The 53925-nt window shown below is 64.5% G+C and carries 58 protein-coding genes and 2 tRNA genes (1 of these 60 running past the window's edge); 39 read left to right on the top strand and 21 right to left on the bottom strand.

Annotation, left to right across the window (positions count from 1 at the left end):
- The first annotated feature begins 12 nt into the window (after positions 1–12).
- A complete protein-coding gene (locus ACVJ5M_RS00860; protein ID WP_063985889.1) occupies positions 13–888 on the top strand; it encodes an amidohydrolase family protein in 876 nt (291 codons plus the stop codon).
- A 218-nt stretch (positions 889–1106) separates the two neighbouring features.
- On the opposite strand, the gene ACVJ5M_RS00855 is transcribed toward ACVJ5M_RS00860, so the two are convergent.
- The 3 genes from ACVJ5M_RS00855 to ACVJ5M_RS00845 form a co-directional block, all read right to left on the bottom strand.
- A complete protein-coding gene (locus tag ACVJ5M_RS00855) occupies positions 1107–2114 on the bottom strand; it encodes an LLM class flavin-dependent oxidoreductase (RefSeq protein ID WP_231143680.1) in 1008 nt (335 codons plus the stop codon).
- Positions 2115–2423: 309 nt separating this feature from the next.
- A complete protein-coding gene (locus tag ACVJ5M_RS00850; RefSeq protein ID WP_028151408.1) occupies positions 2424–2642 on the bottom strand; it encodes a hypothetical protein in 219 nt (72 codons plus the stop codon).
- Positions 2643–2700: 58 nt separating this feature from the next.
- Positions 2701–2868, bottom strand: a complete 168-nt coding sequence (locus ACVJ5M_RS00845; protein WP_231143679.1) for a hypothetical protein — start codon at positions 2866–2868, stop codon at positions 2701–2703.
- Between the two features lie 170 nt (positions 2869–3038).
- On the opposite strand from ACVJ5M_RS00845, the gene ACVJ5M_RS00840 reads away from it, so the two are divergent.
- On the top strand, positions 3039–3278 hold the full coding sequence (locus ACVJ5M_RS00840) for a hypothetical protein (protein WP_063985887.1): 240 nt from the start codon (positions 3039–3041) through the stop codon (positions 3276–3278).
- Positions 3275–3724: a DUF3085 domain-containing protein gene (locus tag ACVJ5M_RS00835; RefSeq protein WP_063985886.1), complete on the top strand. Its 450-nt coding sequence runs from the start codon at positions 3275–3277 to the stop codon at positions 3722–3724. Before ACVJ5M_RS00840 ends, ACVJ5M_RS00835 begins: the two co-directional genes overlap by 4 nt.
- 13 nt (positions 3725–3737) lie before the next feature.
- Here the strand turns inward: ACVJ5M_RS00835 and ACVJ5M_RS00830 are convergent, their stop codons facing one another.
- Positions 3738–5501 (bottom strand): SulP family inorganic anion transporter, encoded by a 1764-nt coding sequence (locus ACVJ5M_RS00830; protein ID WP_231143678.1) that lies wholly within the window; start codon positions 5499–5501, stop codon positions 3738–3740.
- A 371-nt stretch (positions 5502–5872) separates the two neighbouring features.
- Between ACVJ5M_RS00830 and ACVJ5M_RS00825 the strand changes: the two genes are divergently transcribed.
- The 3 genes from ACVJ5M_RS00825 to ACVJ5M_RS00815 all read left to right on the top strand — a co-directional run bounded on the left by ACVJ5M_RS00825 (position 5873) and on the right by ACVJ5M_RS00815 (position 7696).
- Entirely contained in the window at positions 5873–6361 is a 489-nt protein-coding gene (locus ACVJ5M_RS00825) for a peptidase associated/transthyretin-like domain-containing protein (protein ID WP_063985884.1), read from the top strand.
- An 11-nt stretch (positions 6362–6372) separates the two neighbouring features.
- Positions 6373–7011: a ferric reductase-like transmembrane domain-containing protein gene (locus ACVJ5M_RS00820; protein ID WP_063985883.1), complete on the top strand. Its 639-nt coding sequence runs from the start codon at positions 6373–6375 to the stop codon at positions 7009–7011.
- A gap of 196 nt (positions 7012–7207) precedes the next feature.
- Positions 7208–7696, top strand: coding sequence for a cyclic nucleotide-binding domain-containing protein (locus ACVJ5M_RS00815; RefSeq protein WP_063985882.1), 489 nt, complete (start codon positions 7208–7210; stop codon positions 7694–7696).
- 96 nt (positions 7697–7792) lie between these two features.
- Here ACVJ5M_RS00815 and ACVJ5M_RS00810 read toward each other — a convergent pair whose 3' ends face one another.
- Positions 7793–8284 carry a septal ring lytic transglycosylase RlpA family protein gene (locus ACVJ5M_RS00810; protein ID WP_094184040.1) on the bottom strand — a complete coding sequence of 164 codons (492 nt, stop codon included), beginning with the start codon at positions 8282–8284 and terminating at the stop codon, positions 7793–7795.
- A 1102-nt stretch (positions 8285–9386) separates the two neighbouring features.
- Here ACVJ5M_RS00810 and ACVJ5M_RS00805 point away from each other — a divergent pair.
- Entirely contained in the window at positions 9387–10406 is a 1020-nt protein-coding gene (locus ACVJ5M_RS00805; protein ID WP_245328497.1) for an outer membrane protein, read from the top strand.
- A 100-nt stretch (positions 10407–10506) separates the two neighbouring features.
- Here the strand turns inward: ACVJ5M_RS00805 and ACVJ5M_RS00800 are convergent.
- A tRNA-Thr gene (locus ACVJ5M_RS00800) sits at positions 10507–10581 on the bottom strand.
- Positions 10582–10898: 317 nt separating this feature from the next.
- Between ACVJ5M_RS00800 and ACVJ5M_RS00795 the strand changes: the two genes are divergently transcribed.
- From ACVJ5M_RS00795 to ACVJ5M_RS00775, 5 genes are all read left to right on the top strand, one after another.
- Entirely contained in the window at positions 10899–11087 is a 189-nt protein-coding gene (locus ACVJ5M_RS00795) for a hypothetical protein (RefSeq protein WP_063985880.1), read from the top strand.
- A gap of 40 nt (positions 11088–11127) precedes the next feature.
- Positions 11128–12834 carry an FAD-dependent oxidoreductase gene (locus tag ACVJ5M_RS00790; protein ID WP_063985879.1) on the top strand — a complete coding sequence of 569 codons (1707 nt, stop codon included), beginning with the start codon at positions 11128–11130 and terminating at the stop codon, positions 12832–12834.
- 126 nt (positions 12835–12960) lie between these two features.
- On the top strand, positions 12961–13269 hold the full coding sequence (locus tag ACVJ5M_RS00785) for an EthD family reductase (RefSeq protein ID WP_063985878.1): 309 nt from the start codon (positions 12961–12963) through the stop codon (positions 13267–13269).
- A gap of 260 nt (positions 13270–13529) precedes the next feature.
- Positions 13530–14039, top strand: coding sequence for a hypothetical protein (locus ACVJ5M_RS00780; RefSeq protein ID WP_028151419.1), 510 nt, complete (start codon positions 13530–13532; stop codon positions 14037–14039).
- 114 nt (positions 14040–14153) lie between these two features.
- Complete coding sequence (locus tag ACVJ5M_RS00775) at positions 14154–14978, top strand: alpha/beta fold hydrolase (protein ID WP_028151420.1); 825 nt, start codon at positions 14154–14156, stop codon at positions 14976–14978.
- A gap of 200 nt (positions 14979–15178) precedes the next feature.
- On the opposite strand, the gene ACVJ5M_RS00770 is transcribed toward ACVJ5M_RS00775, so the two are convergent.
- Positions 15179–15832, bottom strand: a complete 654-nt coding sequence (locus ACVJ5M_RS00770; protein ID WP_063985877.1) for a TetR/AcrR family transcriptional regulator — start codon at positions 15830–15832, stop codon at positions 15179–15181.
- Positions 15833–15916: 84 nt separating this feature from the next.
- Between ACVJ5M_RS00770 and ACVJ5M_RS00765 the strand changes: the two genes are divergently transcribed.
- From ACVJ5M_RS00765 to ACVJ5M_RS00715, 11 genes are all read left to right on the top strand, one after another.
- Positions 15917–16855, top strand: coding sequence for an SDR family oxidoreductase (locus tag ACVJ5M_RS00765; protein ID WP_063985876.1), 939 nt, complete (start codon positions 15917–15919; stop codon positions 16853–16855).
- Between the two features lie 26 nt (positions 16856–16881).
- Positions 16882–17541: an NAD(P)H-binding protein gene (locus tag ACVJ5M_RS00760; protein WP_063986740.1), complete on the top strand. Its 660-nt coding sequence runs from the start codon at positions 16882–16884 to the stop codon at positions 17539–17541.
- Between the two features lie 81 nt (positions 17542–17622).
- Complete coding sequence (locus ACVJ5M_RS00755) at positions 17623–18072, top strand: DUF2948 family protein (RefSeq protein ID WP_063986739.1); 450 nt, start codon at positions 17623–17625, stop codon at positions 18070–18072.
- 145 nt (positions 18073–18217) lie between these two features.
- Positions 18218–19513: a histidinol dehydrogenase gene (hisD, locus tag ACVJ5M_RS00750; protein WP_063985875.1), complete on the top strand. Its 1296-nt coding sequence runs from the start codon at positions 18218–18220 to the stop codon at positions 19511–19513.
- Positions 19510–20007: a UPF0262 family protein gene (locus tag ACVJ5M_RS00745; RefSeq protein WP_063985874.1), complete on the top strand. Its 498-nt coding sequence runs from the start codon at positions 19510–19512 to the stop codon at positions 20005–20007. The genes hisD and ACVJ5M_RS00745 overlap by 4 nt, the downstream gene beginning before the upstream one ends.
- Before the next feature lie 132 nt (positions 20008–20139).
- Positions 20140–20607, top strand: a complete 468-nt coding sequence (locus ACVJ5M_RS00740) for an arsenate-mycothiol transferase ArsC (protein WP_063985873.1) — start codon at positions 20140–20142, stop codon at positions 20605–20607.
- Positions 20608–20752: 145 nt separating this feature from the next.
- Positions 20753–21382 (top strand): Maf-like protein, encoded by a 630-nt coding sequence (locus ACVJ5M_RS00735; RefSeq protein WP_028151428.1) that lies wholly within the window; start codon positions 20753–20755, stop codon positions 21380–21382.
- A gap of 145 nt (positions 21383–21527) precedes the next feature.
- Positions 21528–21710: a DNA gyrase inhibitor YacG gene (gene yacG, locus ACVJ5M_RS00730; RefSeq protein ID WP_028151429.1), complete on the top strand. Its 183-nt coding sequence runs from the start codon at positions 21528–21530 to the stop codon at positions 21708–21710.
- 184 nt (positions 21711–21894) lie between these two features.
- Positions 21895–21970 (top strand) — tRNA-Phe (locus tag ACVJ5M_RS00725).
- A 109-nt stretch (positions 21971–22079) separates the two neighbouring features.
- A complete protein-coding gene (locus ACVJ5M_RS00720; RefSeq protein WP_187387828.1) occupies positions 22080–22235 on the top strand; it encodes a hypothetical protein in 156 nt (51 codons plus the stop codon).
- 114 nt (positions 22236–22349) lie between these two features.
- A complete protein-coding gene (locus tag ACVJ5M_RS00715; protein ID WP_063986738.1) occupies positions 22350–22841 on the top strand; it encodes a hypothetical protein in 492 nt (163 codons plus the stop codon).
- Positions 22842–23515: 674 nt separating this feature from the next.
- On the opposite strand, the gene ACVJ5M_RS00710 is transcribed toward ACVJ5M_RS00715, so the two are convergent.
- The 3 genes from ACVJ5M_RS00710 to ACVJ5M_RS00700 all read right to left on the bottom strand — a co-directional run bounded on the left by ACVJ5M_RS00710 (position 23516) and on the right by ACVJ5M_RS00700 (position 27494).
- On the bottom strand, positions 23516–23899 hold the full coding sequence (locus ACVJ5M_RS00710; RefSeq protein WP_028147401.1) for a PLDc N-terminal domain-containing protein: 384 nt from the start codon (positions 23897–23899) through the stop codon (positions 23516–23518).
- 407 nt (positions 23900–24306) lie between these two features.
- Positions 24307–24534: a DUF3551 domain-containing protein gene (locus ACVJ5M_RS00705; RefSeq protein WP_084795314.1), complete on the bottom strand. Its 228-nt coding sequence runs from the start codon at positions 24532–24534 to the stop codon at positions 24307–24309.
- An 899-nt stretch (positions 24535–25433) separates the two neighbouring features.
- A complete protein-coding gene (locus ACVJ5M_RS00700) occupies positions 25434–27494 on the bottom strand; it encodes an ATP-binding protein (protein WP_283017757.1) in 2061 nt (686 codons plus the stop codon).
- Between the two features lie 204 nt (positions 27495–27698).
- Here ACVJ5M_RS00700 and ACVJ5M_RS00695 point away from each other — a divergent pair, with 204 nt between their 5' ends.
- From ACVJ5M_RS00695 to ACVJ5M_RS00685, 3 genes are read left to right on the top strand one after another with little or no spacing between them, the layout of a single operon-like run.
- Complete coding sequence (locus tag ACVJ5M_RS00695; protein ID WP_063985871.1) at positions 27699–28361, top strand: FABP family protein; 663 nt, start codon at positions 27699–27701, stop codon at positions 28359–28361.
- A gap of 19 nt (positions 28362–28380) precedes the next feature.
- Positions 28381–29091 (top strand): RibD family protein, encoded by a 711-nt coding sequence (locus ACVJ5M_RS00690; protein ID WP_063985870.1) that lies wholly within the window; start codon positions 28381–28383, stop codon positions 29089–29091.
- Between the two features lie 9 nt (positions 29092–29100).
- Complete coding sequence (locus tag ACVJ5M_RS00685; protein WP_063985869.1) at positions 29101–30369, top strand: flavin monoamine oxidase family protein; 1269 nt, start codon at positions 29101–29103, stop codon at positions 30367–30369.
- Positions 30370–30400: 31 nt separating this feature from the next.
- Here ACVJ5M_RS00685 and ACVJ5M_RS00680 read toward each other — a convergent pair whose 3' ends face one another.
- The 7 genes from ACVJ5M_RS00680 to ACVJ5M_RS00650 form a co-directional block, all read right to left on the bottom strand.
- On the bottom strand, positions 30401–30721 hold the full coding sequence (locus ACVJ5M_RS00680) for a hypothetical protein (protein ID WP_063985868.1): 321 nt from the start codon (positions 30719–30721) through the stop codon (positions 30401–30403).
- 121 nt (positions 30722–30842) lie between these two features.
- Complete coding sequence (locus ACVJ5M_RS00675) at positions 30843–31418, bottom strand: cysteine hydrolase family protein (protein ID WP_354099413.1); 576 nt, start codon at positions 31416–31418, stop codon at positions 30843–30845.
- Positions 31419–31551: 133 nt separating this feature from the next.
- Positions 31552–31899 carry a DUF3088 domain-containing protein gene (locus ACVJ5M_RS00670; protein WP_063985867.1) on the bottom strand — a complete coding sequence of 116 codons (348 nt, stop codon included), beginning with the start codon at positions 31897–31899 and terminating at the stop codon, positions 31552–31554.
- Positions 31900–31954: 55 nt separating this feature from the next.
- Positions 31955–32530 (bottom strand): hypothetical protein, encoded by a 576-nt coding sequence (locus ACVJ5M_RS00665; protein WP_028147393.1) that lies wholly within the window; start codon positions 32528–32530, stop codon positions 31955–31957.
- A gap of 202 nt (positions 32531–32732) precedes the next feature.
- Positions 32733–34049, bottom strand: coding sequence for a tetratricopeptide repeat protein (locus ACVJ5M_RS00660; protein WP_063985866.1), 1317 nt, complete (start codon positions 34047–34049; stop codon positions 32733–32735).
- A gap of 12 nt (positions 34050–34061) precedes the next feature.
- Positions 34062–35084 (bottom strand): aldo/keto reductase, encoded by a 1023-nt coding sequence (locus ACVJ5M_RS00655; RefSeq protein ID WP_063985865.1) that lies wholly within the window; start codon positions 35082–35084, stop codon positions 34062–34064.
- A 306-nt stretch (positions 35085–35390) separates the two neighbouring features.
- Entirely contained in the window at positions 35391–35816 is a 426-nt protein-coding gene (locus ACVJ5M_RS00650; RefSeq protein ID WP_063986737.1) for a PaaI family thioesterase, read from the bottom strand.
- A gap of 71 nt (positions 35817–35887) precedes the next feature.
- Between ACVJ5M_RS00650 and ACVJ5M_RS00645 the strand changes: the two genes are divergently transcribed.
- Both ACVJ5M_RS00645 and ACVJ5M_RS00640 read left to right on the top strand, forming a co-directional pair.
- On the top strand, positions 35888–36514 hold the full coding sequence (locus ACVJ5M_RS00645) for an NUDIX hydrolase (RefSeq protein ID WP_063985864.1): 627 nt from the start codon (positions 35888–35890) through the stop codon (positions 36512–36514).
- 56 nt (positions 36515–36570) lie between these two features.
- A complete protein-coding gene (locus ACVJ5M_RS00640; protein ID WP_063985863.1) occupies positions 36571–37785 on the top strand; it encodes a hypothetical protein in 1215 nt (404 codons plus the stop codon).
- A gap of 172 nt (positions 37786–37957) precedes the next feature.
- Here the strand turns inward: ACVJ5M_RS00640 and ACVJ5M_RS00635 are convergent, their stop codons facing one another.
- The gene (locus tag ACVJ5M_RS00635; RefSeq protein WP_063986736.1) at positions 37958–38266 is read right to left on the bottom strand and encodes a hypothetical protein; all 309 of its coding nucleotides are present in this window, start codon (positions 38264–38266) and stop codon (positions 37958–37960) included.
- Positions 38267–38463: 197 nt separating this feature from the next.
- Here ACVJ5M_RS00635 and ACVJ5M_RS00630 point away from each other — a divergent pair, with 197 nt between their 5' ends.
- The 5 genes from ACVJ5M_RS00630 to ACVJ5M_RS00610 all read left to right on the top strand — a co-directional run bounded on the left by ACVJ5M_RS00630 (position 38464) and on the right by ACVJ5M_RS00610 (position 43670).
- Positions 38464–38943, top strand: a complete 480-nt coding sequence (locus tag ACVJ5M_RS00630) for a hypothetical protein (protein ID WP_063985862.1) — start codon at positions 38464–38466, stop codon at positions 38941–38943.
- A 209-nt stretch (positions 38944–39152) separates the two neighbouring features.
- Positions 39153–40100, top strand: a complete 948-nt coding sequence (locus ACVJ5M_RS00625; protein ID WP_063985861.1) for a TAXI family TRAP transporter solute-binding subunit — start codon at positions 39153–39155, stop codon at positions 40098–40100.
- 190 nt (positions 40101–40290) lie between these two features.
- On the top strand, positions 40291–42399 hold the full coding sequence (locus ACVJ5M_RS00620; RefSeq protein WP_354099412.1) for a TRAP transporter permease: 2109 nt from the start codon (positions 40291–40293) through the stop codon (positions 42397–42399).
- On the top strand, positions 42360–42773 hold the full coding sequence (locus tag ACVJ5M_RS00615) for a DUF1850 domain-containing protein (RefSeq protein WP_063985859.1): 414 nt from the start codon (positions 42360–42362) through the stop codon (positions 42771–42773). The genes ACVJ5M_RS00620 and ACVJ5M_RS00615 overlap by 40 nt, the downstream gene beginning before the upstream one ends.
- 90 nt (positions 42774–42863) lie before the next feature.
- Entirely contained in the window at positions 42864–43670 is an 807-nt protein-coding gene (locus ACVJ5M_RS00610) for an SDR family NAD(P)-dependent oxidoreductase (RefSeq protein WP_063985858.1), read from the top strand.
- 166 nt (positions 43671–43836) lie between these two features.
- Here ACVJ5M_RS00610 and ACVJ5M_RS00605 read toward each other — a convergent pair whose 3' ends face one another.
- Positions 43837–44607, bottom strand: coding sequence for a hypothetical protein (locus ACVJ5M_RS00605; protein WP_456679231.1), 771 nt, complete (start codon positions 44605–44607; stop codon positions 43837–43839).
- Positions 44608–44693: 86 nt separating this feature from the next.
- Positions 44694–46271 carry a cation:proton antiporter gene (locus ACVJ5M_RS00600; RefSeq protein ID WP_084795312.1) on the bottom strand — a complete coding sequence of 526 codons (1578 nt, stop codon included), beginning with the start codon at positions 46269–46271 and terminating at the stop codon, positions 44694–44696.
- 117 nt (positions 46272–46388) lie between these two features.
- On the opposite strand from ACVJ5M_RS00600, the gene ACVJ5M_RS00595 reads away from it, so the two are divergent.
- From ACVJ5M_RS00595 to ACVJ5M_RS00575, 5 genes are all read left to right on the top strand, one after another.
- Positions 46389–47150, top strand: a complete 762-nt coding sequence (locus ACVJ5M_RS00595; RefSeq protein WP_063985856.1) for a tetratricopeptide repeat protein — start codon at positions 46389–46391, stop codon at positions 47148–47150.
- 134 nt (positions 47151–47284) lie between these two features.
- Positions 47285–48670, top strand: a complete 1386-nt coding sequence (locus ACVJ5M_RS00590; RefSeq protein WP_063985855.1) for a tetratricopeptide repeat protein — start codon at positions 47285–47287, stop codon at positions 48668–48670.
- Positions 48671–49002: 332 nt separating this feature from the next.
- The gene (locus tag ACVJ5M_RS00585; protein WP_063985854.1) at positions 49003–50913 is read left to right on the top strand and encodes a propionyl-CoA synthetase; all 1911 of its coding nucleotides are present in this window, start codon (positions 49003–49005) and stop codon (positions 50911–50913) included.
- Positions 50914–51173: 260 nt separating this feature from the next.
- Positions 51174–51443: a hypothetical protein gene (locus ACVJ5M_RS00580; RefSeq protein ID WP_063985853.1), complete on the top strand. Its 270-nt coding sequence runs from the start codon at positions 51174–51176 to the stop codon at positions 51441–51443.
- 181 nt (positions 51444–51624) lie between these two features.
- On the top strand, positions 51625–52371 hold the full coding sequence (locus ACVJ5M_RS00575; protein ID WP_063985852.1) for an OmpW/AlkL family protein: 747 nt from the start codon (positions 51625–51627) through the stop codon (positions 52369–52371).
- A gap of 310 nt (positions 52372–52681) precedes the next feature.
- Here the strand turns inward: ACVJ5M_RS00575 and ACVJ5M_RS00570 are convergent, their stop codons facing one another.
- Entirely contained in the window at positions 52682–53377 is a 696-nt protein-coding gene (locus ACVJ5M_RS00570; RefSeq protein ID WP_063985851.1) for a DUF1013 domain-containing protein, read from the bottom strand.
- Positions 53378–53642: 265 nt separating this feature from the next.
- On the opposite strand from ACVJ5M_RS00570, the gene ispH reads away from it, so the two are divergent.
- Positions 53643–53925, top strand: the 5' portion of a protein-coding gene (gene ispH, locus ACVJ5M_RS00565) for a 4-hydroxy-3-methylbut-2-enyl diphosphate reductase (RefSeq protein ID WP_063985850.1). The gene runs 686 nt beyond the window's last position; only the first 283 of its 969 coding nucleotides appear in the window; its start codon is at positions 53643–53645; the stop codon falls past the right edge of the window.

Genomic DNA, 53925 nt, shown 5'->3' with positions numbered 1-53925 from the left:
GGAGCTTTGCGCATGCCGACTTATCTGCCGTTCGACCCGAACCCCCGTCGCCCGGTCAGGGCGCCGCCGCCGAAGACTGTCGACAGCCAGTTTCACGTGCTGGGGCCCATCGACAAATATCCGGAACGCCCCGGCGCTGCCTATCGGATGCCGAGCGCGACCTGGGAAGCAGCGCTGCGCGTGCACAAGACGCTCGGCATCGAGCGCGGCATCATCGTGCAGACCACGACCTATGGTGCGGATCATTCCGTCGTACTCGACGGTCTTGCGGCGATGGGCCCGAACTATCGCGGCTGCGCCAACGCACTGGTGTTCGCGGAAGCGAGCGACTCGTATCTTTCCAAGCTGCATGACGCGGGTGTGCGCGGCGCGCGCTTCAGTTTCCGCCAGGAGCTCGGCGCCGTGCTGTCGGACGCCGATTTCGCCCGCGCCATCGCGCGCATCCGCGAGCTCGGCTGGTACGTGAAGATCCAGCCCGAGAAGGACGGCATCGTCTCCAGCGTCGCCAAGTACGAGAATCTCGACGTCCCCGTGCTGATCGACCACATGGCGCGGCCCGTGCCCTCGAATGGCCGGGATGATCCGAACCTGCGCAAGATGCTGGAGCTGCTCGAGAAGGGCAATTTCTGGGTCATGCTGTCGCTCGGCGAGAAGACCTCGCAGGCCGGCCCGCCCTATGACGACGTGATCCCGATCGCGCGCGCCTATATCGAGGCCGCAATCGACCGCTGCGTCTGGGCCAGCGACTGGCCGCATCCCGTCTCCGTCAAGCAGCCGCCCAACGACGCCGACCTGCTAGAGCTGATGTACCGCTACGCGCCCGACCAGGCCGAGCTGGAGAAGATCCTCGTGCACAATCCGGCAAAGCTGTTCGGCTTTCCGGACTAGCAAGACCCTCATGGTGAGGAGCGCGGTACGCGCGTCTCGAACCATGCAGGCCCGGCTGTCGCCCGAGGCCATCCTTCGAGACGCCCGCCTTTGGCGGGCTCCTCAGGATGAGGTCTCGTATCGTGGCAAAGTCTTAGACCCTCATGCTGAGGAGCCGCTAGCGGCAGACGTCTCGCCCCATGAAGGCCGGGCGCTTTCACAGCCTCCAATTCTGGCGCTCACACCGCCGGCCGTGCCGCCAGCCGGTCGCGCACCTCGGCTGCGATTTCGAACGAGCGCAGCCGCGCGGCGTGGTCGTAGATCTGGCCCGTCGTCATCAGCTCGTCCGCGCCGGTCTCGGCGATCAGCGCCTTCAGCTTCTCCTCGACAGTTTCGGGCGAGCCGACGGCGGAGCAGGACAGCGACTGGCCAACCATGGCCTTCTCGGCCGGTGACCACAGCGCGTCCATGTCGTCGACCGGCGGCGGCAGCGGGCCGGGCGTGCCGCGGCGCAGATTGATGAACTGCTGTTGGAGGGAGGAGAACATCCTCTGCGCCTCCGCGTCGCTCTCGGCGGCGAACACGTTGACGCCGACCATCGCATAGGGCTTGTCGAGCTGCGCCGACGGCTCGAAGCGCGCCCGATATTCGCGCAGCGCCGGCATCATCATTTGAGGCGCGAAGTGCGAGGCGAACGCGAATGGCAGCCCGAGCATCGCGGCAAGCTGCGCGCCAAAGGTGCTCGATCCCAGGATCCAGAGCGGCACTTTCGTCCCAAAGCCGGGCACGGCGCGGATCGACTGGTTCGGCTGGACATCACCGAGCAGCGCCTGCAACTCCAGCACGTCGTGCGGAAAGTTTTCGGAGCTCGTGGCGAGGTCGCGCCGCAATGCCCGCGCGGTGAACTGATCGGTGCCCGGCGCGCGGCCGAGCCCGAGATCGATCCGCCCGGGATAGAGCGACTCCAGCGTGCCGAACTGCTCGGCGATGACCAGCGGCGAATGGTTCGGCAGCATGATCCCGCCGGACCCGACCCGGATCGTCCTAGTCCCGCCCGCGACATGCCCGATCACCACCGACGTCGCCGCGCTCGCGATGCCCGTCATGTTGTGATGCTCGGCGAGCCAGAACCGCTTGTAGCCCCAGGTCTCGGCATGCTGGGCGAGGTCGAGCGAGTTGCGGAACGCCTGCGCCGCATCGCCACCTCTTCGGATGGGAGCGAGGTCGAGCACGGAGAAGGGGATCATGTTTGGCGTACCGGGTGGGAGTGCGATGTGCGCTGCGGCCTCACATGTAGTGGCTTATTATGGAAATGTTAGCGCGGCCGTAGCGCGCAAATGCAATCCAAATCTGCTGTGCTAACGTCAGAGACGATGTAGCGGGCCAGGATTCACCTTTTGCTTCTCAAGAGCGAAATCGTCCTCCGTTTACTAGTTTTGGCTCCATCTCGTGAATTGTTCTGCCGTTCCTATTCCACGTCTCTGGCGTCGAGGGACGAACCTCCATGATTGTCGGTTCGGTCGAGATGTGGCCGGCACTTTTCCCGTTGGCGGCAGCTACAGCAAGCCGCGCTTGTGCTGGATGATGATGATAACGCGAATGATGCAGTCCGATACTGACTCGCCGGGCCGCCGTGCCTTGTGCAGCATTTGCCACGTCACCTCATCGATCTGTATCTGCCATTTGCCGCTTGCCAGGCGTTGTCCGGTATCGTCGGACGGGAACTCGGCCGCAATCAGAGCGCGGCACTCGTCGGTGATTTCAATTTCCGGCATTGTTGGTCGTTCTCGCGGACGGTGTGCTCGCGTGCAGCCCTCGCCCGATCCGGAGAGATCAGCCAGTTAAATCGCGGTAACTACCGATCCAGCCGAAGCCGATGCCGATCGTCCTGACCATGGACGAGGAGCGCGACATCTGGACGCAGTCGCGGTAGGGCGCTGCGGCGCCACCAGTGGATGCCTGCTGAATATTGAGGGATGCGGCGCTGACAAGAAGGATCATTCAATGGCTTGGGTCTCGTTCGCGCAGCCGTGACGCTTGAGTCGTCGGGCTCCCGTCGTCGCCGGACATTGCCGATCCTTCACAACCTTAATGCGATTTAACGAGGTTTCCGTAAGCGGTGTGGGTAAACCGCGAGTCGCGGGGGCGTCCTCCAGACACGAGATGACGCCGTGAAGTTTGACGAACAGGAACGCACCGCGCTGACGGACGCTGGGTTTTCCGTCGCCGACAACAGCAAAGCTGCCTACGTCGAAGCCGTCGTGGTGATCGCCGCATACGACGCCGAAACCTATTGGCTGACGTTCGCCCTGCCGAATGATGCCCAGATCGTGTGCGTTGTGCCACGCGACCAGATTGCCGACGCGATCGCAACTCGTAACTACGCAGCTCGGCGGAACCCACTTCAGTGAAGCTGACCTTCCCTCATGCAAGGCTGAAGGCGCTCTGGAACGAGGCCGTCCGGCAATGGCCGGTTTCGGTGCGAGCCATGAACGGTCGAGATTCCCCCGGTTTCTGGCTTGTCGGTGGCCAAGGCATCTATCTCGTGCATAACGGCGCCAGGCCTCGGGGCAGCGTGACTCTGGCCTACGCAAACGAATGCGACCCGCTCAGGGTGCCGGTCCAAAGTTGGTTGGGTATCAAGCGCGCCATCTTCGGCGATAACGATGGGAGGGAATTCATCGATCTGGTGATGATCGGCACTGCCGTCGATGCCGGCGCCGACCTCGAGGTGACCTTCGAGCCCGACGCGATGACGGTGGCTGTCGTCGAAAAAGGGACGGCGAGCATACGACTGCAATCGCTGCGCATCCGGGACAAAAATGACACCACGTCAGGACGCAGTTGTCGGGTTTGAGTCTGAATCTCGGCTAAGGACCAGACGCGGTATCTTGGCCCGCTACTCTCTCCAAGCCCTGCACATCGTCGTCCTCCCAGTCCTCCCGGTCCTCCCATTCCACGTTGTTGGTTTCGAGATAGCGGGCGACGGCTACGCCGATTGTCGGGAAGAAGTAATTCTCTCCAAGCTGCGCGAAGAGGCCAAATCTTTTCAGCTTGTCCTTCACGGGATCTTTGAGTTCGGCAAAACAAAACTCTATGCCTTGCGCGTGCAACGATCGGTCCAGTTCGGCAACCACGTCGCAGGCGGTGACGTCTACGCTCGTGACCGGCTCCGCGGCAACAACTAGCCAACGCACGGGTGTTGGCGATGTCGCTACGGCATCCAGGACGCGTTCCCTGAAGAATTCGGCGTTGGCAAAAAACAGAGGTGCATCCCAGCGAAACAGGACCAGCCCGGGGACCCGGCGCGCATCCGGATATCGTGTGATGTCGTGATAGCCTTTGACGCCGTAGGCGCGCCCCAATACGGCGGAGTGTGGGCGCCAACCGTCCCACAGGAACTCGATGATAGCGATTGCGATCGCAAGACCAATTCCTGGAATGACTCCGAGCACTGCTACACCGACAAAGCAGACGATGGCCAGCCAGAATTCCCACCGTTGAATGCGATAGATTCGTTTGAGGTCGGCAACTTCAATCAAGCCAATCGCCGATGCGATAACGACGGCGGCTAATGCGGCGGTGGGTAAATGTTGGAGCAGGCTCGGCGCGACCAGGAGGAGCAACGCGATGGCAAGCGCGCCTACGACGCTGGTGAGTTGAGTGCGGGCACCGGCGGCTTCCGCAACGGGTGTCCGTGAACTACTGCTGCTGATCGGGAAGCCCTGGAAAAATCCCGTCGCCAGATTGGCGGCACCGAGCCCGACCATCTCTTGGTTGGGATCGACCCGAGACCCCAATCGCGCAGCATAGGCACGTGAAAGTACGCTCGTATCGGCAAACGAAACCATCGCTACTGCACAACCGCCGATCAGCACCGGCACGAGGTCGCTGGAGGTGATCCATGGGACAACGAAACCCGGCAGGCCCTGGGGAAGGGGGCCCAGCACCTTGACGCCGTATTGCGTCCCGAGATCAAGCACCCCGACGACGAGCGTAGCCCCAACGACCGCAATCAGAAGGCCCGGTACCCGCTTGTTGTTCCTGAGAAGCAGGATCACGATCAACGTGGCGAGGCCAATCGCGAACGCGACCCAGTTTATCTGCCCCCCAAGGATCGCGCTGACAATCGCCCACAGGCTTCGCAGTGGCCCCTCGCTCTCGATGGAAAAGCCGAAGAGCTTGGGCAGCTGGCTGATCAATACGGTCAGGGCAATTCCGTTCATATACCCGTAGCGTATCGGCTTCGAGAGAAGCTCGGTGATAAAGCCAAGGCGCGCGACGCCTGCCAGGATACAGACCGTCCCTGAGACAATCGCCATCATGCCCGCGAGTGTCACGGCCCGCAGGGGATCGCCCTGAGCCAAGGGAGCGATGACTCCAAGGAGTATTGCCGCCAGCGCCGAGTCCGGGCCAAGGACGAGAATGCGGCTTGGGCCGAACAGCGCGTAGGCCAGCAGCGGCACGATCGTTGCGTACAAACCGTAGATGCCCGGCAGGCCCGATGCAGCTGCATAGGCAATGCCGACCGGGACCAGCATTGTCGCCAGGACGATGCCGGCGAAGATATCGTGCGGAAGCCATGCTGCTTCATATTGACGGAGAGTGTCGAGTCCGGGCAACCAGCGCTTCATTGATGGTTTCTCCCAGCCCGCATTGAGCAAGTTTGCCCCGCATGATGTGTTGGACCGATCAGGCTATTACGCCCGCAGCAGGCTGAACAGTGGCCCGGCGCTATGGCCGAAGCAGCACAGCGGGCCATGGGTGCCAGCCGGCACCAAGTCTTCCCTGCGCCCTCTTCACGGACGAGGGGGAAGGACCAAAACCGAACTCGGGCGTTCCATGCCGCGAGAATGGCGTTCGTTCGCGGCTGTTTGAGTGGCCTGTGCCTCCGTTCACAACCCTGTTATTGCGACCTGGTGCGCCCGTTGTCTCAACTGGGCGTTTTGCGCCTGTTGTTGTACCCTTGGTGAAACTGCTGCTGGGGTCGCGAGGAGGAACTGACATGACCATGGTCGTACTCAACCGACGCTATCTCCTCGCCGCCGGCGGCTCGGTCCTGGCGGCCGGGGTGTCCGGGCTCCTGTTGCCGGCCCGTGCCGAAGGCCTCGCACCGACCGAGTCGATGTCGGGTGGCGCGAACAACTACCGCAAGGGCGCGGCGATCGTGGACCGGATCGGCAAGGGCGGCTTCTGGATGAGCGGCACCGTTCGCCGCGCAGGCGACGGGGCTCCACTTGCCGGGCAGCGCATCCAGATCTGGGCGCACACGACCGAAGGGCAGGAGCACGAACCGCAAAGTCATGGCGCCACGCTCACCGACAAGGACGGCAAGTTCCGGCTCGAGATGCCGCAGATCATTCCGATCTTCGGCCAGCCGCATGGTCACCTCGCCTATGACAGCGGTGAGTTCAAGACCGTCTTTCTGCGGCCGGTGATGCGGAGCGCGAAGGAGACGAGCCTGGAAGCGCACTTCGTCCTGCAGACGGCCTGACCGGGTTGCGAATGAAGGGGTGGAGACTGGCCCGGGTGATCCTGATCTGGGTTGCCCTTGCTTCGGCCATTGGCGTGCCGATCGTCGCGGCAGCGGGAAGCGAGCAGCTCGCATGGCGCGGTCCGCTCTACGTCGTGGCCGGGTTTGCGGGAATTGTTGCCCTCGGCCTCGTGCTCGTTCAGCCCCTGCTGATCGGCGGATATCTGCCGGGATTCCCGGCTTATCGCGGACGGCGTGCGCATCACTGGATCGGCGGTACGCTGGTCGCAGCGATCGTGATCCATGTCGTTGGCCTCTGGATCACCAGTCCGCCCGACATGATCGACGCGCTGACCTTCTCATCGCCGACGCCGTTCTCTCCCTTTGGCGTGACCGCGATGTGGGCCATCTTCGCGGTCGCGCTCTTGGCCGCCCTGCGTCGGCGATTGGGACTGCGACCACGAACCTGGCGCTTCATTCACATGCCGCTGGCGATCGTCATCGTCGCAGGCAGCGTGGTCCATTGCCTGCTGATCGAGGGGACGATGGAGACGATCTCTAAGGCGGCACTCTGCGCGCTCGTCCTCGCGGCAACCGTAAAAGTCATGATCGACCTGCAGGTGTGGCGAAAGCGAAGGACCTTGCGCGGCGAGAGCACTGCGCCGCAGTGACATGGCCGCGCGTAGCGCATAGTAGAGCGAAGCGAAACCCATCGCACTTTGTCTGCGCGGAAGCATGATGGGTTTCGCAAGCGCTCTACCATCCTACGAAACTTTTGCTGACCGCCTTGTTCAAACACGTTCGGCGTCGTCAGCGCCGATCTCCGCTCCGCTTGCCGCAGATTGCGACGGGGCGTATCCTAGCGTGATGGTTGTCAGTGCCCCCGAGCTGAAAACGTTCCTGCTCGCGACGCCGTTCTTCGGCGGTCTTCCGGACCCGAGCCTCGACCTGCTGATTTCGATGCTGGTCGAGTGCCGCTTTGATGCCGGCGCGACCGTCGTGGCGGAAGGCGAGCCGGGACGCTCGCTGTTCATCGTCAAATCCGGCCGGCTGGCGGTGAGCAAGCAGGCGAACTCGGGGAGCGTCATCCCGATTTCCGTTCTGGAGGCTGGCGATTTCTTCGGTGAAATGACGCTGATTGAAATGCAGAATCGCTCCGCCACGGTGGTCGCGGAGAGTCCGACGGTGCTGTACGAGCTGACGGCGCAAAAGCTCTACGCTTGCTACAAGGCCGATATCCACGCCTATGTGATCGTCCTGCAGAACGTCAATCGAGAGCTATGCCGGCGGCTGCGCCGTGCCGACGATCGCCTCACCGGACACCAGGCGGACGAAGACGAAACCCCCGCGAGATGACTGTGCTTCTCTGCGCCGCCGCAAGTTCGCTCCGCGGCTGACGGTCCCGGATTACGCTCGCGCTCCATCCGGGCCACGCCACTTCGCGTGGGACGTTCAGCCCACCGGTCCCGGGATCCAATCGTCCCCTGAAAGTGGGATCACTCTTACGCCAACAATGACTCCGAGTTCCAGGCTTGGATCGAAATGGCGCATCGTCCGCTCGTTGAGGTCGATGATGCGGCCAGGCCTCAATGGCCCCACGTCATTTATCTTGACGATGACCTTCTTGCCGACGGCCTCGACGAGGGCATATTTCGGCCTCGCGCCAAATTGGACCCCACCAAATTTCCCGCGCAAATTCGTCTTGATGGCAGCCGCCCAGACAGAGGGATCATAGCGCTCGCCGGAGGCTGTGTTCGGACCGCCCTCTTCCTTGCCGGGCTTGAACGGATTGTACATGGATGCGGCGCCAACGATCGCCTCCCCGGAGGCGGCATCGACGACGGCGCTTGAGTGAACTTCACACGCTTCACTTCGATCAACGGGAACAGAAACGGCAAGCGCAACCAGGGCGCCGCAAATTGCGGCGCTCGAGCGGAACAGCATTATAACTCCTGTGATTTTTTCGATCGTCCGGTTCCGACACCGCAAGCATGGTCAAGCGAACGCGGAAGCGTTCACGAACTTGCACCAGTGCTTTGCGGATTCGAGCCAACCCCTGGCTACGGAACCGATGTGCGAACCAGAGCGGTCCGCACGCAGTGTTTTAGGTTGTCCCCGACTAAGACAGAGAATGCGTCAGCAGCATGACCTGATGGAACCTGCGGTGAGTGACACATGCGATGTCGCCACAAGCCGACACGCTCGCGCTAATTGATACGTCGGGCAAAACACCCGCCGCTCGCACAAACCCGTCAATCCTCTTCAGTAAAAATATTCCACTTTACCGAAATTCGGAATTACGGCATTCTCTCCGTCATCCCGTCCCGAGAAGAGGGGCGATCGTACGTCGTCACGAACGTGGGCCGGGGTGCGGTGGACGCGGCAGTGCCGGGCACGCGAATGCGGGACCAGGGCGAGATGAACCTCGTGAGGGCCTTGACTGCGTGCGGGACGGACGGCGCCTGTGTCCGGCGAAGCCCTTGGGCGGAGCTGGATCGCTGCGTACGGCGAAAACGCGTGGTCCTGACCGTCGTTGCTACGGTCAAGCCTTGCGGAGATGGATCGGGGCTCTACCGGGTTTCGAGGCATCGCCAATTCGCGAGGTGACGGAGGCCAGAAGGAACTCGGCTCCGGGGAGAGCGCGCATAAACCGTCAGACCATCGCGCAGGGAAGGCCGGGTGTTTTTCCGGCCCACCTGTTTCCCGCCTGCGCATTTGCGTGTGCAAATTCCTGGCGCAGCGGATCATGGGTGCCAGCCGGCACCCGGCCTTCCCTGCGCCCTCTTCACGGAAGAGGGCGAAAGAGGAGAGCAAAACTCGGGCGTTTCATGCCGCGAGAATGCCGCTTCATGCGTGAATTGAGAATCGTGTTGCCCGATGGGATTGATCGAGACGCGGGGTGCGTGTCGCTCAAAATCCACATGGGTTCGGAATCGCCAGCTTGGGTGCCTCAAACGGTCGCATCCGCGGACGCGATATCTTTGCGATGGCCTGACCAGATTCCATAGTGTCAGCGATGATTTGCAACCGAGGGGCGGGGTATCAAATGACAGCGCGTAAATGTTTCATCGTGGCCGCGGGATTGATGATGGCGAGCGCCGCCCATGCCGAGGACGTTCCCTCCAACGCCGAACTGTTTCGCATGCTGAAGGCGCAGCAGCAGACCATCTCCGAGCTGCGCGCCGAATTGAAGCAGGCCAAACAGGAGCGGCGCACGGTCACTCCGCGAGAGGCGACTGCATCGGCAGCCAAGCCAGCCGGACGCGACGCCGCGAGGGAGACGGTTGCGGTAGCACCGCCCGCGCAGGCTTATGCGATGTACAACAAGGGACCCGCAGTCGCGCCGGCGCGCACCGGCGGTGCCTATGTCGGTGTGTTCGGTGGCGGCGGCAGTCGCGGCGGCACTGACGTCAGCCAGCTCGGCACCGTCTTTTTCGTTGAGGCCGTCGGGGGCCCCTTGGCTGTCGACGCCACAGGGCGGACCAGCAGCGGCGGCGTCGGGTTCGGTGGCGCGCATCTCGGCTATGAATGGTCGTATGGTACGTATCTGCGGCCCGCTTTGGAGATCGAAGGTTTCTATCTGGCAGGTAACCAGCCGCGTGCGACGTTGGTGACCCCCACAGACCGATTTGCAGAGCACTCCTTCGACACGACTTTCCCGACGCGCACCACGGTGCTGCTGGCGAACATGGTTGTCGGCTTCAACACGCCCTATCAAGGCATCACGCCCTATATCGGTGGCGGGATCGGGGCCGCGAACGTCTCCATCAACGGCGCCACGTCCACACAGACCGACCCGGCCGAGCCTGGCATCAACCACGTCAACGCGCGTCCGGACTCCTCAGCCTGGACCTTTGCGGCACAGGCCAAGGCCGGTGCGCGCTTCGCCCTCGGCAACAGCGGCGCTTACCTGTTCGGCGAGTACCGCTATCTGTACGTCGGCGATGTGAATCAGGTTTTCGGCTCCACCGTGAATCCCGCTCATGCTGCGACCAGCCCGTGGACGGCCAGCTTCGGCGGCACATCGCACCATCTCGCAGCCGGCGGCATCGGCTTCGGCTTCTAGCTGAGCTCGATCACTGCGAGAATCGGAGGGGGCGGACGACACGTCCGGCCCCTCCCAGGAGGCAACCGGGCAACGGAAGAAGGCGATTTTCTGAGGAAACTGGTGCTGCCAGACAGGATTGAACTGTCGACCTCTCCATTACCAATGGAGTGCTCTACCACTGAGCTACGGCAGCATGTGCTGGGATAAGAATCGGCCGCCAAGGGGGCCTACCAAGCGGGCCGATATCTGCCACAAGCCCCCCTCCTGTGCAAGCTTGCTAGCTCCGCCAAAACGAGAAAATCGGGTCGATATCGGGGCCAAAATGCCCGTTTTCAGGTGAAAGTACCGACTTTCCGCCGATTTCGGTTCCGATATCCCCGGCCAACTGGCCAGTTGGCCGCGGCATGGCATTCGGCCCATTTTGGATTTCGCACGAACAGTTCGTGAGGGGCCTCTTGAGCTGCCGCATTCTCCGGGCATGTTATCGCGGATCGCTGGTATGGACCGCTGATGGCTGACGAGAACGACAAGAGCACGAGACAGGCGAGGGGGGCGCGGGACGACCGGCTGAAATCGGCGCTGCGCGAAAACCTGAAGCGACGGAAGATGCAGGCGCGCGAACGCGCCGCAATCACCGACCCCTCGCAGAATGACGATGCTTCCCTAGATGAGGGGACCGCCGGCAAGACTGGCGATTGAAGTCTGGCGATTAGAATTTTTGGAGTGCATGGACGTGGCAATGGGGCAGGACGAGCAGCAACGAGACGATGGTGACGCGCAGATGTCGCGGTTCACGCGCCCTGAGCAGACCTTTCCGGCGCTGACATCGGCCGAGATCGAGCGCATGCGGAATTTCGGCGAGGTCCGCACCTACGCTAACGGCGAATTCCTGTTCGAGACCGGCAAGCCCGGGCCGGGCATGTTCGTCGTGCTGAAGGGCCACGTCGCCATCACCCAGCGCGACGGGCTCGGCAATGTCACGCCGCTGATCGACCAGGGGCCGGGGCAATTTCTGGCCGAGCTCAGCCAGCTCTCGGGCCGGCCGGCGCTGGTCGACGGCCGCGCCGAAGGCGAGGTCGAGACGCTGCTGCTGCCGCCGCCCCGCCTGCGCGCGCTGCTGGTCGCCGAGGCCGAGCTCGGCGAGCGCATCATGCGCGCGCTGATCCTGCGCCGGGTCAATCTGCTTCAGGCCGGCGTCGGCGGTGTGGTGCTGATCGGTCCCTCGTATTCGGCCGGCGTGGTGCGCTTGCAGGGCTTCCTCACCCGCAACGGCCAGCCGCATCATCTGCTCGATCCCGAGCGTGACCGCGACGCCGCCGAGGTGATCGCGCGCTATTCGCCGAAGCCGGAAGACTGGCCGCTGGTCGTCGCGGCGAGCGGCGAGGTGCTGCGCAACCCCAGCGAAACCGAGGTTGCGCGCGCGATCGGCATGATCGGCGGCCCCCGCAACGACCGTATCTACGATGTCGCGATCGTCGGCTGCGGACCCGCCGGGCTGGCAACCGCGGTGTATGCCGCCTCCGAAGGGCTCTCGGTTGCCGTGCTCGACACCCGCGCCTTCGGCGGCCAGGCCGGTGCCAGCGCGCGCATCGAAAACTATCTCGGCTTTCCGACCGGCATTTCCGGCCAGGCCCTGACCGCGCGCGCGTTCAACCAGGCGCAGAAGTTCGGCGCCGACATCATGATCCCCGTCACGGTGAAGTCGCTCGACTGCACGCGCCGGGACGGCGCCTTTGCGGTGACGCTCGACGGCAGCGATCCCTTGCGTTCGCGCGCGGTCGTGGTTGCGAGCGGCGCGCGTTATCGCCGCCCCGAGATCGAGAACCTCGACAAGTTCGAGGGCCGCGGCGTCTGGTATTGGGCCTCTCCGGTCGAGGCGCGGCTCTGCGCCGGCGAGGAGGTGGCCCTGGTCGGTGCCGGCAATTCGGCGGGGCAGGCGGCCGTGTTCCTGTCGGGACACGCCAAGAAGGTGCTGATGATCATCCGCGGCGGTGGCCTGGGCGCCAGCATGTCGCGCTATCTCATCGAGCGCATCGAAGCGACACCCAACATCGAATTGATGTTCAACACCGAGATCACCGCGCTCGAGGGCGACGAGGCTTCGCTGCTGCGGCGCATCCGCTGGAAGAGCCGGCTGTCGAGCGATGAAGACTCCGCCGACATCAAGAATCTCTTTTTGTTCGTCGGTGCCGATCCCGCCACCAGCTGGCTCGACGGCTGCGGCGTCACGCTCGATCGCGGCGGCTTCGTCGTGACGGGCGCGCAGTCCGAGCTGAACCAGGGCAAGCTGGTGGCCCCACTGGAGACCTCGGTGCCCGGCGTCTACGCGGTCGGCGACGTCCGCTCCGGCTCGGTCAAGCGCGTCGGCGGCGCCATTGGCGAAGGCGCGCAGGTCGTGGCCTCCCTGCACGGCTATCTCGGCGACGCCGCAAAACCGGCGCTTTAGTCAAGGACAAGACAAGCAGACGGCAAGCGGAATCTCACTTGCCATCTTGCCGTGTCCCACAGACTATCGCCCCGTCGCGAGGCCAATCGCGCGTGGAAGAACAAAAGATTCACAAGGGAGGACTAAATGGCCGAACTCGTCGTGCTCTACAAGACGCCCAAAGACGCCGCCGCCTTCGACAAGCATTATGCCGAGACCCACATTCCGCTCGCGAAGAAACTTCCCGGCCTGAAGAAATACGCCGTCAGCACGGGCGCAGTCGGCTCGCCCGCCGGACCATCGGGCGTCCACCTCGTCGCCATTCTCAGCTTCGACAGCGTGGGCGACATCCAGAAGGCCTTCGGCAGCGAAGCTGGCAAGGCGGCCGCGGGCGACGTGCCGAAATTCGCCAGCGGCGGCGCCGATCTGCTGATCTTCGACACCAAGGAAGTCTGAGCGCGCGCGAAGCGTCTCGCCAAATTCGATTCAACTTTCGTCGAAGACCTGCAAGCTCGTAGCCCGGATTTAGCTTCGCCCCATCCGGGCTACAAACTGCTCTCGTTTGTGACAGCACTGCAAAAAATTCGGTCGTGCGTTTGTCGATTCGCACGACGGCGCATGGCTCCGCACGAGTCTGTGACATCGCGTATGTAGCCATCCGATGAGGACCGTAATATCAATCGCCTGATCTCAATGCAGAGAGTAGGAGAGATGCCGTGGTTCTTGGGTTGAGCCTGCCCGCCTTCACGTTGGTCCATGTCATCATCAGCCTGATCGGCATCGTCGCCGGCCTGGTCGTGATGTTCGGTCTGCTCGGGTCGAAGTCGATGCCGGGCCTCACCGCGATCTTCCTGCTGTTCACGATCCTCACCAGCGTCACCGGCTTCCTGTTTCCGTTCAAGGAGCTGCTGCCCTCGTACATCATCGCCGGCATCTCGCTGGTGCTGCTCGCGATCGCCTGCCTCGCGCTCTACGGAATGAAGCTCAAAGGGGTCTGGCGTCCCGTCTACATCGTGACCGCGATGATCTCGCTCTATTTCAACGTCTTCGTGCTGGTGATCCAGTCGTTCCTGAAGGTGCCGGCGCTCGCCGCGCTCGCGCCTGCCGTGCCGCCGAATCCGCCGGGAGGCCCCGTCTTCGCCGTGGTGCAGGGCATCGTGCTGGTGTTCTTCGTGGTGCTGACCATCGGCGCCTGGCGCCGCTACAAGCCGATGACGTTTGCCTGATCGCACGTTCACGGTCGGTGCGCGGCATCGACCTCGTGACATCGCCCGACCATCTCCGGATTGCCGGCTCGCGTTTTGCGAGCCCCGGATTGATTTTCACTGAAGGAGCCATTCATGCCCACCATCACCACCAAGGACGGCGTCGAGATCTTTTTCAAGGATTGGGGTTCGGGCCAGCCGATCGTGTTCAGCCATGGCTGGCCGCTGTCGGCCGACGACTGGGACACGCAGATGATATTCTTCGCCAATCACGGCTACCGCGTCATCGCTCATGACCGCCGCGGCCACGGCCGCTCCTCGCAGGTCGCCGACGGCCACGACATGGATCACTATGCCGACGATCTCGCGGCGGTGACCGCGCATCTCGACCTCAAGAACGCCATCCATGTCGGCCACTCCACCGGCGGCGGTGAAGTCGTGCACTACATCGCGCGTCACGGTGAGAGCCGGGTGGCGAAGGCTGCGATCCTCTCCGCGGTGCCGCCGCTGATGGTGCAGACGGCGGCCAATCCCGGCGGCCTGCCGAAGAGCGTGTTCGACGATCTCCAGAAGCAGCTCGCCGCCAGCCGCACCGGCTTCTACCGCGACCTCGCTTCCGGTCCTTTCTACGGCTACAACCGTCCCGGCGCAAAGCCGTCGGAAGCGGTGATCCAGAACTGGTGGCGCCAGGGCATGATGGGCGGCGCGAAGGCGCATTACGACGGCATCGTCGCGTTCTCGCAGACCGATTTCACCGAGGACCTGAAGAAGATCAGCGTGCCCGTGCTGGTGATGCACGGCGACGACGACCAGATCGTTCCCTACGCCGATTCCGGCCCGCTGTCGGCCAAGCTGCTGAAGAACGGCACGCTCAAGACCTACAAGGGCTTCCCGCACGGCATGCCGACCACGCACGCCGAAACCATCAACGCGGACCTGCTCGCGTTCTTCAAGGCGTGAGGGACTGATCTCACCCTCCCCTGGAGGGGGAGGGTCGATCGCGCGCAGCGCGAGCGGGGTGGGGTGATCTCTCCCCTCGGGCGCTGTTCGATGCGGAGAGACCGTCACCCCACCCCGTCTCACATTCCGCTGCGCTCCATGTGAGCCGACCCACGGGCGAGCTACGCTCGTCCCGGACCCCTCCAGGGGAGGGTGCGCACTCACTTCAAGATCGCCCTGATCGCATCGAACGTGCGCTTCACGAAAACCTCCGGTTTCTCCCGCACATCTTCGCCGATCCAGTTTTCGCCGCCGACGCGCATCGCGCCGGTGGCGATCATGGCGACGAGCCGTGCCTTCAGCCTGTCCGATTTGGTTTTGGCACGCTGCGAAAGCCCTTCGGCCAGTGCGCGCTCGAGCTTCTCGTATTTGAGCTGGTCGCGCGCGTGAAGCGCGGGATTGTCGCGCTTGAGCCGCGACATTGCCGCGGCTTCCGCCGGGTCGATCCGCCTGACGGCCGCCGCGATCGCATTCTCCGCCGCCGTCAGCATGGTTTCGCCCACTGGCCGCGCCACGACCTCTGCGACCAGCGCGCTTGCTGCGCCCTCCTGCCAGGCGGCGACCACGTCCTCTTTCGACGCGAAGTAGTGGAAGAAGCTGCGGCGTGACACGTCGGCCGCGGTCGCGATGTCGTCGATGGTCGTGGCCTCGAAGCCGCGCTCCAGGAACAGTGCCATCGCCGCGCGGGTCAGCCGCTCGCGGGTCTCTTGCAATTTACGCTGGCGCAGGCCGGGACCATCAGGGGATTTTGCTCCTGCCGGCAATGGCTTGGCGCCTGTCCTGACCGATTTCCCGCCGGGCTTTGAAGCCTTCAAATTATTTCACCTCTTGCAAACTTGCACTCAGTGCACATTTAGACCGGTCGCGGGCCTCATTCCAGCCCCGAACGGAGATACGGCATGACCGACTGGAGCACGGCAGACATCCCCTCCCTCAGCGGCAAGACCGCCGTCGTGACCGGGGCGACGGGCGGCCTCGGCTACGAGACGGCGATGGCGCTGGCGGGCGCCGGTGCCATTGTCATACTCACCGGACGCAACGACGCAAAGGGCCTGCGGGCGATCGAGGGCATTTGCGAGCGGTTTCCCAACGCATTGATCGCCTACGAGCATCTCGATCTCGCCAGTCTCGCCTCCGTCGCCGATTTTACCAGGCGCTTTGCCGCCAGCAACGAGCAGCTCGATCTCCTGATCAACAATGCCGGCGTGATGGCGCTGCCGAAGCGGCAGCAGACGGAGGATGGTTTCGAGATGCAGCTCGGCACCAACTATCTCGGCCATTACGCGCTGACGGCACAGCTGTTGCCGCAGCTTCGCCGCGCGAAAGCGCCGCGCATCGTCAATCTGTCGAGCCTCGCGCACCGCTCCGGCGCGATCAATTTCGACGATCTGCAAAGCAAGCGTTCCTATCGTCCCTGGCGCGCCTATTGCCAGTCCAAGCTGGCGATGCTGATGTTTTCGCTGGAGCTGCAGCGCCACAGCCTCGCCGCCGGCTGGGGCCTGACGAGCCTTGCTGCCCATCCCGGCTACGCGCGGACCGATCTCATTCCGAACGGGCCGGGCGCCGACACCTTCCAGTCGCGTGTCAGCCGTTGGCTCCAGCCTTTCATCAGCCACTCCGCAGCCGAAGGCGCGCTGCCCACGCTGTTCGCGGCGACCTCGCCGGCTGCAGAGCCCGGCGGCTATTGCGGTCCGAACTGGTTCTACGAATTGAAGGGGCCGCCCGCGCCGGCGAAGATCATGCCGCAGGCGAAGGATTTCGCCGCGGCCGCCATGCTGTGGGATGTCTCGGCGACGTTGACCGGTGTATCCTTCGACGAGATCGCGGTCGCCGCATGAGCCGCGGGCCGGGTGGGGACGTCACGATGCAAGTCATCATCTTCGGCGCGACCGGCATGGTCGGGCAGGGCGTATTGCGCGAATGCCTGATCGACACCGGCATCGACCGCGTGCTCGTGGTCGGCCGCAGCCCGACCGGCGTCCGCAATGCGAAGCTCACCGAAATCACGCACGGCGATTTCACCGACTACTCGGCGATCGAAGCGCAGCTCACGGGCTTCGATGCCTGCTTCTTCTGCCTCGGCGTCTCCTCGATCGGCATGAGCGAGGATCGCTATCGCCATCTCACCTACGATCTCACGCTCGCAACGGCGACGACGCTCGCGAAGCTCAATCCGCAGATGACGTTCGTCTACGTCACCGGCGCCGGCACCGATTCCACCGAGCAGGGATCGCGGATGTGGGCGCGGATCAAGGGCAAGACCGAAAACGATCTGCTCAAGCTGCCGTTCCGGGGGGCCTACATGTTCCGCCCCGGGGCGATCCAGCCCCTGCACGGCGCCCGCTCCAAGACCGCCTGGGTGCAGGCCGTGTATGCCGCAACCGGGCCGCTCTGGTCGGCGCTGCGCCGGATCTCGCCGCGGCTCGTCACCTCGACCGAGCAGATGGGCCGCGCCATGATTCGTGTCGCCCGGGAGGGGTATCCGCGGAAGGTGCTGGAGATGGAGGATATCAATAGCCTCTAGCCGGCTAGCCCGTTAGTTTCACGGAAATTTCCGCGTCCGCGCGCGTTGAGCCTTATCGGCCCCCGAGGAGAAATGCCGGCGATGTCTCCCCAGCTCAAACTGATCGCGCTCGACGCCGACGATCTCGCCGTGATCTCGACCCATGTGCAGGACGCCCGCGTCCAGGCCGCCGACATCATCTGGCGGCAAAGCGAGAAGCGGCTGGTGGTCGGGATGAGCCGGCTGGACTGGGAGCAGTCACTGGACGGCGAGGCCGAACCCCGCCGGCTGGTCGCCGCGCTCCGCTTCGACCGCGTGCTCGCCTGCAAGTCGCGCAACATCGACCTCGGCGCGCCGGACGAGGTTCTGGACCTCGTCGGCATCGAGTTTCACTCCCAGGACGGCCGCGACGAGGAGCCCGGCGGCAGCGCCCTGCTGCTGTTCGCCCATGGCGGCGCCATCCGCCTCGACGTCGAATGTCTGGAATGCGAGTTGACCGATCTGGGGGCGGACGCGCTCGGGGCCGGACTGGGCCTCGAGGAGGAGGGGTGAGCTGGCCGGTATACCAGTCAAGCCAGGTCGGGCCGCTGCCGGAACGGCATCTCCCGAGGGTTGACGCAGCTTCCCCGCCGCGCCATTGAGCAGGGGGTCGGGTGAGCCAATCCGCCCCAAAGACCAGCCGGAAGCCAAGCCAAAAATGCCCGTTCGTCTCGACCGCAGCAGCGCCGATTTTGACCAGCGATTCGCGGCCTTCCTCGCCGCCAAGCGCGAGGTCTCGGCCGACGTCGAGGCCGCCGTGCGCACCATCGTCGACGACGTCGCCAGGCGGGGCGATGCGGCCCTGCTCGAGGCCACGGCAAAGTTCGACCGGCTGAAGCTGGATGCATCCGGCCTGCGCGTCACCGCCGCCGAGATCGAGACGGCCGTGAAGGCCTGCGATGCCGCGACGCTGGATGCGCTCAAGCTCGCGCGCGACCGCATCGAGACCTATCACCGCCGCCAGCTCCCGAAGGACGAGCGCTTCACCGATCCGCTCGGCGTGGAGCTCGGCTGGCGCTATACCGCGATCGAATCCGCGGGCCTCTATGTGCCCGGCGGTACCGCGGCCTATCCCTCCTCGGTGCTGATGAACGCCGTGCCCGCGCAGGTCGCCGGCGTCTCGCGCCTCGTCATGGTGGTGCCGTCGCCGGACGGCAAGCTCAACCCGCTGGTGCTGGCGGCCGCTTCGCTTGGCGGCGTAAGCGAGATCTACCGGGTCGGCGGCGCGCAGGCCGTGGCGGCGCTGGCGCACGGCACCGCCACGATCGCGCCGGTGGCCAAGATCGTCGGCCCCGGCAACGCCTATGTCGCCGCCGCAAAACGGCTGGTGTTCGGCAAGGTCGGTATCGACATGATCGCCGGCCCCTCCGAGGTGCTGGTGATTGCCGACGACACCGGCAATGCCGACTGGATCGCCGCTGATCTGCTGGCGCAGGCCGAGCATGATGCCAGCGCGCAATCGATCCTGATCACGGATTCCGCGCGCCTCGCCGCGGATGTCGAGAAGGCCGTCGAAGCGCAGCTGAAGACATTGCCGCGCACCGCAATTGCCGGCGCCTCCTGGGCCGATTTCGGCGCCATCATCATGGTGAAGAATCTTGCCGACGCCATTCCGCTCGCGGATGCGATCGCGGCCGAGCATCTCGAGATCATGACTGATGATCCCGATGCGCTTGCCGCAAAGATCCGCAACGCCGGCGCGGTGTTCCTCGGGGCGCATACGCCCGAGGCGATCGGCGACTATGTCGGCGGCTCCAACCACGTGCTGCCGACGGCGCGCTCGGCGCGGTTCTCCTCAGGCCTCGGAGTTGCCGACTTCATGAAGCGCACCTCGATCCTGAAATGCGGCCCGGACCAGCTGCGTGCGCTCGGACCTGCCGCGATGACGCTCGGACAAGCGGAAGGGCTGGACGCTCATTCGCGCTCGATTGGATTGCGCCTCAATCTGTCATGACCCAGCCGCCCGAACAGGACGACTCGACCAATCGCATCGTCGCGGTCACCCTCGACGAGGACTCGATCGGCCGTTCCGGGCCCGACATCGAGCATGAGCGCGCGATCGCCATCTACGATCTGATCGAGCAGAACCTGTTCGCGCCCGATGGCGCCGACGGGAAGGGGCCGTTCACGCTGCATATCGGAATCACCGGCAGCCGGCTGATGTTCGACATTCGCCTTGAGGACGGTGCGCCCGTGGTCGCGCATCTGTTGTCGTTGACGCCGTTCCGGCGGATCGTGAAGGACTATTTCATGATCTGCGACAGCTACTATCAGGCGATCCGGACAGCTACGCCGGACAAGATCGAGGCCATCGACATGGGGCGCCGCGGCATCCATGACGAGGGATCGCGCACGCTCCAGGAGCGGCTGAAGGGCAAGGTGCGGGTCGACTTCGAGACCTCGCGCCGGCTGTTCACGCTCATCACCGTCCTGCACTGGAAGGGTTAGGCGCATGATCCCGAAAAGTGGGCACCGGTTTTCGGACCAGATCATGCGCGAGACAAACGGCTTAATGGCCCGGAAAAATGTGCAGCGGTTTTCCGACAAGGCCATGCCCTCTCTCAAAAGAGGCTAGGCGCGATGGCGGGTCCGCCACGCGCACGCGATCCGCAATCGGTGCTGTTCGCCTGCGCGATGAACAGCGTGCGCTCGCCGATGGCCGAGAGCCTGCTGCGGCACATGTTTCCGCAGGGCCTCTACGTGAAGTCGGCCGGCGCCAGGAAAGGCGAGCTCGATCCCTTCGTGGTCGCCGTGATGGACGAACTGGGGCAGGACATCTCCGCCCACAAGCCGCAGACCTTCGAGGAGCTGGAGGACTGGGAGGGGCTCAATTTCGACCTCATCATCACGCTCTCGCCCGAAGCGCACCACAAGGCGCTGGAGCTGACCCGCACGCTCGCCGCCGACGTCGAATACTGGCCGACGCAGGATCCCACCACCATCGAAGGCAGCCGCGACCAGAAGCTCGCCGCCTACCGCGAGGTCTGCGACCAGCTGTTGATGCGCATCCGCAGGCGTTTTGCGAAGGTCGGCGCGGCGAGCGGTTAGCCGTAACACCCGCGTCACAGACCGAGGGCACACGCATGTTGGACGCCTCGAATCAGTAAAGTCCGGGTTCCCGGGTTGTGAAATCAGCCCCCTTCCGATAGGTTCCGCGCGCAATTCACCCCCTGCTTCATCCCCCAATCACCTTATGCTCGGCCGCCCCAAATTCGTACTTGCCTCCGGTTCGCCGCGGCGCCTGTCGCTGCTCAACCAGGCCGGCATCGAGCCGGACGCGCTCCGGCCGGCCGACGTCGACGAGACGCCGAAGCGGGGCGAGCTGCCGCGCGCCTGCGCCAACCGTCTCGCAAGGGCCAAGGCCGACGCTGCCCTGAAATCGGTGCAGCTCGACGACGAGCTGCGCGGCGCCTTCATCCTCTCAGCCGACACGGTTGTGGCGGTCGGCCGCCGCATCCTGCCCAAGGCCAACCTCGTGGACGAGGCCGCGCAGTGCCTGCGGCTGCTGTCGGGCCGCAACCACCGCGTCTACACCGCGATCTGCCTGGTGACGCCGCGCGAGGCCTTCCGCCAGCGCCTGGTCGAGACCCGCGTCCGCTTCAAGCGCCTCTCCGAGGACGACATCCAGGCCTATATCGGCTCCGGCGAATGGCGCGGCAAAGCCGGCGGTTACGCCGTGCAGGGCATCGCCGGCTCCTTCGTGGTCAAGATGGTGGGGTCCTACAGCAACGTCGTCGGCCTGCCGCTCTACGAGACCACGACGCTGCTCGGCGGCGAGGGTTTTCCGATCCGCTTCGGCTGGCTCAACGCCACGGCCATCTAGCGCGCCGACAAAAATCTCGAAAACAACCCCATGCACAGTAGAATGGGCCCGCCGGACCCGGCCCGCGACGCCTGCGCGACCGCCCGAGGAACCGCTTTGCCGACAGGCTCTTGAACGCCTTCACCCCGAGTAAGCTGCCGACATCATGGACGACCACGTCAAAAAGCCCGCCGGCCCGCTCAAAACCTGCCCGATCTGCGGCAAGCCGCAGTCGGAAGCCACCCGCCCGTTCTGCTCCTCGCGCTGCCGCGACGTCGACCTGAACCGCTGGCTGAAAGGCTCCTACGTCATCCCCGGCCGCGATGACGAGGCGGACGGCGAAGAATAATTACTAATATCAATTGCTTACTCCGATGGTCGACGCGCCGCGCGCCTGCCGCAGCAAGTCCGCCCCATCTTGTGCACAGCCGGGCCGCGCCCGGCGAAGCCTCTTGGCGAAGCCGGGTGGACAGGCCGCTTCTAGCCCACTATAAACCGCCCGCTCGATGGGCCTTGGCCCCTCTTTGGAGCACGCCCAGGTAGCTCAGTTGGTAGAGCATGCGACTGAAAATCGCAGTGTCGGTGGTTCGATTCCGCCCCTGGGCACCATCCTGGTGTTTGCCCTCGTTCTCCGGCATCCGCTGACGCGAATTTCTCCGGCCTATTTCACGAACGCCACGCATCGTGGCTGAGCGCGAACCTTGGTTTAGCGGGCGCGGTGCTGCTGACGATGCTCATTCATGGCTGCGCCCGCTTCAAGGCGGAATGCAACGATGATTTCCGCCCGCTCCAGGAGCCAAACCTCATCGTCGTCGCCATCGCGGTCGCCGTTCTGATGACGTTCTTCCAGTGGTTGATCACCACGGACGGATGACGAGAGCGGCCGAATCAAGTTGCAGGGTTCGGCGATGCAACTTCAATCGGCGCGTGATATCCTCGTCTCGGGGGATGGAATGGACTGTCCCTCCGCATCTGGAAGGACATGGCCATGACGTTGTCGTCACGCTTCGTTGCGCGTCCCGCTGTCACATTCCCATCGATTGCACTGTTGCTGTGCGGCCTGAGCGGCACGGCAATGTCTCAACCGACGCCCACCGAGACTCAGCTTCCCAGCATCACGGTCGACGCGCCGAGACAGGTGGCGAGGCCGCACAAGCCAACGCATCACGTGGCCATCCGCAGCACCGGGTATCGGACATCGCCAGCCACATCGACGGCCGCGGCGGCGCCGATGTCGGATGCCGCGAGGCTCGCCAAGCTCGAACGCGAAACGAGCAGCTGTGCCGGCGGTTGCCAATCGAGCTTCAAGACGGGAAATCAGCCCTGGGTCGGCTGCAACGCTTCGGGCGGCGTGTACTCCTTCACGTGCCGGAACGTCGGCAACTTCAAGACTTACGACGAGTGCAAGGAAGCCGGACGGGTCACCGGCTGGCGATCGGGCGAGACCTCGGCGTATTGCAGCAGCCTGGCGTTGAAGTAGGGGCGGCTGGGGTTGAGGAGGCTCGTCGGCTAGGCCAGCCTCCTCCGATCGGACTGGGCACAGTCGCCCGCGTATCGATAATCACGGCGTGATCGCCGGTACCTATCATCGCACGCTGCGGTTCCGGTCGAAAACGCGACCAAGCCCAATAATGCTCAGTAGCGCTCCGTCAGAACTTCGAACCGACACCTCGATTGTTGATGCGAGAGCGATCCGGTGGGCAACCTGCAAACCCGCAAGACGAAGTCTGCCTTCTAATTCGCTTTGGGCCCGGGCGGTCCGATCGGGCCTGCAGGTCCGGCCGGCCCTGGAGGACCCGCTGGCCCGGGGAGGCCGCAATTCTGTATCACCACGTCTCTCGTATCTGGTCCGGACGTGATCTTTACAATACAAGTCGATGGAAACTCCGGTCCAATCCACCGAAATCCTCCGCTCGAAGTGCTCTCGACTTTCACGGTTTTGCTCGGACTGATCTTGATTTCCACGCTGGACTCGCGGGGCCGTCTTACTCTTCCGACGATGACCAACTCGCCCTGCGATATGGTGGCGGTTGTTATGAATATTTCCGCATGCGCGCTTTCAGTCCACGCAATTGCAAAGCCAGCAATAAGAGCTCCAACGGTGCCAAAAGGCTTTGCGAACATCATGGGCCTCCCCGCTTCCCTCACCGATGGTTAGGAGACCAGTTTGGTGCGAAGGCGCCCGTACTCGGTGTCGGTTATGGATCCCGATTTTTTGAGCTGATCGAGCTTGGAAAGCTCGTCGGCGACACTAAAGCCGACGATGTGCCGTAACTCCTCGCGCGCCCGCTGAGCCTGCTCGGCGCTGCGTTCCGCCATCCCCCTGCCTTGGGTGATGAGGTAAGCAAAGATGCCGAGGTAGGAGGTCAGAACAAGTGCAAGCACCCACAGTGCCTTACCCCATCCGGAAATGTCGTGGCGCCTGAACAGGTCGCCATAGATGACAATGAGCAGCCAGAACCAAACGACAAATGCGAATACAGCAATTATATCCATCAGGAAATTTCGATATGTGAATCCTTCCTGAGCGAAGAACATTGCGATCTCCTTATTGAGTTGCCGTTCTCGATCTTTTCTGTAGGCCAGTCGCACGGCCCGCTACGCGAAGGCTCAACGGCAGTACCGATGCGACACGCGGTGCGACCTTCCGCTGGTCGAGCGGTACCAGCAGTTGCCGTTCCTCCAATAATATCGATGCCAATGTTGATGTCGCCGGTGGGCGCCCGCGATGGCTCCGGCCGTCGCCCCTATGGCAGCGCCGCGGCGACCACCAACAGCACCACCGATGACGGCACCTCGAAGCGCACTCTGAGCAAATGATTCGCTGGAAGGGACCATTCCTGCGAACGAGAGCAGGATGACGAACAGTGCAAGCTTTCGCATTGGGGCCTTCCTTGATTGACCGCTTCTGCCATGCCGTGCCGCCGAATAGCTCCGAGCGGTGATTAGCGCCGCCGCGGAGCGGCATAGCGCGGGTTGATGCCGCAATATGCGTTCGTGCCAGAAGCAGCAGCCAGGCATTGCGAGCGGGTGGCGAACTGACAATTGCCCGGAAAGCCCCAATTGCGACCTCGCAGGCAGTATCGATCCGCCTCGGCAGCTCGGACCGGCTCCAAAAAAGCAAGGAATACAGCGGCAGTGAGTAACGTCAGCATCGGAGCGACACGATGCATATCGATCTCCGTGGATGGATGGAGGTGAATATACCGGCGGCGCGAGGGGAATACCGCCAGTAAAAGCCCTTGCCAGACGCTGGGGCGTTTATTGATGCTACCTGGCGCGAAAAGCGCTCATGCTATTCAGGCTCGGAACCGCTTGTAGGTAAACGTAACAGTTGCCATTGCGTGTCCTTGAATGCGGACCGCTGGCCGGATGACGTACGGCTTTCGGATAGCGAGCCCCGTTTCATCTGCGCCGCCTGCGGCAGGCGGGCGCCGATGTCGCGCCAGATGGAGCCGCAGAGACATGGTTCGGGGAGAACGATCCCGAGGGCGTGGCGTTTGAATATGAGGTTCTTCAATGAACCGGATCGGCCGCAGGACTATCTACGCCATGTTAGTAATCGTTGTGCTGCTGATCGACTGGTAGATTCTCGCACCGCTTTGAAGGGGTGAGACGTCGTCGCGCAAGGCCAATGAACCTTGCATACTTGTAACGAGGCGGACACCGAAGCGCCTTCTGGGTGGCCAAATGCTGGCGGAATGTGAGGGCTTATAAAAGCCGACCCTGGCCCACGGGATTTACTCCGATGTTATTTCAAGCGGCGATTATTTGCCTGATCGTACTCAGCATCGGCGTTCTCGTCGCCCACGCGGTTGACGCTCTCAGAACGTAGCGAGCCCGCCAGCGTGAACCGGCGGGCCTCCACCTCGGTCTTCTCAGTTCACGCCCAGAGTCTGGCGTTGAAGTAGATGCGGCTGGGGTTGAGGGGGTTCGTCCGCTGGGCAGCCTCCTCCGATCGGACTGGGGTACAGTCGCCCGCGCATCGATCATCACGGCGTGATCGCCGATACATGTCATCGCACCGGCATGTCGCTTTCGCTCATGCGAGCTGCTCGCCCGCTTGCGTCGCCTACCGCCCCGCCTTCGCCAAGCCTGCCAGGCTCGCCGCCAGCTCATCGCTTCGGAACGGCTTCGTCAGCCGCGACAGGTCCGGCGTGATGCCTTCGTTGTTGGCGTAGCCCGACACGACGAGGATCTGGAGCTCGGGATATTGATTGCGCAGCGCGAGGCCGAGGTCTGTGCCGCTCATGCCGGGCATCAAATGGTCGGTGACGAGCAGGTTCGGCCGCAGGCCTTCCCTGACGCGCTGAAGCGCATCCTCCGCCGAGCCGGCTTCGACGACGTTGTAGCCGAGCTCGCCCAGCATCTCGGCGGTGCTCATGCGCACCAGCGGTTCGTCATCCACCAGCAGAGCCGTGCCGACGGGCTGTGGCCGCAGTTTTGATTGCGGGACGGCATCAATGGCGCCCGCGACGGCGTGGCTGACCGGCAGCCACAGCTCGACCGTCGTCCCCGCCCCCACGGCGCTCCTGATCGTCAGCGCGCCGCCGAGCTGTGACGCAAGGCCGTGGACCATCGAGAGGCCAAGACCGGTGCCTCGCCCGACGCCCTTGGTCGAGAAGAACGGTTCGACGGCGTGGGCCAGCGTGAACTCGTCCATGCCGATGCCGGTGTCGGCGACAGAGATGCAGACATAGGTGCCCGGTGCCAACTCCGAATTGTGAGAGTCTCCAACCGTCCGCGCCTTCGCCGAGATGCGCAACTTGCCGCCGTGGGGCATGGCATCCCTGGCGTTCACGCTGAGATTCAGGATCGCCATCTCGATCTGGTTGGGATCGGCCATGGCCGCGGGAAGGTCTTCCGGCGTGTCCACCGTGACCTGGATCTGCGGCCCGGTCGTGCTCGAGATCAGGTCGCCCATCTCGGCAACGAGGAGACCGATGCTGACGGGAATGGCCTGAAGCGGTTGCCGGCGCGCGAAAGCGAGCAGGCGCTGAACCAGCGTCTTGGCGCGCTCGGCCGCCTGTGCCGCACCGGCGATGAGGCGATGCTCGCGCTCGCCGCCGATGCCCTTGCGCTGAAACAGGTCGAGCAGGCCGACGATCGGCGTGAGCAGATTGTTGAAATCGTGCGCGACGCCGCCCGTGAGCTGGCCCATCGCCTCCATCTTCTGGGCCTGGCGGAGCGCCTCCTCGGCCTGCGCGAGCCGCGCCTGCTCCTCCAGGCGATCCGTCACGTCGACCCCGGTCAGGAACGCGCCGATCCGCGTGCCGTCCGGAGCGCGGAGCGCCTCGAACTTCAACTCGTAGACGCGGCGGTCGAACCGGGGATCGCCGAACTCCTCGATGTTGGTGAAGGCTTCGCCGGCCAGCGCCCGGCTCCAGACCGTGGTTGCCGCAGCGAGATGCTCGGGCCGGTCGGCCAGGAATTCGTGCAGGGAATCGCCGACCCGCGGGCGCTTACCGTAGATGCGCTGATAGGCATCGGCGCAGGACGTGTTGATGGCGAGCCAGCGATAATCGAGATCGAGGGCTTGAATCTGTCCGTCGGTGGTTTCCACGATCGTCGCCAGCAAATGACGCTCGGCGGTCCGTTCGGCGACGCGTTGTTCGAGGGTCGCAGTCAGCTCCCTGTATCGCGCTTCGCTCGCCCGCAGCCGCGTCTCGCCCAGCACGCGCTCCGTCGTCTCGGACACGATACAGAGCACTCCGCCGACCGAGCCGTCATCGTCCCGCACGGCTGAGTAGGAGACGTCCCAGTAGCTGGTTTCGCCGTAGCCGTGGCGCTCGACGTAAAACGGACGATCCTTGGCGGCGAACGTCTTTCTGGTTCGGCGCACGCCTGACAGCAGCGGTTCGAGATCGTCCCACAGCTCGCCCCAGTTTTCGATCGCGGGGCGACCGAGGGCGCGGGGGTGATTGGCGCCGATGCCCGGGGCGTAGGCGTCATTGTAGAGCGCGACGAAGTCGGGCCCCCAGAACAGGACGATCTGGGCTTGCGCGGCCAGCAGCATGCTGACCGTCGTTTTCAGTGCCTGAGACCAATCGCGGGGATGACCGAGCGGTGAATCCGACCAGTCGCGGGCGCTCATCATCGCGCCCAGCTTGCCTCCGTCAGCGAGGAAGCCCATTTCAATTGACCGCCGAGCAGCCTTCTCAGACAGCACCGGATCCCCCGCTACGCGTGACACGGGCGTCCTTGCCCATTCGAGCCGGTATTTCGAGGGCTCGTACTCAAGCGCAGATAACACCCGGCGCGCGCTCTGGTTCCATTCCAGTCGATTCCCGCCGTCCTTGTGCTATTGCTGCTCCCCGCAACTTGACGCGAGGTTCCCATGCTCCCCATTCCCGCAGACATCTTCACCGAACCCGAGGACGTCTCGCCCGACGGCCTTGCCAATCTCGGCCCGCTCCGCCGTCTCGCAGGGAGCTGGCAGGCGGACAAGGGCATCGACATCAATCCGAAGGCGGAGGGGCCGGAGCGGCGGACCTTCATCGAGCGCATCCGCATGGACCCGATCGACCCGCAGGCCAACGGGCCGCAGCTGTTTTACGGGCTGCGCTATCACATCCACATCAACACGCCCGAGGAAGACATCACCTTCCACGACCAGGTCGGCTATTGGCTGTGGGAGCCCGCGACCGGGCTGATCATGCAGACGCTCGCGATTCCGCGCGGACAGGTCTTGCTCGCCTCGGGCAAGGCCGGGCCGGATGACAGGAAGATATCGGTCACGGCGAAGCGCGGCGATACCGCTTACGGAATCTGCTCGACCGATTTCCTGGAACAGGCCTTCCGCACCGATTCTTATCGCTGCGACATCACCTTCAACGATGACGGAAGCTGGAGCTATCTGATCCAGACCGAGTTGTTCGTGCGCGGCGCGCCGTTCAACCATCACGACAGCAACACGCTGAAGCTCGTCGCGCCGCCAAAACTCAATCCGCTCGCGGTGATCGTGAAGGATCGCGCCGGGCGCGATGGATCGGCGGCCTGAAGCGTACCCGGAGAATTGCATGAAGCCCTACGTCATTTGCCTGATGCATTCCAGCCTGGACGGCCGCACGCATCCCAGCCGCTGGCGGCCGAAGGGGGCGGGCACAGACTGGTTCGAGAAGATCCATGACGAACTCGGCGGCGACGCCTGGGTGATCGGCCGCGTCACCGGCTCCGAGTTCGCCAAGGGCAAGCCCTATCCTGCAACGGCGGGCGAGACATTTCCCCGCCAAAGCTGGTTCGCGCGGCGCGATGCGAAAACCTACGGCGTCGTGCTCGACGCGCAGGGCAAGATCGGCTGGGGCCGGTCAGACATCGGCGGTGACCCGATCGTCGTGGTGCTGACCGAGGGCGTGCCGGATTCGCATCTGGCGGGGCTGCGCGACGAGGGTGTGTCCTACATCTTCGCCGGCAAGTCCGAGATCGACCTCGCACTGACGCTGGACATCCTCCATCGGGAGTTGGGTGTGAAGCGCCTGCTGGTGGAGGGCGGCGGCGTCGCCAATGGCGCCTTCCTGCGCGCCGGCCTCATCGACGAATTCAACTTGATCCTCAGCCCCGCGATCGATGGCGCCAGGGGCGCACCCTTCGTGTTCGATTCGACGGACGCGGACAGCGACAAGCGCGCGCCGCTCGCCGCGATGACGCTGGAGAGCACGCGCGACCTCGGCGGTGGCGTTCTGCTGCTGCGCTATCTGATCAAGAACGACCCGCAAGCGATGCCCAAGTAAGGCATCGGCATGGGACAATTGGAGCACATCGTCATCGTCGGTGCCGGCGCGGCCGGGCTGATGGCGGCGCGCGAGCTGGCACGTGCGGGCAGGACGGTCACGATCCTGGAGGCGCGCGAGCGCTGCGGCGGGCGCATCGATCCGCTGCCGGCGTCCGAGTTCGGCTACCCCGCCGATGGCGGCGCCGAATTCGTCCATGGCGAGGCGCCGGTCACGCGCAAGCTTGTGCGCGAGGCGGGACTGTCGCTGCAGGAGATCGAAGGCACCCAGTGGAGCTTTGACGGCACGAGGCTCTCGCACGAAGACCGTCACGATCCGCACGAGGCAGAGCTGTACGCCGCGCTGGGGGCGTTGAGGGATGATCTCACGGTTGCCGATTTCCTCCGCAGCCACTTCGCCGGGCCTGGGTATGACCAGCTGCGCCATTCGATCGAGCGCATGGTCGAGGGCTACGACGCCGCCGACCCCGAGCGCGCCTCGACGCTGGCGCTGCGCGAGGAATGGATGGACGGCGGGCATCACGCCCAGGCGCGCATCGTCGGCGGCTACGGCGCGCTGATCGATTTTCTGGCGAGCGAGTGCCGCGGGATTGGCGTGACGTTTCGCTTCGGCTGCGCGGTATCGACGATCGAGGAGACGGGCGGCGCGCTGGCCGTCCGCTGTGCCGGCGGCGACGTGCATGGCTGCGATCGCGTGATCCTCACCGTCCCGCTGCCGTTGCTGCGCGAGATCGCGCTTCCGGAGCCCGCACGCGCGAAGGCTGCGGCAGCTGACGATATCGGCTTCGGCAGCGTGATAAAAATCCTGCTGCGGTTCGCGCGGCCGTGGTGGCGCGAGCGAAGCGAAGATCTCGCGGACATGACCTTCCTGCTGTCGGACCAGTCGATCCCGGTGTGGTGGACGCGGCATCCGGACGAGCATCCCGTGCTCACCGGCTGGTTCGGCGGGCCGCGAACGGCCGAGCTTGCGAAGCTCGATCGGCAAGGGCTGATCGATGCCGGGGTCGATTCGCTTGCGGCCATCTTCGGCGTGTCGCGGGGCGACATCGCGCGCGATCTCGTGGCGGCTGCGGCGACCAACTGGCTGCACGATCCCTTCGCCCGCGGCGCCTATTCCTGGGCGACGCCGCGGACGCGCGAGGCCCAGGCGATCCTCGCGCGCGCCGACGGCCCGGTGCTGTTCTCTGGTGAAGCGCTCTATCGCGGCCGCGACATGGGGACGGTCGAGGCGGCGCTGGCGAGCGGGCTGGAGACTGCGGAGATGATTTTGCGAGGATGAAAAAAGGCCCGCACAAGGCGGGCCTAATGTCTCACCAGCGGCCGCCGCCGAAGCTGAACGTCACGCCGGGACCTCCGCCACCATAATAGCCGTACGGTCCGCCGCCGTAATAGCCGTGGTGCCGCGGGTAATAACCGTAGCTCCGGTAGTGCGGACGATAGTAGCCGTGATGGTGATGGCGCCATTGGTGATGGCGATGGCCGTGGTGGTGGTGCCTGTGCTGCGCGCTGATGTCGGTGGACTGGCCGGCTGGCGCGTTCTGCTTTGCGCTGGCCTTGCCCGCCGCGTTGGCCGTGGATCCGCCGGCGAGCGCCGCTGCACCCACAGCCATCGCGACAAAGAGATACTTCATGTCATCACTCCAGTTGAGAAGTCGCGTGATAACAGATGGCTGTCCGCTGCGTTCCGACCAGTGCGGGCGTCGAAACGACGCAGACGAAATTCCGATCGACGTGTGAACGATGTGGCGCGATCTATTGTCGCATCGCTTCGAGCGAAGCGATCACGTCGGCGGCGCTGACGATGCGCGCAAATTCGCCGTTGAGATTCGACAGCGTCATCGCATGAATCTCTTCAGCCGAATGCTTGTCGCCATCTGGTCCGATCCGGTCGAAGGTCCAGGTCGCATCGCGCACGAGGCTCGCGTCGAAACCGAGATTGCCGGCCATCCGCGTCGTCGTCTCGATGCAATGATTGGTGGTGGCGCCGCAGATCACGAGCGTCGTGATGTTGCCCGCGCGCAGGCGCGTCTCGAGATCGGTGCCGATGAAGGCGCTGTTGACGCGCTTGACGATCACCGCCTCGCCCGGCGCTTCGCGCGCCTCGCCCTTGACCGTGTAGCCGGAGTTTTGCGGCAGGAACGTCGAGTTCGGCTTGGTGCCTTCGTGGCGGATGTGGAAGATCGGCGCGCCGCGCTTCCTGAATGCGGCGAGCAGATCGGCGATGCGCGCCACCGCGTCCGGATTGTTGCGCCGCTTGCCGGCCGCCTCCCATTCGTCGAATGCGCGCTGAACGTCGACGACGACGAGGGCGGGGAGGGGGCTGATCATGAGGAGCGGCTTCCAGACTTGCTTGCTGCGCGAAGTATGCGGGGCGACCGACGTGGCAGGCAATGTCGATTTTCCCTCGTTTCGCGACAGCTCTCGTGCCCCGGACGCAGAGAGCTGCGCGAGTGCGCGGCCCTCACGGATGCGGATCGGGAAACCCGTGGCGTTCGGAGAGCACGGCGAGGATCGCGTCCTTGTCGGCGATGAAGGCGCGGCCGTGGTGACTGCCGGTCTGGTGCGGCGACGTCATCCCGTCGGCCAGCACGAGCAGCGGCAGCGACTGGTTCTCCTCGCCGACCAGCGCGATCGCCGACAGCCTTGGCCGCGGCCATGCGATGCGCTCAACGTCGAGCTTTTCGGCGAGCTGCGGAAACGAGGCGAGCACGCCCTCGATCAACGCGCAATGCCAGCAATAGAAACGCTGGCCCGGAAAGGCGGGGTCCTCGAAACCAGGGCGCAGCAGAAACAGGCGGTCGCGAGTCATGAATCGCTCCAAAGCATGGCGCGATCATACATGCCGACAGCAGCGGATGATGCCGTTACTTGAACGGATCCTGGATCGATGGCGACGATTGCCGGATGCGGCGCACGCTCACCGGCTTGCCGTCGGAGACGAACAGCAGCTCGTACCGGCGGCCCTCGCTGTCGGTCGCCGTGCAGGTGACGTCCGTGACCTTCCTTGCGGCGAAATTGCCGGTCTGGCGGCAGACGCCGGTCGAGGTCTGCTCAGCCGGCACCGGCAGGCCGTCGACCTTGGGCCTGTCCTTGGAATTGAGCAGCATGCGGTCGATTCGCAGCTCGTAGGAATTGTCGTCCGCGCGCTGGCCGTTCTCGCCGGAGAACGACACGACATGGTTGGCGTCGGAGGGATCGTCGACGGCGACCGCGAAATTGACCCGGCCCTTGTCACCATGGGCGTAAGCCACCGTCTTGCACGCGAAGGTGCGCCCCGCGACCTTCAGCGTCTTGCAGTGGCCCGACATCAGCGCCAGCAGGTCGATGAAGGCGTTCTGCGCCGGCGGGTTGTTGACGGGGATGGGCGCGGAAGACTCGGCAAAACAAGGGCTTGCGAGAATCGCGAGGGCCGCGGCGAGGACCGGTCGGCGGAGGCGCATCATCAGGCTCGTATGCCAGGGGGCCACGGCGGCGGAAAAGTTCCGCTCAACAACGAGCGAACCACAAATTGGTTGCGATCCCGTTTGTTCAGCTAGACCCGACTGGAATACCACCGCACCACCCATCGGCGATTCATCCGATCGCCCCATCCCGTCCTAGCAGGCCACTTGCTGCCAGACCGATGTTTTTTTCGTGGCAGAGCTAAACGGTCGCCGCCTGCCAGCGCGTATCGCGAAGCGAGGGCCGGCGGTGCAGGCGGGCGTCGAGCAGCGCGCGGGCACGGGGCAGCTCACCGCTGCGCATGAGCGCGACGATGTAGGTATCCTCGATCAGTTCGCGCTGGGCATGGCTGCCGCCGATGCGCACGACCTCGCCGAGGACGGGCGCGAGCGTTCGCACGCATGAGGCGTAATCCTCGCGGGCAAAGGCCACGAGCGCACGGCAGATCGCCGGCACCACGGGACCGGCCGGCAGCTTGCCCTCAGTGAGCCGCTGCTCGATCGCCGCGAGGCGCGCGGCGAGCGCCTCCTGGTTCTGCGTCGCCGCAGCGAACAGCGCCATGTGGACGTCGGCAAAGGGCAGGCTCGATTTCGGAAACAGTTTTTGCGCGGTGGCATCGGCCTCGAGCCAGAGCGCTTCCGGCACGGTGTGGCCGTAAGCCGACAGGCGCCAGAGCAGCGAGGCGCCGTCGGTGACGACGTTGAGCGGCGGCGCCTTCGTGGCGGAGGGCTGAAGCACGTCGGCATAGATCGCAAGCGCGCGCGCCGCATCGCCATGCTCGAGCGCGCCGAGCGCCTGGTGCCAGCGGATATGGCCGTGCAGGATGCCGGCGCGGTCGTAAGAGGGGATCCATTCGTCGACGAGGCGATCAGCCGCGTCGATCGAGCCGTCCTCGAACATCGCGTGCAGCACGGCGTGCGCGGCATGGGCGTTCTGACGGCGCAGGTCGAAGCCACGCTCGGTGACGCCGCGACCGCGCGCGACGTCGCCATTCTCGGTCATGGCCCAGCCGGACATGGTGAGAAACCACCAGTCCTCGCCATAATGCTGCGCGACGCGCTCGCACAGCTCGTGCCGCGCGCGGTCGTGATCGGGCATGCCGGAGAACGCGAACAGGCCGAACGCGCCGAGCGGCAGCGACAGCACCACGGCGTCGCGCGGCCATGCGTCGACGTGTTTCAGCGTCGATGCGATCGCCTCGGGCAGCCGGCCCTCGATCGCAAGCGCCAGCGTCTCGACATGCGAGCGCTCGCGCTCCGTGCCGCGCTTGGCGACGCGTTCGCGTGCCACAGCCGCCTTCTGCCGGGCGAGATCGCCCTGCTGATAGAAGGCATGCACGCGGGCGCGGGCGATGTGGGGAAGCGCGAAATCCGGATCGGCCGCAATCGCGCGCTCCAGCGCCTCCGCCGTGCCGGTCCAGCCGGCCAGCATGAGATCGACGCCTTCGCGATAGGCGCTTGCCGCCTCGTGCGAAGACGTCGAGAGCGAAAGGCCGTAGCGGTCTTCGTGCGCCGTCATCGTCTTCAGCTCTCAAGCCGTCCGCGCGCGGCGTCCCTCGATCGGATAGGCGGGGTCGTTGTAGCCCGGCGTCGAGGGATGGCCCGGCACGACCAGCCGGTCGATCAGCGCCTCGTCATCCGCCGTGAAGCGGTAGTCGAGCGCGCGGATGTAGCCGTCCCACTGCTCCTCGGTGCGCGGGCCGGCGACGATCGAGCTGACAAAGGCGGAGTTCAGCACCCAGGCGACCGCGAACTGGCCGGCGGTGATGCCCTTCGTCTCGGCGTGGGTCTTGATCTCCTGCGCGAGCTGGAGCGATTCCGGCCGCCATTCCGTCTGCATCATGCGGGTGTCGTTGCGGCCGGCGCGTGTCTCCTTGTCCGGCGCGGCGTCGGGCTTGTACTTGCCGGTGAGCACGCCGCGCGCCAGCGGGCTGTAGGGCACGATGCCGAGGCCGTAATAGGAGCAGGCCGGGAAGTGCTCGACCTCGGGCATGCGGTTCACGGCGTTGTAATAAGGCTGGCTCACCGCGGGCCGGTCGATGCCGAGCCGGTCGCAGATGTTGCAGATCTCGGCGACGCGCCAGGCGCGGTAGTTCGAGACGCCGAAATAGCGCACCTTGCCGGCGCGGATCAGATCGCCCATCGCGCGCACCGTCTCCTCCAGCGGTGTCGCATGGTCTTCCTTGTGCAGATAATAGATGTCGATGTGGTCGGTGCCGAGCCGCTTCAGGCTCTCGTCGGCGGCCTGCAACACCCAGCGGCGCGACAGGCCGACACGGTTGGGATCGTCGCCCATACCAGTGTTCATGGGGTTGGCGAGTTTTGTGGCGAGCACCCAGGCGTGCCGGTTGTTGCCGATCGCGCGGCCGACGACCTCCTCGGAGCCGCCCTTCGAATAGGCATCCGCCGTGTCGATGAAATTGATCCCGGCCTCATGCGCCTTGGCGATGATCCGATTTGATGCGGCTTCATCGGTAGGTCCGCCGAACATCATGGTGCCCAGACAGATCGGCGAGACTTTCAGGCCGGTGCGGCCGAGCTGGCGGTATTGCATGGGCTGTTTCCTCAACGCTATCGAAGCTGGCAGCATAGCCAGCTAATTCCGTCATTGCGAGCGCAGCGAAGCAATCCAGAGATGCATCCGCGGAGAGATACTGGATTGCTTCGCTGCGCTCGCAATGACGAGATTGGGGAGGGCGCTTGCCGCACTCTCAGCTGTCATCGCCCGCGAAGGCGGGCGATCCAGTATTCCAGAGACGGCTGTGATTGAGCCGAGAGGCTGCGGCGTACTGGGTCGCCTGGTCAAGCCGGGCGACGACAGCGGTGGGTGTAGTTAGAGCGGCAGCCCGACCGCGCGACGCTACCCCGGCCCCTTCAAGATCTTGAACACGCCATTCGCCATCACGATGCAGCGACCATCCACCGTCACTTCCGTGCTCATGAAGATGAGGCTGCGCGTCGAGCGCACCACGCGGGGGCGGGAGATCAGGATGTCGCCGATCTGGCCGGCCTCGACGAAATGGGTGTCGAGCTGCACCGTCGCCATGAACTCCTTGCCGGAAACGTAGCGGGCGGTCATGCCGCAGGTACGGTCCGCGAACGTCATCATCACGCCGCCCTGGACCATGCCGCGGCGATTGTGGTGCTTGTCCTCGGTGGCGAGTGCGAATTCGTAATGGCCGTCGACCTTGCGCTCCCACAAGGGGCCGATCAGGTGCAAGAAGCCCGTGGTCTCCAGGATGCTCCAGCCGTCCGATTTGAGCCTTGCGGCGGCCTTGTTGGTCATGTGGTCGTCCATTGCTGCGCGGGCCTTGCGAGCTCATTTCATCGGGGCCTGACGTGGTGTAGTCAAGCATCATGAGACCATTCGACGATGCCACACGGCGGAATATCGCGGCTGCCTGCGCGGCCTTCACGCGCCTGCCGGAGGACGATGCGCCGGCCGCATTGAAACGCGCCGCGGTGGCGGTCGCGCTGACCGCGGCGAGTGACGGCGATGACACCGCATTCCTGCTCACGCTGCGCGCGTCACACCTGCGCGCCCATCGCGGCCAATGGGCCTTGCCGGGCGGCCGCTGCGATGCCGGCGAGACGCCGGTCGAAGCGGCGCTGCGCGAGCTTGATGAGGAGCTTGGCCTCCGCCTTTCGCACGCGGAGGTGCTCGGCACGCTCGACGATTATCCGACCCGCTCCGGCTATCTGATCACGCCGGTGGTGGTCTGGACGGCCGACAGTGCCGCGATCCGGCCGAACCCGGATGAGGTCGCCTCGGTCCACCGCATCGCGCTCGCCACGATCGAGCATGAAGACGCGTTCGACTTCATCGCGATTCCCGAAAGCTCCCGCCGCGTGATCCGCTTCCATCACGAGACGAGCCTGATTCACGCGCCGACCGCGGCGTTGATCTACCAGTTCCGCGAGGTGCTGGCGGGACGTCACACCCGCGTCACCGAGCTGGAACAGCCGGTGTTCGCCTGGAAGTGACGATGGTAAACGGCGCGTTAACGTGACGGTTACCGGATGCCTGCTAAGAGGGCAGCATGCATCACTCGATTCGAAAACATCTCGCGCTGGTTCCATTCGCGATCGTCCTGCTCGCGCCCACAGCGCAGGGCGGCGAGGCCGACGCGCTGCCGCCGGCCGTCCGCGATGCCAAGGCCCAGCTCTTGTCGCAGTTCTTTGCGCAAGGTGGGGCGTCGCCGGCCGTGCTCGAATATCGCCGCAAGCTGCAGGAATATCAGGCGGCGCGCGGGGCCTTCGACGAAGAGGCGGGTGCCTATTGGAGCCAGATCTCCGAGAAGCGGAAAGGCCGCAACGCCAAGCGGCGCAGCGGACAGCAGGTCACGCTTGACGATTATGTGCTGCAGCATCCGCCGCTCTATAACGGGCCGAAGCGGCCGGTGAATCCGGAGCCGGAGGAAACGCCGGAGCGTCCGACCAGAAAGCCGATACCGGTGGTCGCCGATCTCCTGCAAGCGGCGCGGGAGCTCTATCAGTTCACGCCGCAGCGGCCGTCCAGCGAGGTCGAGTTCAAGCGCGCCTATGCGCGCTACGCGCTCGCCTCCGGGCTGACGCGCGAGCAGGCGGTGCGGGTCTATTCGTTCGAGACCGGCGGCACCGGCAATTACGATGTGCAGGCGGGTATTGAGCATGGCGGCAAGCGCGCGATCTCGACCGCGATGGGCTACAACCAGCTCCTGACCACCAACAGCGTCGAGCTGCTGGCCGAGCAGGGCCATGAACTCATCCGTGCGCTCTCCGAGAAGGTGGCGCGGACGTCGGGACCGGCGCGCCAGCCGCTCGAGCACAAGCTTGCCGTGCTGAAGAAGATGGTGGCGCAGGCGAAATCGGTGCCGGACACCTGGTCGGAGCACGAGAAGATCGGCAACACCGCGCAGGGCTGGGCCATGCATGCCATGGTGCTCGACATCGATATCGGCCCGATGCTGCAAACCCATAAGCTTTTGACTTCGGTGCTGTTCGCGCGCACCAAGGGCTACACCCGGCCGCTCACCGCCGCCGAGCTCGAGATGATGAACCTCACCGGCGACGGCACCGGTCTCGACATGGTGACGATGCCGCAGGCCATGCGCGAGCAGGTGCCGACCTCGAACTTCTTCCAGCGCGGCGGCTACGAGCGCAACCCGGTCGCGATCCGTCACAACACGGTGGCCAAGCTGCTGGCGGTGACGGACACGCGGATGGACAGTAACAGCAACAATGCCGGCGCGCGGGAGCTGGCGGGGGCGTTTTAGTCCTCGCTGCCACATCCTCCGCTGTCATGCCCCGGCTTGACCGGGGCATCCAGTACGCCGCAGCCTCTCGATTGAAGCACAACGGCCTCTGGAATACTGGATCACCCGCCCCAGTGCGCAAGCGCGCACAAGGCGGGTGATGACACCGAGTGCTTGGGTTGGCCGTCGCCCCTTACTGATCCGACCCGAACTTGAACTTGCCGTCGCCTTCGAGATACGGGCCGCTGCGCATGTAGAGCTGGCCGTTGTGGCCGATGAAGAACAGCGTGCCTTTCGGCACCTTCTTGGCGCCCTTCAGGAGTTCACCGGCATTGTTGGTGCCCATCTTGTAGGAGAAGGTCTTGCCTTCCTTGTCATAGGCATAGCCGGTGTCGGGCTTGAGCTCCCAGGGCGTTGCCGCGGTCTGCGCCAATGCGGGTGCGCTGAATGCGCCGAGCGTTGCTGTGAGTGCAAGTGCAAATGTCTTCGTTGAAAATGCCATCATCCCATCCTCCCCATCGTTGGGGTTGCCATCTTGAACAAATCACGAACGGCGTTTACAGGTCAATTTGCGAAAGCGCCGCAGCGCATCACGTCCTGCCCAGCAGTTTGTGATTTTCCCTTCGTCCCCGCGCGACTATGTTCCGCTTTCAGTCTAGAACGCAATTCGACAAAAATATTGGTAGGGGGATGATTCGGATGAACCAAGTCGTGAAAGCCTGCTCAGCCGCCGCGCTGTTGGTGACGGCGCTGGCGCCCGCCGCCCGGGCGGATGACTACCAGCTCAGCCACAACCAGCGGATTTCGTGCAGCCGTGGCCTCGCCCCGGGCAAGCTGAACACCGCGACCTGCAAGTCCTACACCTACCTGTTCAATACCAAGACCTCGGAATATTTCCGCTGCCAGGTCTCGCTCGCGCTGACCCGCGACAACAAGGAAGTCATCAACGTCCAGACCGACGGCGGCTGCACCAAGAAGCCGCGCATCTTCGAGACCGACGGCAAATACGATTTCGACGCGACCGAGACCGAACCGCCGAACACCAACTCGTTCTTCGGCCCCGGCGGCTACTCGGTCTGGGCCGCCGACGTCACCGCGCAGAAGGTGCGCGGCTGCATCATCATCTCCTCCGGCCTCGGCTCCGACATCTCCAAGTGCCTGGACATGACCTTCCAATAAGGGCTTGCCAGCAAGAGCTTGCCAGTAAGGCTTGCCAGCGCGGCGAGACACGCGCCAGACCCTGACTGCGCCACCTCGCCGCACCCGCGGGTTCCCCAAAAATCGAGCCGGGTCAGCCGTTTACCGCAGTCCTGTTGTGACTTTTGGATGGGTTGACCCGCTTCCCCCATCCGGCCAATTTCCCGGCCGGTTTGGGGAGTACAACAACCATGAAACGGACGATTTTCGGCGCGGCCGCGGCTCTTGCCCTGGCGGCGTCGGCACCTTGCGCGCATGCGCAATCCTTCATCAACGTGCTGACCGGCGGCACCTCCGGCGTCTACTATCCGCTTGGGGTCGCGATCGGAAAGATTTACGGCGACAAGATTCCGAACGTGAAGACGCAGGTGCAGGCCACCAAGGCGTCGGTCGAGAACCTGATCCTGCTCCAGCAGGGCCGCGGTGAAATTGCGTTCACGCTGGGTGACTCGCTCAAAGCCGCCTGGGAGGGCGACGAGGAAGCCGGCTTCAAGTCCAAGCTGGACAAGCTGCGCACCATCGGCGCGATCTATCCGAACTACATCCAGATTGTCGCGACCGCCGAATCGGGCATCAAGACGCTCGCAGACCTCAAGGGCAAGAGCCTCTCGGTCGGCGCGCCGAAGTCGGGCACCGAGCTCAATTCCCGTGCGATCCTCGCGGCCGCAGGTATGACCTATAAGGACCTCGGCAAGGTCGAATATCTGCCGTTCGCCGAATCCGTCGACCTCATGAAGAACCGCCAGTTGGGCGCGACGCTTCAATCGGCCGGCCTTGGCGTCGCCTCGCTGAAGGATCTCTCGAGTTCGGCCTCGATCACCGTGGTGTCGGTGCCGAAGGAGACCATCGACAAGATCGGCCCGCCCTTCATCTCGGCAATCATTCCGGCCAATACCTATACCGGCCAGGACAAGGACGTGCCGACCGCGGCCGTGGTCAACTATCTCGTGACGAGCTCCGCGGTGTCGGACGACCTCGCCTACCAGATGACCAAGCTGATCTTCGAGTCGCTGCCCGAATTGCAGAACGCCCATGCCGCGGGCAAGGAGATCAAGCTCGAGGCGGCCGCCACCGGCAGCCCGGTTCCGCTGCATCCCGGCGCGATCCGCTATTACAAGGAAAAAGGGCTGATCAAGTAGTCAGCTTTCGTTATCGGACGTCATGGCCGGGCAAAAGCGCGAAGCGCGTCTTCGCGCAGATGTCCCGGCCATCCACGTTCTTGGAGGCGCCGTGAGCCGTGGATGGCCGGGACAAGCCCGGCCATGACGGTGTGGCGAGCGGAAGCTCAATGTTATAAGCGCCGCAGATGATGGGCGCGGGGATACGGGCATGTTGCAGGCAGAGGGCTCCGCAGAGCCCATCAAGGTTGAATTCGACAATTTCGAGCACGGTTTTCCGGAAGGTTTTGGTCCGGGCTGGTGGGGCCAACTCGCCTACTGGATCGGCATCGCCTTCGCCACCTTCCAGCTCTATGTCGCCGCCTTCAACTATCTGCCGAGCCAGGTGGTGCGCGGCGTCCATGTCGGCTTCCTCGTTCTCCTCACCTTCGGCCTGATCGCCAATTTCACCGCGAAGAGCGATGTCGGTCGCGCGCTCGGCTGGGTGATCGGCGGCGCCGGCTTCTTCTGCGGCCTCTATCAGTGGATCTTCTATGCCGACCTGATTGCGCGCGACGGCGATCCGACCAGGCTCGATCTCGCGGTCGGCACCCTGCTCGCGGTGCTGATCTTCGAGGGCACGCGGCGCCTGATGGGCGCGGCGCTGCCATTGATGTGCGGCGCATGTCTCGTCTACTGGTTCTTCGGGCAGTATCTGCCGTCGCCGCTCAACCATCGCGGCTATGACTTCGACCAGATCGTCACGCATCTGTCGTTCGGCACCGAAGGCTTTTACGGCGTGCCGATCTACGTCTCGGCGACCTACATCTTCCTGTTCATCCTGTTCGGCTCGTTCCTGGAGCGCGCCGGCATGATCCAGCTCTTCACCGACGTTTCTCTTGGGCTATTTGGCAGGACCCGCGGCGGCCCCGCCAAGGTCGCAGTGTTCGCCTCGGGCATGATGGGCACGATCTCCGGCTCCGGCGTCGCCAACGTCGTCACGGTCGGCCAGTTCACGATTCCGCTGATGATCAAGTTCGGCTATCGCCGCGCCTTTGCGGCGGGTGTCGAGGCGACGGCCTCGATGGGCGGCCAGATCATGCCGCCGGTGATGGGCGCGGTCGCCTTCATCATGGCGGAGACGCTCGGCGTCCAGTACTCGGAAATCGTCAAGGCGGCGGCGGTCCCCGCCATCCTCTATTTCGCGTCCGCCTTCTGGATGGTCCATCTCGAAGCCGGCAAGCACGGCCTCGTCGGCATGAAGCGCTCGGAGATTCCGAGTGCCTGGAAGGCGCTGGTGACGCGCTGGTATCTCGTGCTGCCGCTCGCGGCGCTCGTCTACATGCTGTTCGAGGGCTTTACGCCGCTCTATGCCGGCAGCATGGGCCTTGCGCTCACGGTGACGCTGATCCTGGGCGCCAGCATCACGGCCGGCGCCTCCTCGATGGTCGTCCGCTCCATCTTCTGGATCGGACTTGCGCTCGTCGTCGGCGCGCTGTCGCGCGACGGTCTCCAGATCGTGCCGGTCGCGAGCGTCGTCGTCGGGCTGATCGTGATCACGGCGTTCGTGCGCGGCGGGTTCGCGGCCTTGCGCGAATGCCGCAATGCGCTGGCCGAGAGTGCGAAGTCGGCGATCACGGTGGGTATGGCCTGCGCCATCGTCGGCGTCATCATCGGCATGATGTCGCAGACCGGCGTCGGCACCATTTTTGGCAGCTGGGTGATCGGTCTCGGCGAGAAGAGCCTGTTCCTGGCGCTGATCATGACCATGCTGCTGTCGATCCTGCTCGGCACGGGCATTCCGACCATCCCGACCTACATCATCACCGCCGCGCTCGCCGCGCCGGCGCTGGCGAAGCTCGGCGTGCCCTTGATCGCGAGCCATATGTTCGCGTTCTATTACGGCATCATGGCCGACCTCTCGCCGCCGGTGGCACTCGCCGCATTGGCGGCGGCGCCGATCGCGAAGGAGAATCCGGACAAGATCGGCTGGGAGGCGATGCGCATCGCGCTTGCCGGTTACGTCATTCCGTTCATCTTCGTCTATTCCCCGGCGCTGATGCTCCAGGCCGGCGACCCCATGGCGGCCAAGCTCGGCTTCTACGGCGCGGTGGCGCTCGCGACCTTCAAGGCGCTGGTGGCGATCGGCCTGTTCGGCATGGTCGCGATCGGCTTCCTGTTCACGCGCATGACGCTGCTCGAACGCGTGCTCGCGCTCGGCGCCGCGCTCTGCCTGCTCGGTGACTTCGCCTTCAGCGACACCGTGGGCTTCCTGCTCTCCGCCGCGCTCGTGCTGTGGCAATGGCGGCAGCGTCCGCCGGCAATTGTCGAGGCGGTGTGAGCCTCTGTTTCGCAACAGCTTCAGGCGTGAAAGCGCTCGCGCTTTCCGCCTTCACGCTGGTGTGGACGCATTCGATTGCGAAGGTCGACTGGCAGGAGGACTGGCGCGTGACGCCTGCCGGCCTCGAACTGGTGCAGGCGCGCGTCAAGGGCACCGGGCCCGGCATGGAGCCGCCGCCCGAGGCGCGGCTCGTCGACGGCTGGTTTCAATGGCAGCCGCAGCGTGCACCGATGCCGGAGGTCGTGCTCGGCAATTCGGGTGCGGCCGGGGAATGGCGGTTATGCCATGACGGGAAGTGCCGGACGTTGTCGGAGATTGTCGGGCACCCGATCGGTGCTAACGTCACGACGATGAAGATTTGTAACGATCCGTAGCCCGGATGAAGCGAAGCGCAATCCGGGAACAGTCGCCCCGGATTGCGCTGCGCTCCATCCGGGCTACAAGAACAGCAAGGGAGAAATGCGATGGATCGGCTCAAGGGCAAGGTTGCGATGGTGGTGGGCGCCGGCTCGATCGGGCCCGGCTGGGGCAACGGCAAGGCGACCGCGGTGACCTTTGCGCGCGAGGGCGCGCAGGTGTTTTGCGTCGACCGCAACGGTGCGGCAGCCGAGGAGACAGCGAAGATCATCACGGGTGAGGGCGGCAATGCGACTGCCTTCACCGCGGACGTCTCGCGCGCGAGCGAGATCGAGGCGATGGTGGCGGCGTGCCTGAAGGCCTATGGCCGCATCGACGTGCTCGACAACAATGTCGGCATCGCCGAGATGGGCAGCGTGGTCGAGGTCGCCGAGGAGAGCTGGGACCGCGTCTTCACTGTCAACCTCAAGAGTGCCTATCTCGCCATGAAGCACGTCGTCCCCGTGATGGTGAAGCAGGGCGGCGGCTCGATCATCAACATCTCCTCGATCGCCTCGATCCGGCATGTCGGGATTTCCTATGTCAGCTACAACGCCAGCAAGGCCGCGATGAACCAGCTGACGCGCTCGACCGCGATCGAGTTCGCGAAGAACCATGTGCGGGTGAATGCAATCCTGCCCGGTCTGATGAAGACGCCGATGGTGGAGCATTCCGCGGGTCTCGCGAACAGCTACGCCAAGGGCGACGTCGAGGCGATGTGGCGCGCCCGCGATGCGCAGGTGCCGATGGGGCACATGGGCGAGGCCTGGGACGTCGCCAATGCCGCGCTGTTCCTGGCGTCGGACGAGTCGAAATATGTGACGGGGATCGAGCTCGTGGTCGACGGCGGGATCACGTGCAAGGCGGGGGCGTAGCTCCAATTTCCGTCGTCGTCCCGGGACGCGCAAAGCGCGAACCCGGGACCCATAGCCACAGGACGAAGTTGCCGCGCGAGCTAGCAACTCCGAGTCTTCGCCAAACCACGTCCTGTGGCTATGGGTCCCGGATCTGCGCTGCGCTTGTCCGGGACGACAGCGGTGACTACTGCGCCAGCGCCAGAATCCCGCCGGCAAACGAATGCCACGCCGCACTCTCGCTGATCGGCCAGTTCAGCACCTTCACCGCCAGCAGCGCGAGCGTGCCGTAAATGTAGACCGGGTGCACGCGGCCATCGGTGCGCCAGTCGCGCGCCATGGCGACGACAAGCAGGAGCGACGCGACCACGGCCGGGGCGATCGTGACGGGCACCGGCGGCGGGCCGGGAGGACCGGGAGGCGCGAGGAAGGTAATGAACCAGCGCGCGATCGCGGCATCGAGGATCGAGACCGCGGCAAGCAGCATCAGGCGCTTGTGAATCTCGGGCTTTCGCGTGTTCACGATCGCGAGCACGAACACCACCGCGAAGAACGCGATGCCGCTCATCGGCACGATCGAGAAGCCGATGCCGGCATCCTTCTGCCCAAGTGCGGCGGCGTGCTGCATCACGTGCACCGAGGCGAGGACGCCGAAGATCGTCATCGCGGTCGCAAGCGACACGCCGGCAATCCCGAGTGCGCGGTGATTGACCACGCGGCCCGACGCCGCGAGCCAGGTCTGGATCACGAAATAGAGAGACCAGGTGAAGAACAGGAGCCCGTGAAAATGAATCACCGGGCTCGCCGAAAACGTCCGCTGCGCGAGCGGTACGAAATAGGTCGGCGCGAAGCCGAGAAACGCGGTGGCTGCGCAGGCCAGTGCCATATTGAGATAAAAATATCGTGCAGGCGACGCATCACGCGCGCGTACACGACGGTCGTCGATCAAGGTCGTCATCTGGAATGAGTCTGGAGAGGCGGTGTTTGGTTCAAGCTCCTAACCACCTGGATAGGCCGGCACGCCGCTCAACGCTCGAGCGGAGTTTAACCGTCGGCGCTCAATTCTGCGCGATCGAGCTCTTCCTCGATCCGGTGAAACGCGTCGTCGCCGATCACTTCGGTATCGCGAAGGCCGAGGATCGATTTGCGCGCGGCCTCGATGGCGCGGCGGCGCAGCGGATCGGCGGGCAATTCGCCGCTGGCGATGCCGCCGTGCGGATCGTCGTCGGCCTGCATCAGGATGGCGCGGTATTCGAGCCGCAGGATTTCCGCCTCCTCCGACGGATCGTCCTCGATCGCATCGAGCGCGGCGCGATAGGCGACTGCGCGGGCGCGCGCGACCTCGATACCGACGGGATCGTCGTCCTTGAGGCCGAAGGCGAGAATCAGCGGCCGCAGCGTCAGGCCCTGGATGACCAGCGAGCCCAGCACCACCGCAAAGGCGATGAAGACGATGAAGTCGCGGTAGGGGAAGTTTTCCGGCAAGGCGAAGGCGGTGGCGAGCGTGACGAGACCGCGCATGCCGCACCAGGAGATGATGAGGCCACCCTTCGGCGAGGCAACCTGCTTGGGATCCTTCGGATGATAGAGCCCGTGCGCGATCAGGACGCGCAGCGTCGCGCGGTAGAACGTGATCCAGGCAAGCCGCACCAGGACCACCGTGAGCAGGATCCAGGCTGCGGCCACGCAATATTCCCAGCGCACCTCCGCGTCGAGCCGCGTCCAGATCGGCCGCATCTGCATGCCGATCAGCATGAAGGCGAGCACGTTGAGCACGAACACCATCGTTTCCCAGACCGCATAGGACGGCACCCGTAACCGCGCCGGCATGCGCGCCCCCGCCGTGCGCGCGACGGTGATGGCGTAGACGACGATGGTGAGGATGCCGGAGAGGCCGAGATGCTCGGCTGCGATCCAGACCATGAAGGTGGTGGCGAACTGCACGATGATCGCGCTCGGCGCTTCCTTCACGCGTTCCAGGAACAGCGGGATGATGCGCCCGGCCAAAAGACCGGCGAGGACGCTGCCGACCAGCCCGAGTGCGATCGTCGGCGCGACCTCGCTCCATTTCAGATGCTCCATGACGACAGCGCCGACCGCGATGCGATAGATCAGGAGCGCGCTGGCGTCGTTGAGCAGGCTCTCGCCCTCCAGGACCTTCACCATGCGATAGGGCAGCTTGACCTGGCTCAGGATTGCAACCGCTGCCGCGGCATCCGGCGGGGCCACGATGGCGCCGAGCGCAATGGCGGCGGCCCAGGGCATGTCAGGCATCAGCCGGTGCGCGACGAAGGCCACGCCGACCGTGGTCAGGCCGACCGCGGCGACCACCAGGGTCGAGACCGGAACCCAGTTGTTGCGGAGATCGCGCAGCGAGGTGTCGAAGGCGGCATCCATCAGCACCGGTGCGACAAAAAGTGCCAAGGCGAGGTCGGGTTCGAGCGTCCAGGAGGGGCTGTTCGGCACGAAGGCGATCAGCGCGCCGCCGATGGCGAGAAAGGTCGGGTAGGGGACCTTGATCCGCCGCGCCAGCGCCGATAATGCAACGGCGCCGAGCAGAAGCACGATGATCCATTCGAATGTCGACACGTTGATCCCCGAAACCGATTTTGGCCGTGCCACAAGCTAGCACCAATCCGGCCGTATGATGGATAGTGCACCCTCAAGGCAAGGCTCAAGCCAGACCCAGGCCAAAACCCAGGCCAAGACTCAAGCCAAGACTTTCCGACTGCAGCTAGCATGCGTTCTCAAAATCTCATTCGATTGTCCGGCGCGGTGGCGCTCTGTGCGCTTTCGCTAGGGGCGGCCCATGCCGCGACCGGCGGCGAGCCCGCCGCCGTCGTGCAGGTCGATGTCGCGCCGTGCCTCGCTGCTGCTGCCGCCGACGACATGGACAAGGCCGGCTCCGCCTGCGCCTCCGTCATCGACAACGAGAAGACGGCCAAGGCGGACCTGGTCAAGGCGCTGGTCGCGCGCGGCGCGCTTTATGCGCGGCATGACCAGGTCGACCGTGCGATCGCCGACGACAGCCGCGCTCTTCAGCTCGATCCGACCCTGGCCGACCTCTTCAACGCCCGTGGCGAGCTCTGGCTGAAGAAGGGCGATAAGCCGAAGGCGGTGCAGGATTTCGGCGCCGCGCTGAAGATCGATCCGAACCACGAGAAGGCCAAGGCCAATCACAAGGCGATGGCGCGCGAGCTCGAGCGGATCGGCGCGCAGATGGCGGTGGCCGGCAAGCCCAGCTTCAATTGCAGGAGTGCGGCCCGGGCCGTCGAGAAGGCGATCTGCGCCAACCGCGAGCTCGCCGATCTCGATCGGGAGATTTTTGCGTCGAACGCCCGCGCGATCCGGGAGGCACGCAATCCTGCGGAAGCTAAGGCGCTTCAGCGCGAGCAGGACGAGTTCATTGTCCGCCGCAATGCTGGATTTGGCCGGCCGGGCTATGATCTCAAGAAAGCGATGCAAGACAGATTGCAGCGGCTGAACGGGGTGGACGGGTAGTGAGGCGGTCTTCGGCTCTCCCCGCAAGCGGGGCGAGGGAGTGCGGGCGGCGGTGCGTCCCAACAGGGCCGAATTGAACCCATTCCTCGCCCGCCGCGACAATGGTGAAAACCTGATGTCACGGAGTCTCCCTGATGTGCGGCACGCGTTCTTCCGCGCAAATGTTCCCGTTTGCCAAAATTCCGCTTCGCGCCTTCCTGCTCAGCGCTGCAATGAGCCTTGTCCTCGCCGCCCCGGCCTCTGCTGCCGTCGATTGCGTGATGGGCAGCAAGACTGCGCCCGCCGAACTGATCACGGCGTGCGGCGCCATCATCGACCAGACCACCAATTCGAGCTCAGACCGCGCCGCCGCGCTGCTGGTGCGCGCCGACGCCAATGCGCGAACCTCAGGCGGCCTCACGCAGGCGCTGCGGGATATCGACCGCGCCATCGCGCTGGACGGCAAGAACGCAAAGGCATGGCGCCTGCGCGGCGACCTGCTGCGCGAGGCCGGCGGCGATCTCAACCGTGCCGCGGCTGATCTCAGCAAGGCCATCGAGCTCGATCCGCAGGACGCGGAAGCCTACGAGCTGCGCGGCGTCGTCTACACCAATCAGCGCCGGCTCGACCGCGCGCTCGCCGATTACGATCAGGCGATCAAGCTGAAGCCGGATGATGCGCAGGCCTGGTCCGACCGCGGCGTGAACTATTATCTCGGCGGCGACAACGAGAAGGCGATCCGCGATCTCAGCGAGGCGCTGCGGCTCGATCCGAACCGGCCGCGCGCCTACACCAATCGCGGCGCGGCCTACAAGAAGCTCGGCCAGCTCGACAAGGCGGTCGCCGATGACGGCGAGGCGATCAAGCTCGATCCGAAGGTCCCCGAATATTACGACAATCGTGGCCTGGTACTGGCCGCAATGGGTGAGTACGACAAGGCGATCGCCGACTACGACCAGGCGCTGCGGCTGGCGCCGCGGCCGAGCTTCTTCACCAACCGCGGCGATTCCTACCAGCTCAAGGGCGAGCTTGGCGCGGCGCTCAGCGACTACGAGGCTGCGCTGAAGATCGATCCGAATTTCGCGCAGACCTATAACAACCGCGCGGTGCTCTACAAGAAGATGAGTGAGCGCAGGAAGGCGCTGGCCGATTACGAGACGGCGCTGAAGCTCGATCCCGGCAACGAGAACGCGGCCAACGGCCGCCGCACCATGATGGCGGAGATCGCGAAGTTCGGCGCCGAGCCGCTGCGTCCGCTCGCGGCGAATTCCGGCAACGGCCCGTCGTTCGATTGCGCCACGGCGAAGCGCGAGGTCGAGAAGGTGATCTGCGCCGATCCGCAACTCGGCGTGCTCGATCGCCAGATCGCCGAGACCTATGAGCGCGTGCTGAAGGTTACGAAAGGCCGCTCGGCCGGCGATCTCCGCAAGACCCAGCGCGATTTCCTCGCCACGCGGAATGCGAGCTTCGGCCGGCCTGGCTATGATCTGAGGAAGGTCATGCAGGATCGGTTGCAGCGGCTGAATGCGATGGAGAGTTGAGGCGCCTCTACGCGCACACTGCGTTCCCTCCCCCCTTGCGGGGGAGGGTTAGGGAGAGGGTGGCCACAAACTCTAGACTGAGTTCGTGGCCACCCCTCTCTCCCGCTCTCCCCCGCAAGGGGGGAGGGGGCTCACCTTTGTCGTGGCTCCAGCTTGCCTCGATGGCCTTTCTTCCCTCCCTCCCAAAGACCCATCCTTTTCAGCTTGAACCGCGGCCCGTTCCCGGGAAAATACCTCTCAAACAACGCCGGCACTTGATCCCTGTCATGGCGGGACGCTCGTCCTGTCGGTCAGGTCAAGGCAAGGCGACTAAAGGGAACGGGAGCGCGGGAATGAACGTCAAGGGAACGAGTCTCTATCACGAGGTCCATGCGCGCTCGCTGGCTGATCCCCAGGGCTTCTGGGCCGAGGCGGCCACGGAGATCGACTGGATCGAGCCGCCAAAGACGATCTTCGATGCCTCGCAGGGCGTCTACGGCCGCTGGTTCATGGGGGGCGTCGTCAACACCTGCTACAACGCGCTCGACCGCCATGTCGAACGCGGCCGCGCCGACCAGGTTGCGCTGATCCATGATTCGCCGCTGACGGGCTCGGTCACCAAGTTCACCTATGCGGAGCTATTGGGTGAGGTGCAGGCGCTCGCCGCCATCATGCAGGATTTTGGCGTCGCCAAGGGCGATCGCGTCATCCTGTATATGCCGATGGTGCCGGAAGCCGTCGTCGCGATGCTCGCCTGCGCGCGCATCGGCGCGGTGCACTCGGTGGTGTTCGGCGGCTTTGCCGCCAAGGAACTCGCCACCCGCATCGACGACGCTCAGCCGAAGCTCATCCTCTCCGCGAGCTGCGGCATCGAGCCCGGCCGGATCGTGCAGTACAAGCCGCTGCTCGACGAGGCGATCAAGCTTGCGGGCACGAAGCCGAAGGCCTGCATCGTGCTGCAACGTCCCCAGCACATCTGCGACCTCACGCCGGGCCGCGACTACGATTGGGCGAGCCTGCGCCGCAAGGCGATGAACGACGGCAAGAAGGCCGCTTGTGTGCCTGTCGCCGCCACCGATCCGCTCTACATCCTCTACACCTCAGGCACGACCGGGATCCCCAAGGGTGTCGTGCGTGACAATGGCGGCCATCTCGTCGCGGTGAAATGGTCGATGTTCAACCTCTATGGCGTCAAGCCGGGCGAGGTCTGGTGGTGTGGCTCCGACATCGGCTGGGTGGTCGGCCACAGCTACATCATCTATGGCCCGCTGCTGCATGGTGCGACGTCGATCATGTACGAGGGCAAGCCAATCGGCACGCCCGATGCCGGCGCGTTCTGGCGCGTCATCAGCGAGCACAAGGCGGTCGCCTTCTTCACCGCGCCGACGGCGTTCCGCGCGATCCGCAAAGAGGATCCGGAAGGCAAGTTCATCCGGCAATACGACCTGTCGCAATTCCGCACGCTGTTCCTCGCCGGCGAGCGTGCCGATCCGCCGACGGTGGAATGGGCGGAGCAGCAGCTCAAGGTGCCGGTGATCGACCATTGGTGGCAGACCGAGACGGGCTGGTGCATCGCCGGCAATCCGGTCGGTCTCGGCATGCTGCCGGTGAAGCATGGCTCGCCGACGGTGCCGATGCCGGGCTACCAGGTTGACGTCGTCGACGAAGCCGCAAAGCCCGTCGGCCCCAACACCATGGGCTCGATCGTCATCAAGCTGCCGATGCCGCCGGGTTGCCTGCCGACGCTGTGGAATCAGGATGCGCGCTTCAAGGACGCCTACCTCACTGAATTCCCCGGCTACTACAAAACCTCGGACGCCGGCTACAAGGATGAGGACGGCTATGTCTTCGTGATGGGCCGCACCGACGACATCATCAACGTCGCCGGCCATCGTCTCTCCACGGGCGGCATGGAGGAGATTCTGGCCTCGCATCCGGACGTCGCCGAATGCGCCGTGCTCGGCGTCAAGGACGCGATCAAGGGCGAGGTGCCCTGCGGCTTCCTGGTGCTCAAGGCCGGCGTGAAGCGCGCGCCTGCGGAGATCGAAAAGGAGATCGTCGCGCTGGTGCGCGACAGGCTCGGCCCCGTCGCCGCCTTCAAGCTCGCCATCACCGTCGGCCGCCTGCCGAAGACGCGCTCGGGGAAGATCCTGCGCGGCACCATCAAGAAGATCGCCGATGGCGAAGCCTGGACCATGCCGGCCACGATCGAGGATCCCAAGGTGCTGGACGAGATCGGCGAGGCGCTGAAGGGCAGGGTGTGAGGCGATCTCCGCTGTCATCACCCGCGAAAGCGGGTGATCCAGTACGCCGCGGCCGGAGTTGTGTGACCCAATGACCGCCGCGGAGTACTGGATTCCCCGCCTGCCGCCTACGCTAAAGCTTCGGCGCCCCTGGACCTCAACCCCGGCGAAGCCTTGGCGTAGCCGGGTCGCGGGGAATGACAGCGCGTGGGGAACGACGCCCAGGGACTTACAATCTCCTCATTCCGGGCTAAACAGGGCCGGCCAACAGGGGACCTCGTATGCCACTCGCCACCGCGCCGCGCCTGCTTGTCGCCGTGCTGCTCGCCATCGCTGTCTCCGCCTGCTCCGCGCGCTACCAGACGCCGGTGGCGGTGGGCGGTGACGATGACGACGCGGTCTGTCAGAGTCGCGGCTATGCGCAGGGCTCGCCCGAATACGTGGCCTGCCGCAAGGACCGCGACGTCCAGCGCAACGCTGCCACCGCCCGGTCCGACCGCCGTCAGCGCGATCTCGGCGAGTACATGCTGAACCATCCCGACCGGCCGTGACATCGGCTACGGAATTATCCTGCGCATTCATTCGCGTATCTCGTGACACATCGGCAACGCCACAACCAAATCGTGTCGCGTCAGTCCTGATTTGATCGGCGTCAAATCCATCACCATCCCCTTTCTGCTCTGACGCTGACGTCGCGCAACGACGCGCGAGAGATGGCTGAAGGGGAATGCAATGAACGGAACGACAAAAAACCTGGCGCGGCTTGCGACGGTTGGCGCGATGCTCGTGGGGACTTTTGGCTCGGTGCAGGCGGCCGATCTGCCTGTCTACAAGAAGGCACCGCCGTCGGTAGAAGCGTTCAATCCGTGGATGGTGCGTCTGCGCGTGCTTGGCGTGTTGCCGGATGCCGGTAGCTCAACCGTCAATGTCGCAGGCGTGCCGTCGCTGTCGTCGCCGAATTCCGGGCTCTCGATCAGCGACCAGGTCGTGCCCGAGCTCGACATCAGCTATTTCTTCACCAAGAACATCGCGGCCGAGCTGATCCTCGGCGTGACCAGGCACTCGATCAGCGGCAACGGCTCGCTCGCGAACCTGCCGATCGGCAAGACCACGCTGCTGCCGCCGACGCTGACCTTGCAATATCACTTCGACAATTTCGGCGCGTTCAAGCCGTATATCGGCGCCGGCGTGAACTACACCGTGTTCTTCAACAATTCGGCTGCCAATACGCCAGCCGCCATCGTCGGTCCGCCCGCGATCGTTGCCACCACCACCAGCGTGCACGTCAGCAACGCCTGGGGCGGTGCCGTGCAGTTCGGCTTTGACTACATGCTCGACCGGCACTGGGGTCTCAACGTCGACGTCAAGAAGCTCTGGCTGCGGCCGGATTACTCAGCGACCGTCAGTGGCCTGCCGGTCACAGGCACCGCGCATATCGATCCGTGGCTGGTCGGTGGCGGTGTGACGTACAAGTTTTGATACGTCGTTGCTGTCGTTTTCGAGCTGTCGCCTAGGCGAACCCTGCGCTCCCTCCCCCCTTGCGGGGGAGGGCAGGGGAGAGGGGTAGCCCAGCAAACGGTGCGTGAGAGTCGCGCGAGACGCTTTGAGTTGATGGAGAGAGTCCCCGTGGGGCACCCCTCTCCCTAACCCTCCCCCGCAAGGGGGGAGGGGACTGCAGCTTGCGTGTGGCTGCATCTGTGCCGATCGCGAGGGTCTCCGCAAAACAAAAACGCGGCAGGTTTCCCTGCCGCGTTCAAATTGCGTTCGATCGTAAACCGGGAGGGGAGCCTTACTCCTCCTCCTCGTCCTGCTTCTTGCCGCCGAGCGTCTTCAGCTTGGCGAACACGGCGTCGACGTTGAGATCGTCGTTCGATCGCTCCGCCGGCTCGTACTCGTCCTTCTTGGTGGTTTCGGAAGCCGGCAGCAGGGTGGCGCCGCCATAGGCTGTGTCGATCGGCTTTTCCTTCGCCGCGCGCGCCACTTCGAAATCGAGCTCGATCTGCGAGCAAAGGCCAAGCGTCACCGGGTCGATCGGGGTCAGCTGGGAGGTGTTCCAGTGGGTACGGTCGCGAACGCTGGCGATGGTGCTCTTGGTGGTGCCGACCAGACGCATGATCTGGGCGTCCTTGAGCTCCGGATGGCTGCGCAGCAGCCAGAGGATGGCGCTCGGGCGCTCGTGGCGGCGGGAGACCGGGGTGTAGCGCGGGCCCTTGCGCTTGGGCTGCGGCGGCAGCACGACCTTGCTCTCCTGAAGGCGGAGCCGGTAGTCCGGGTTCTTCTCGCCCTTCTCGATCTCCTCGCGGGTCAGCTGGCCGTTGGAGAGGGGATCCATGCCCTTGATGCCCTGGGCAGCGTCGCCGTCGGCGATCGCACGCACCTCGAGGGGATGCATCTTGGTGAAATCGGCGACCTGGTCGAAGGTCAGCGCGGTGTTGTCGAGCAGCCAGACGGCGGTCGCCTTGGGCATCAGAGGTGCGTTGCTCATGGCAAATCTCCTTTGTGCTTCGCCCACCCCTCTGGAGGCGAAACCGGTGGTCATCAGCGATGACAGGGAATTCGCGCTATATAAGCCCTGAGGGGCTAGCCACGCAATGGTTCTGCTATAGATAGTGCCTTGACAGAGCCCGAAAGGGGGCCCAATTCCCTTGGAAGCGCCTGTAAAGTCCTAGCAGACCCCTTTAAGCCCTATTCCATCCATTGACCGCCCCCGCCAGAAGGCGAAACGGGTGATTCGGTCCCGAGATCGCTCAATGTCAGCCAAACCAGACCTCAAGATCGTGCTTTGTTCTCCCCGCGGCTTCTGCGCCGGGGTGGTCCGGGCAATCGACACCGTGGAACGGGCGCTCGATAAATACGGCGCCCCCGTCTATGTTCGCCACGAGATTGTGCACAACAAATACGTCGTCGACGGGTTGAAGAAGAAGGGCGCGATCTTCGTCGAAGAGCTCGCCGAAATCCCGGAAAACACCACTGCGCCGGTTGTGTTCTCGGCCCATGGCGTGCCGAAATCGGTGCCGGCCGACGCCACCTCCC

Source organism: Bradyrhizobium sp. S3.7.6 (assembly GCF_054061875.1).
The sequence above is the reverse complement of the archived record's forward strand: the minus strand, read 5'-3'. Positions and strand labels throughout refer to the sequence as shown.

Coding starts and splice junctions, on each gene's coding strand:
- ACVJ5M_RS00860 (WP_063985889.1), top strand. CDS start 13: ATGCCGACTTATCTGCCGTTCGACCCGAACCCCCGTCGCCCGGTCAGG.
- ACVJ5M_RS00855 (WP_231143680.1), bottom strand. CDS start 2,114: ATGATCCCCTTCTCCGTGCTCGACCTCGCTCCCATCCGAAGAGGTGGC.
- ACVJ5M_RS00850 (WP_028151408.1), bottom strand. CDS start 2,642: ATGCCGGAAATTGAAATCACCGACGAGTGCCGCGCTCTGATTGCGGCC.
- ACVJ5M_RS00845 (WP_231143679.1), bottom strand. CDS start 2,868: ATGATCCTTCTTGTCAGCGCCGCATCCCTCAATATTCAGCAGGCATCC.
- ACVJ5M_RS00830 (WP_231143678.1), bottom strand. CDS start 5,501: ATGAAGCGCTGGTTGCCCGGACTCGACACTCTCCGTCAATATGAAGCA.
- ACVJ5M_RS00825 (WP_063985884.1), top strand. CDS start 5,873: ATGACCATGGTCGTACTCAACCGACGCTATCTCCTCGCCGCCGGCGGC.
- ACVJ5M_RS00820 (WP_063985883.1), top strand. CDS start 6,373: ATGAAGGGGTGGAGACTGGCCCGGGTGATCCTGATCTGGGTTGCCCTT.
- ACVJ5M_RS00815 (WP_063985882.1), top strand. CDS start 7,208: ATGGTTGTCAGTGCCCCCGAGCTGAAAACGTTCCTGCTCGCGACGCCG.
- ACVJ5M_RS00810 (WP_094184040.1), bottom strand. CDS start 8,284: ATGCTGTTCCGCTCGAGCGCCGCAATTTGCGGCGCCCTGGTTGCGCTT.
- ACVJ5M_RS00805 (WP_245328497.1), top strand. CDS start 9,387: ATGACAGCGCGTAAATGTTTCATCGTGGCCGCGGGATTGATGATGGCG.
- ACVJ5M_RS00795 (WP_063985880.1), top strand. CDS start 10,899: ATGGCTGACGAGAACGACAAGAGCACGAGACAGGCGAGGGGGGCGCGG.
- ACVJ5M_RS00790 (WP_063985879.1), top strand. CDS start 11,128: ATGGGGCAGGACGAGCAGCAACGAGACGATGGTGACGCGCAGATGTCG.
- ACVJ5M_RS00785 (WP_063985878.1), top strand. CDS start 12,961: ATGGCCGAACTCGTCGTGCTCTACAAGACGCCCAAAGACGCCGCCGCC.
- ACVJ5M_RS00775 (WP_028151420.1), top strand. CDS start 14,154: ATGCCCACCATCACCACCAAGGACGGCGTCGAGATCTTTTTCAAGGAT.
- ACVJ5M_RS00765 (WP_063985876.1), top strand. CDS start 15,917: ATGACCGACTGGAGCACGGCAGACATCCCCTCCCTCAGCGGCAAGACC.
- ACVJ5M_RS00760 (WP_063986740.1), top strand. CDS start 16,882: ATGCAAGTCATCATCTTCGGCGCGACCGGCATGGTCGGGCAGGGCGTA.
- ACVJ5M_RS00755 (WP_063986739.1), top strand. CDS start 17,623: ATGTCTCCCCAGCTCAAACTGATCGCGCTCGACGCCGACGATCTCGCC.
- hisD (WP_063985875.1), top strand. CDS start 18,218: ATGCCCGTTCGTCTCGACCGCAGCAGCGCCGATTTTGACCAGCGATTC.
- ACVJ5M_RS00745 (WP_063985874.1), top strand. CDS start 19,510: ATGACCCAGCCGCCCGAACAGGACGACTCGACCAATCGCATCGTCGCG.
- ACVJ5M_RS00740 (WP_063985873.1), top strand. CDS start 20,140: ATGGCGGGTCCGCCACGCGCACGCGATCCGCAATCGGTGCTGTTCGCC.
- ACVJ5M_RS00735 (WP_028151428.1), top strand. CDS start 20,753: ATGCTCGGCCGCCCCAAATTCGTACTTGCCTCCGGTTCGCCGCGGCGC.
- yacG (WP_028151429.1), top strand. CDS start 21,528: ATGGACGACCACGTCAAAAAGCCCGCCGGCCCGCTCAAAACCTGCCCG.
- ACVJ5M_RS00715 (WP_063986738.1), top strand. CDS start 22,350: ATGACGTTGTCGTCACGCTTCGTTGCGCGTCCCGCTGTCACATTCCCA.
- ACVJ5M_RS00710 (WP_028147401.1), bottom strand. CDS start 23,899: ATGTTCTTCGCTCAGGAAGGATTCACATATCGAAATTTCCTGATGGAT.
- ACVJ5M_RS00705 (WP_084795314.1), bottom strand. CDS start 24,534: ATGCATCGTGTCGCTCCGATGCTGACGTTACTCACTGCCGCTGTATTC.
- ACVJ5M_RS00700 (WP_283017757.1), bottom strand. CDS start 27,494: ATGGGCTTCCTCGCTGACGGAGGCAAGCTGGGCGCGATGATGAGCGCC.
- ACVJ5M_RS00695 (WP_063985871.1), top strand. CDS start 27,699: ATGCTCCCCATTCCCGCAGACATCTTCACCGAACCCGAGGACGTCTCG.
- ACVJ5M_RS00690 (WP_063985870.1), top strand. CDS start 28,381: ATGAAGCCCTACGTCATTTGCCTGATGCATTCCAGCCTGGACGGCCGC.
- ACVJ5M_RS00685 (WP_063985869.1), top strand. CDS start 29,101: ATGGGACAATTGGAGCACATCGTCATCGTCGGTGCCGGCGCGGCCGGG.
- ACVJ5M_RS00680 (WP_063985868.1), bottom strand. CDS start 30,721: ATGAAGTATCTCTTTGTCGCGATGGCTGTGGGTGCAGCGGCGCTCGCC.
- ACVJ5M_RS00675 (WP_354099413.1), bottom strand. CDS start 31,418: ATGATCAGCCCCCTCCCCGCCCTCGTCGTCGTCGACGTTCAGCGCGCA.
- ACVJ5M_RS00670 (WP_063985867.1), bottom strand. CDS start 31,899: ATGACTCGCGACCGCCTGTTTCTGCTGCGCCCTGGTTTCGAGGACCCC.
- ACVJ5M_RS00665 (WP_028147393.1), bottom strand. CDS start 32,530: ATGCGCCTCCGCCGACCGGTCCTCGCCGCGGCCCTCGCGATTCTCGCA.
- ACVJ5M_RS00660 (WP_063985866.1), bottom strand. CDS start 34,049: ATGACGGCGCACGAAGACCGCTACGGCCTTTCGCTCTCGACGTCTTCG.
- ACVJ5M_RS00655 (WP_063985865.1), bottom strand. CDS start 35,084: ATGCAATACCGCCAGCTCGGCCGCACCGGCCTGAAAGTCTCGCCGATC.
- ACVJ5M_RS00650 (WP_063986737.1), bottom strand. CDS start 35,816: ATGACCAACAAGGCCGCCGCAAGGCTCAAATCGGACGGCTGGAGCATC.
- ACVJ5M_RS00645 (WP_063985864.1), top strand. CDS start 35,888: ATGAGACCATTCGACGATGCCACACGGCGGAATATCGCGGCTGCCTGC.
- ACVJ5M_RS00640 (WP_063985863.1), top strand. CDS start 36,571: ATGCATCACTCGATTCGAAAACATCTCGCGCTGGTTCCATTCGCGATC.
- ACVJ5M_RS00635 (WP_063986736.1), bottom strand. CDS start 38,266: ATGGCATTTTCAACGAAGACATTTGCACTTGCACTCACAGCAACGCTC.
- ACVJ5M_RS00630 (WP_063985862.1), top strand. CDS start 38,464: ATGAACCAAGTCGTGAAAGCCTGCTCAGCCGCCGCGCTGTTGGTGACG.
- ACVJ5M_RS00625 (WP_063985861.1), top strand. CDS start 39,153: ATGAAACGGACGATTTTCGGCGCGGCCGCGGCTCTTGCCCTGGCGGCG.
- ACVJ5M_RS00620 (WP_354099412.1), top strand. CDS start 40,291: ATGTTGCAGGCAGAGGGCTCCGCAGAGCCCATCAAGGTTGAATTCGAC.
- ACVJ5M_RS00615 (WP_063985859.1), top strand. CDS start 42,360: ATGGCGGCAGCGTCCGCCGGCAATTGTCGAGGCGGTGTGAGCCTCTGT.
- ACVJ5M_RS00610 (WP_063985858.1), top strand. CDS start 42,864: ATGGATCGGCTCAAGGGCAAGGTTGCGATGGTGGTGGGCGCCGGCTCG.
- ACVJ5M_RS00605 (WP_456679231.1), bottom strand. CDS start 44,607: ATGACGACCTTGATCGACGACCGTCGTGTACGCGCGCGTGATGCGTCG.
- ACVJ5M_RS00595 (WP_063985856.1), top strand. CDS start 46,389: ATGCGTTCTCAAAATCTCATTCGATTGTCCGGCGCGGTGGCGCTCTGT.
- ACVJ5M_RS00590 (WP_063985855.1), top strand. CDS start 47,285: ATGTGCGGCACGCGTTCTTCCGCGCAAATGTTCCCGTTTGCCAAAATT.
- ACVJ5M_RS00585 (WP_063985854.1), top strand. CDS start 49,003: ATGAACGTCAAGGGAACGAGTCTCTATCACGAGGTCCATGCGCGCTCG.
- ACVJ5M_RS00580 (WP_063985853.1), top strand. CDS start 51,174: ATGCCACTCGCCACCGCGCCGCGCCTGCTTGTCGCCGTGCTGCTCGCC.
- ACVJ5M_RS00575 (WP_063985852.1), top strand. CDS start 51,625: ATGAACGGAACGACAAAAAACCTGGCGCGGCTTGCGACGGTTGGCGCG.
- ACVJ5M_RS00570 (WP_063985851.1), bottom strand. CDS start 53,377: ATGAGCAACGCACCTCTGATGCCCAAGGCGACCGCCGTCTGGCTGCTC.